The organism is Nonomuraea aurantiaca, assembly GCF_020215705.1.
GTDB classification, from domain to species: Bacteria; Actinomycetota; Actinomycetes; order Streptosporangiales; family Streptosporangiaceae; genus Nonomuraea; species Nonomuraea aurantiaca.
The window spans coordinates 456,613-512,231 of the sequence record NZ_JAIWNB010000002.1; the positions used below are offsets into that span (position 1 = coordinate 456,613).

A 55,619-nucleotide genomic window follows, 5' to 3' on the forward strand; every position below is an offset into this window, starting at 1 on the left:
CTTCGGGAGAGAAGCTTTCCGCCGGCGACCGGATGTCGTGAAGCTTGCGGGGAAACGCAGTGGCGAAGCCGACCGTGCGGCTGTCCGCAGTCGTCGCCCTGTGCGTCTTGAGCGTGAGGGGTGGCGGGATCGTATGTTCGCCTCCCTGGGACATCTGCCCGATCGCCGGTAGGAAGATCCCTTCACCCCATCCTCCGGCGGGAGCTTATGATCGTAAAAAGAAATACCAGATCAGGCCGAGGGCAATCAGCCAGATAATGGCGCCGATGCCGCAGACAAGCAGGCAGCCTGTGATGACTGTGCGTTTTCTGCCTCGATCGCCCCATTCGTGACGACCACGATCTGGATCCATGCTAAGAGGCTACTTCTTTCCCGCCCCGGCTAATTGACCATGGCTGCGCTGAAGGGGCATTTGTGGCTTTTATGTATTTCCGAGGATGGGAAGGATCAATGCGGAGGGATATTCCTGACCATGAAAGACCTCGAACCCGGTGCGCCGGGTCCGCACGGCCCCCGCCACCGGCTCCCCGGTCCCATGGTTGCGCGCGAACCTCGGAAACGCTCCCCCCGCCACCTGCACCCGCAGGCGGTGGCCCTTGCGGAAGCGGTAGCCGGTCGGGTGGAGTTCGACCTCCGCCCGGGTCACGCTCTGCGAGTCCTGGGGCAGGCGCACGATGCCGTCGGTGACGTTCCGGGAGACGCCCGCGGGATCGACGTCGCAGAGTCGTACGAACAGGTCGGCATGCCCCGTGTCGGTGCGTACGTGCACGACCGCCGAGACCGGACCGACCAGGTCGAGATCGCGGGGGAGTGGTGCGGTGGTGTGGACGAGCACGTCGGACCGGCGCTCCACCTCCCGGTTGTCGTGCTGGCCGGTCTCCTGGGCGGACAGCATCGGGCCGCCGGGTGACCGCGTGGGGTGCGCCGGGTCATAGACGAACGTGTCGGAAGAGCTCTTGTCCGGCACCTCCCAGCCGAGCCCCTGGCCGTGGCCCAGGTAGAGCGGAGTGGGCGTGGACTCCGCGGGCGGCCACTGGTCGAAGTCCAGCCAGCGGTTGGCCTTCTGCAGGTAGAGGCGTACCGGTGCCTGGTGCAGTTGAGCGGTGTCGCCCAGCAGGTACGCCGACAGCCACGACACCTGGTCGATCAGCACGGCACGCAGCGCGCCCGGATCATGGCCCCATGGACCGATCGTGATCCGGCTGCGCCGCCCCGCCCTCCGCAGCGCGGCGAAGTCACGCAGCTGCGCGGGCAGGAACAGGTCCCACCAGCCGGTCACCATGCTCGTCGGCGTGGTCATCTCGGCCGCCGCCACGCGGTGGTCGGTGGCCGTCCAGAAGTCGTCGCCCGGCTCCGCGTGCGCGGCCACCTCGCGCAGAAACGGTACCGGCTTGCCGATCGCCGCCAGGTCGGACGTGCCGATGGGGACGTGCGCCATGGCCCGGCGTACGCGCCGCTCCTTGCGGGGGTCGGGCAGCAGCCCGCCCAGGGGCGCCTCCTCCTGGGTGCCGATGAGCGCCGACCAGGTCAACATGTTGTGCAGGCCCATCACGCCGCCCGGATAGAACGTGCTGACGAACTCGCTGGCCGTGATCCCGAGCCCCATCGCCTCCAGCGGCGGATCCAGGTAGGGCCCGACCGCCCACTGCGTGAACCCGAGATAACTGGCCCCCGCCATGGCCAGCCGCCCGTCACACCACGGCTGCGCGCGCAACCACGCCGCCGTGGCCAGACCGTCGGCCTTCTCCTGGTGGAAGGCGTGGAACCGGCCGCCGGAGCCGAAGACGCCCCGGGTGTTCTGGACGACGACCTGCATCCCGCGCCTCACCAGCACGCTTGCGAACGCCTTCGAGTCGATCCGGTGCTTCCCGTACGGCGTGCGCATCAACACCACGGGCAGCGGCCCGGCACCGCGCGGCCGGTAGCGATCGGCGAGCAGCACCACGCCGTCGGGCATCGGGACCCGCAGATCACGAGCGACCGCCACATCATGGACCACCGCCTCCGGCAGCCCGAGGTACCTGTCGAACAGCCTGCCGAGCACGCCCATGAGAAGTCCTCCCGCTCGACCCCAGAGTAGAGCTCCTGGGGCGGAAGGAACGGTCGTTGACGGTGAGAAGGTCGGTGAGCGGGTCTCGGAGCTCGTGCGCGCACACGCACGAAGTCGGCCAACGGCCACAGGGACCGTCACGTCCTGAGACCGGTGACTTTCCCCTCGCCGCCTTGTCTGAACAGACGAGACATGACGAGGACAGACGAGAAGAAGGCGAAGATGCGAAAGCCCCCACCCACGACCCACGCCGACACCGCCGGTGACGCCTGGCTCGGCGGGGTCGCTCTGCTGGGCCGGGCCGTCGACTACGCGCTGGGCTGCCTTTGCCTCGTCGCCTCCGCCGACCTGGACCGTCCCACCCCGTGCCACGGCTGGGACCTACGGACGTTGCTGGCACACACGAACGACTCCTTCGCGGCCCTGACGGAAGCCGCATCCTTAGGACACGTCGCTCTCGATCCCCTGCCGAGCTACGACAGCGGCGACCGCCACGGCCACGGCGGCGACGGAGGCGACGACCGCCACGAGGGCGACCGCCAAGACGACGGTCACGGGCGCGGGCGCGGCGATGGCGATGACGGCTTGCGGTACCGCGCCACCCGCCTTCTCCACGCCTGGGCAGGGACCCGGGACGCGGTGGTCTCCGTCGGCGGCTGCCCGTTGACGGCCGCGATGGTGTCCGCCGTCGGTGCCGTCGAGGTGGCCGTGCACGCCTGGGACGTGGCCCGGGCGTGCGGTCACCCCCGTCCCATCCCGGACGACATGGCGGCCGAGCTGCTCCCGCTGGCCCGGCTCTTCGTCACGGACGCCGACCGGCCGGCCCGATTCGCCGTACCCCTGAACACCGCCCCCCGAGCCCCAGCTCAGGACCGTCTGCTCGCCTACCTGGGCCGCGACCCCCACTGGACTGACAACAGGAAGTAGCTTGACAGCATTAATTGTCGGTGTCAGCGTGGAGCCATGTACGAAGTCGCGGTGATCGAGGACCCGGCCGCCGCCGAGGCGTCGCTGGATCCAGTACGCGCCCGGCTGCTGGCCGAGCTGGCCGAGCCGGGCTCGGCCACGATGCTGGCCGCCAAGGTCGGTCTGGCCAGGCAGAAGGTGAACTATCACCTCCGAGCCCTGGAAAGCCACGGTCTGGTCCAACTCGTCGAAGAGCGGCGCAAGGGCAACTGCACCGAACGCGTCATGCAAGCATCGGCCGCCTCCTACGTCATCTCGCCGACGGCCCTGTCGGCGGTCCAGCCCGACCCGTCCCGTTCCCCCGACCAGCTCTCGGCCCGCTGGCTGCTGGCCGTGGCCGCTCGCCTGGTACGTGACGTGGGCGCCCTTATCACCGGTGCGGCGAAGGCCAGGAAGCGGGTCGCGACGTTCGCCATCGACGGCGAGGTCCGCTTCTCCTCGGCCGCCGACCGGGCGGCCTTCGCCGAGGAGCTGTCCGGTGCGGTGGCTTCGCTGGTCAGCAAGTATCACGACGAGCAGGCCGAAGACGGACGACCCCACCGTCTAATCATCGCCATCCACCCATCCGTCGGGAATCAGCCCACCGATGGGTGATCTGGTGCGCGACACGCGGTGCACTATGGTCGGACCCTGGCTGCCCGAACCGCTGCTGACCGGGCCCGACGCCGCCACCCAGGTGCTCATGGGCGAGTCGGTGAGCACCGCGATGCTGGTGGTCATGGAGAACCTCACCCCCGCCGAACGCGTCGCGCTGGTGCTGCACGACGTCTTCGACTTCCCGTTCGGCCGGATCGCCGAGGTGCTCGGCGGCACCCCCGCCGCCAGCCGCAAGATTGCCCGGCCCCGGACCGGCTCGGCGAGCGGGGCTGGAGGTGGGCGTACTGCCCGGCCTGCGGCCTGTCCTGTGATCGGGACTGGGCAGCGGCCGAGCGGATCGTCTCCCGCGGCCTGCTCGGCCAGAACGCCACCCGCACCCACCGTTCCACCGGGGTGCGCACCATCCACGCCATCGTGGAAGGCAACCTCGCCCGCGCCCGCCGAACGCGCAGGCCAACCCGTGCGCCCCGCCGCGCCCGCCGCACCCGAGCAGACCTGCACCCCCGACCGGCAGCACGCGACAGAGCCAAGAGGCGCCCCACCCCGAAACGGCCCACCCGCAGCTCAGCCACCGCACGAAACAACCCGATGACCTCCAGCCGTGTGCCCGACCGGCGCACGGTGCCCGCCCCACCGCCCACCAGCGGCGGACAGCGTCCGGCGGGCCATGCACCCAAGCCGGGACGGCACCAGCCGCACCGGACAGGGCATGTCAGGAATTCTCACCATCGGACCGGCTTCCACCACGCCAAAGCCACCCCCGTGCTCATGCCCATCGAGCACGCGAACGGCCCAGGCCAGGCCACGCCCGTCCGAGTTGCCTGATTCCTTCAGGGAACCACAGAGAATTCAAGACGCTGAGAGAGGACGACACGATGGCGCACGTTGTGATCATCGGAGGCGATTTCGCGGGTGTGTGGAGCGCGGCGGGAGCGGCGCTGGCACGCGGAGACGCGGACCTGCGCATCACGCTCATCGCGCCCGACGAGCACATGGTGCTGCGGCCACGCCTGTACGAGCCGGAGCCGGACCTGGCCAAGGTGGAGCTCGGCAGGATCCTCGAACCGATCGGCATCGAGCACCGACGGGCCTGGATGAGCACGATCGACACCGTCCGCCGCGTGGTCGTGGCCGACGGCGAGGAGATCGGCTATGACCGCCTGGTGTTAGCGGCGGGCAGCAAAGCTCGTCGCGCCCCAGGGTCTGCCCGGCGCTGAACGGCTCTTCGACATCGACACCCTGGAGGGCGCCCGGCGGCTCACCGACCATCTACGCGACCGAGACGACTACTCCGCCGTGGTCGTCGGCGCCGGGTTCGTCGGCTTGGAGGCCGCGACCGAACTGGCCGCCCGCGGCCGGGTGCTGCTTAAGACCGCGGCCCTGCTCCGGTGGGCCGGTCGGAGGTGGTCGGCGACCAGCTCGGCCCGGGCCCGCGCAAGGAGATCGAGGCGGCGGCCGACCTGCTCGACCTGCCGCTGTGCGACTTCACCCCCGGCCCGTACGTCACCTGCCTGGACCTGGGCAGTGCCGGCGGCGTCTTCACCCGAGGCTGGGACCGCAGGGTGATGGCCTCGGGCACCGACGGCAAGGAGATCAAGAAGCGGATCAACCAGGCCATCCACCCGCCGGTCGACGACGCCGCGAAGATCCTCGCCGCCGCCGACCGCGTCTACATCGAGCTTCCCTTCTTCCCCCGCGATGAGGAGACCTTCCCCCGCGATGAGGAGACGACCTTCCCCGCCGCATGAGTCCAGCACCCCTGAACGCGGCGGCCCATTGGGGCGCCGCGCTCCCAGCCGCCCGCTCGGAAACGCGGGGCTTCAGGGGGACCTCGATACCCCGTCATCGCCCCGCACAGCGGCGAAAAATGTAGTGATAGCGCACAAAGTCACAGATCTAGTTGTTAATCGGGGTTCTGCCGACGGGTGATCCGCCCGAGATGCGGGTACGGATAGCGGCGCATGAGTGCGAGGGCGGCCCCGTACCCCGGGCCGTACCAGACCGATGAATGCATGTGCGGCCCTGTCGGCGTGGCGGTGAAGCCCAGCGCCGAGACCAGGGCGAGCAGCGTGGTGGCGACGGCCGATCTTCGTGCGGCCGTCGCCCCCACTAACGACCGCCCAAGAGCAGACCGCCACCCCGCCACAAGCCACCCGCCACGACCGCCACCCGTCACGGGCACACCACTTCACATCACGATGCGAGCGTCTCCAGGACCTGTTCGCCATACTTGGCCAGTTTGTTCTCGCCCACCCCGTTGACCGTCCCCAGCTCCGACAGCGTCGACGGTGACAGCGTCGCGATCTCCCGCAGCGTCGCGTCATGGAAGATCACGTAAGCCGGCACCCCCTGCTCCTTGGCCGTCGCCGCCCGCCACGCGCGCAGCCGTTCGAACACCGGCGCGGCATCCGCCGGCAGCTCCACCACGGGACGGTCCTTGGCGCCGGTCTTGGCGGTCTTCGCCCGCGCGGCCCGCTCGGGGTCGCGGCGCAGCCGCACCTCCCGTTGCCCGCGCAGCACGTCGGCGCTCGCGTCGGTGAGCACCAGCGCGCCGTAGTCGGACTCGACCGCCAGCAGCCCCTGCGCCAGCAACTGGCGCACCACCCCGTGCCACTCGGTGTTGCCCAGATCGGCGCCCACCCCGAACACGCTCAGCGAGTCGTGGCCGTGCTGCAGCACCTTGGCCGTCTTCTTGCCGAGCAGGATGTCGGCGATCTGCCCGACGCCGAACTTCTGCCCCCGCTCGCGGCGCAGCCGCAGCACCGTGGAGAGCACCTTCTGGGCGGGGACCGTGCCGTCCCACGACTCGGGCGGCGCCTGGCAGGTGTCGCAGTTGCCGCACGGCTTGGAGTCCTTCTGCCCGAAGTAGTCGAGCAGCATCACCCGGCGGCACTCGACCGTCTCGCACAGCGCCAGCATCGCGTCGAGGTGGAGCACCTGGCGGCGCCGGTGGGCCTCGTCGCCCTCCATGGCCAGCCGCCGGTGCTGGACCACGTCCTGCAGGCCGTAGGCCATCCAGGCGGAGGCGGGCAGCCCGTCGCGTCCGGCCCGGCCGGTCTCCTGGTAGTAGCCCTCGACGGACTTGGGGAGGTCGAGGTGGGCGACGAAGCGTACGTCGGGCTTGTCGATGCCCATCCCGAACGCGATCGTGGCCACCACGACCAGCCCGTCCTCGCGCAGGAAGCGCGCCTGGTGCGCGGCGCGGGTGCGGTTGTCGAGGCCCGCGTGGTAGGGCACGGCGGCGATGCCGTTGTCGACCAGGAAGGCCGCGATCTTCTCGACCGAGGAGCGCGACAGGCAGTAGACGATGCCCGCGTCGCCGTCGTGCTCGGTGCGCAGGAAGTCGAGGAGCTGGCGCTTCGGCTCGCTCTTGGTGGCGATGCGGTAGTGGATGTTGGGCCGGTCGAAGCTGGCCACGAAATGCCGGGCCTGCTCCAGCCGGAGCCGCGAGGCGATCTCGGCGTGGGTGGCCGGGGTGGCGGTGGCGGTCAGCGCGATGCGCGGCACCTCCGGCCAGCGCTCGTGCAGCTCCGACAGCGCCAGGTAGTCGGGGCGGAAGTCGTGCCCCCACTGCGACACGCAGTGCGCCTCGTCGATGGCGAACAGCGAGATCTCGCCCTTGGCCAGCAGCCGCAGCGTCGTCTCGACCCGCAGCCGCTCCGGCGCCAGGTAGAGCAGGTCGAGCTCGCCCGCGAGGAAGGCCGCCTCGACCCGTTGTCGCTCGTCGAAGTCCTGGGTGGAGTTGAGGAACCCCGCGCGCACGCCGAGCGCCGTCAGCGCGTCGACCTGGTCCTGCATCAGCGCGATCAGCGGTGAGATGACCACCCCGACCCCAGCGCGGACCAGCGCGGGGATCTGGTAGCACAGCGACTTGCCGCCGCCGGTCGGCATGAGCACCAGCGCGTCGCCGCCGTCGACGACGTGATCGATGATCTCCTGCTGTCCGGCCCGGAACGAGTCGTAGCCGAACACGCGGTGGAGAGCCTCGGTTGGGGTATCCATGCGGCTACCTTACGTGTTCGCCGGAGGCCGTTCGCTCTGTTCGCCCACGGCGATCGTAGGCCACCAGGGAGAGGGCGCCGAGCCCGCAGGCCGCCGCCAGCGAAACCATCACCGCCGGGTATCCGGCCAGTTGCGCGACGCCTGCCGCGAGCAGCGGGGCGACGGCCTTGGCCACGGTGATCGGCAGGGCCAGGGCCCCGCTCAGCGTCGCGTAGGCGCTGGTGCCGTACCGCTCGGTGAGCAGCGCGGGACGGGCGATCGTCGCCACCCCGAACCCCAGCCCGAACAGCACCACGCCGCAGACCGCGCCCGCCACGCTCCGCCCGGCCACCGGCAGCAGCAGCGCGGCGGCACCCTGTAACCCGAACACGGTCGCGGTGATCAGCGCCACCGGCCAACGCGCCTGCAGGCCCGTGGTCACCAGCCGTCCGGTCACCGACAGCACCCCGAGCAGGCCCGCCACGGTCGCCGCGAAGAGGGGCGAGTGGCCGAGCGCGATCAGGTACGTCACCAGCAGCACGCCCATGACCGACACGGCGCCCGTCTGCGTCAGGAACGCCGCCGCCAGCAGCCAGAACGGCCGCTCCCGCAGCGCCGCCCCGACGACGCCCCGGTCCACGACCCCGGCAGAGGGACGGCTCCGTACCGCCAGGAAATGCAGGGGTACGGCCGTCAAGGCGTATCCGATGGCCAGGACGACCAGGGCCTGCCGCCAGCCGTACCGATCGACGAGGAAGCCGGTCAGGGGCAGGAAGATGCTGGAGGCGAAGCCGGCGACGACGGTCACGGCGAGCAGGGCCCGCGACCGTCGCGCCGCGTCGAACCAGGCGACGATCACCGCGAACGCGGCCTCGTACAGCACCATCGCCGAGGCGACGCCGAGCACCACGCAGATCAGATAGAGCTGGGGCAGGGTGTGCACCTGCGACCAGGCGAGCACGGCCGCCGCGCCGAGCGCCGAGCCCGCCGTCATCAGACCCCGCCCGCCGCGCCGGTCGAGCCAGCGGCCGATGGGCGGCGCCACGAGCGCCGACACGAGGACGGCCAGCGTTATCGCGCCGGTGAGTTCGGCGACCCCCGCGTGCATATCGCGAGCCATCGGGGTGATGAAGACCGAGAAAGCGTAGTAAAGGATGCCGTATCCGGCGGTCTGGGTGATCGCCAGCGCACCGACCAGGCGAGCAGATGAGGCGATCACGAATGGTTTCGTTCCCGTTCATCAAGCTATGGACACTGTGACATGAATCGCACCTATGTCGTCACCGGTGGCGGCCGGGGCATCGGCCGGGCCGTGGTCGAACGGCTGCTCAAGGACGAGGCCACCGTGGTCGCCGTCGAACGCGACGCCGCCGCGCTGGACTGGGCGGGCCCCCGGGTGATCCCGGTCGTCGGCGACGCGGCGGACGAGACGGTCACCGAGCAGGCCGCCGACCTCGCCCAGGCCGCGGGCAGGCTGTCCGGCTGGGTGAACAACGCCGCCGTCTTCAGGGACGCCTCCGTGCACACCGCCACGACCGCGGAGATCCGCGCCCTGATCGCCGTCAACCTGGACCTCGCCGTGGTCGGCTGCGTCACCGCCGTGCGGCGCTTCCTCCGGTCCGGTACGGCCGGCGCGATCGTCAACATCACCTCCCACCAGGCGCGCAGGGCGGTGCCCGGCAGCCTGCCGTACTCCACCGCGAAGGCCGCCATCGAGGGCCTGACCAGGGCGTTAGCCGTCGAGTACGGCAGGCGCGGCATCCGGGTCAACGCGGTGGCGCCCGGTTCGGTGGCGACGGAGAGGTACGCCGAGTTCCTGGCCGCTCAGCCGCCCGAGACAGCGGCGGTAATCGAGGCGGAGATGGCCAGGTTGCACCCCCTCGGCAGGGTCGCGGGCGCGGACGAGGTGGCCGACGCGGTGGCGTACCTCCTCTCGGACGGCGCCGCCTTCGTCACCGGCGCGACCCTCCCGGTGGACGGCGGCCGCGCGGCACTCGGACTCGATCCCGAATCCAGGGAATGAAAACCATTGTCGTACGGTTGCAGAGGGCATGAGAAAGAACCTGCACCCCTCGTACCAGCCCGTCGTCTTCCGCGACCCGAGCGTCGGGTTCGCCTTCCTCACCCGCTCGACCCTGACGAGTGACAGGACCGTCGAGTGGGCGGACGGCCACACCTACCCGGTTGTCGACGTCGACGTCTCCTCGGCGAGCCACCCCTTCTACACGGGGCGCGGACGGGTCCTCGACACCGCCGGTCGCGTCGAGCGCTTCAAGCAGCGTTACGGCAAGGTCTGATCGCTACTTCCGCCGGTGGAAGCCCGCATGTGCCGGTTACTAGTGGGTACATGGCTTTCACCGGCGTGGAGTGATGGTGGTCAGAATGAGTCTATCCGGAAGGGAACGCCGCATCCTCGGGGAAATCGAGCAGGCACTTGAGCTGGAGGACCCCGACATGGCGCGGCGGGTAGCCGCAATCAACAAGATCGAGACAGGGTCGGACGCGGGGGCGTACCGGGAGCGCATGCAGTCGTGGGCAGGGGCGCACATCTGGCTGATCGCGTTGCTCGGGGTGATCGCCGTGCTGCTGCTCGTGCTGGCCGTCATCACCGCCTGAGCGAACGCGCCGGTCAGCCCGGCCCCTCAAGCCAGGCATCACTCAGGCCCGGCCCCTCAAGCCAGGCCCCTCGAACGCTCAGGCCAGGCACCTCAGTGCCGAGGCGATCCGCGGGTCGAGATCGTGCCCGGCCGGCAGCCGCCCCACCGTGGCCTCGACGAACTCCGTCGGCGACAGCGTCGCGCTCAACCCGTCCGTGCGTACCACGACCTGATCCCCGGCCGTCTGCTCCACCCGGACCTCCGCCTCCTGCTCCGACAGGGCGAACCGGCCCACCGCCACCCGCCAGCGGGTCCGCTCCTCAGCCTCCTCCGCCGTCACCGGCGCGCCGACGTCGTCGGCGTGCGTGGCGTACTCGGAGTCGTAGTGGAACGCCTGCAATCCCACCGGGTACGGGCCGGCCATCGTGTCGAGCGAGGCGTCCCGGCCGAGCTCCCGCATGCGGCGCCGGGTGTCGGCGTTCTCGGTCCGCCATTCGGCCAGCACCTGTTCGACGGGTATGTCCCGGCGCTGTCGTACGCTCCACTCGTTGAAGTCGTGGAAGCCGTTGACGCCCTCCCTGGCCAGGCGGGCCAGCAGGTCCTGCACGTTGCCGTCGAGGCAGGCGTGGTTGTAGAGCTCCTCACCCGCCAGATGGCCCAGGACATCACGGACGGACCACCCCTCGCAGCGCGACGGCCGCGCCCAGCCGGCGTCGTCGAGACCGCCGAAGAAGCGGTCGAGCCTGGCCGCCTCCGCGTCGAAACTGTCGAACGGATCGAACTCTTTCAACAGATCATCAGCCATACCTCGAAGCTACCCGTCGGCTGTCGTCTCTCACGAAAGGCGCGGCGCAGAAGGGTCAAGCTCCGGACAAGACGGAAGCCCGGCCCCCACATGGGGACCGGGCTTCCGCTCAGATGTGCCTAACTAGCCGCGCTCAGCGGAACCAGCGCGGGACGACCCGCACGTAGTCGGTGCCGCTCGTGGCGCCCTCGAGCTCGTCGTCGCCCGCGTACACGGCCTTGAATACGCCGCTCTTGTAGGCGCGCGTCTGGGCCTCGATCTTGCCGTTCCAGCCGGTGCGGTCGGAGGCGACCCACTTCCAGCCGCTGGAGCCGTTGGCCTTGTAGAAGATGCTGACCCGCTCACCGCGGACGCCCTTCCAGCGGTCGTCGTCGTTGACCTGGAGACGACCGGAGAACCAGATGGTCCTGCCCTTACGGACCTTCGACGGGTCGGCGCTGAAGCGCGAGATGCGCGTCTCCGCCTTGCCCTTCTGGATCTCGACGGCGAAGAACGCGGTGTCGGTGTCGACGACCTTGCCGTCCTTGACGCCCTCGGCTACGGCCTTCCACTTGCCGTCCTGGTCGTTCTCGTTGAACGGGACGGAGAAGCGCCAGCTCTCGACCTTGTTGACGTCCTTGGCCCGCAGGGTGCGGAAGCGCGGGTCGACCGGCTCCACACTGAGGCGGACGCTGTCGACGTCCGAGCTGGCGTCGACCTTGAAGAAGGCCTCCGTCTCGCTGCCGGCCCTTACCACGACCGGGTTCGGTGAAATGTCCCTGATGTCGACGGTCGGAGCCTTCGTCGTAGCCGACGCGGCCCCGGCGCCCGAGATCAGGAGGGTCCCGCCCACAAGGGCAGAGACGAGTCCTATAGCGATGTTCTTCATGAGGGTGCTGATTCCTCTCGTTCCCCGTTTTGCTGAGGCCGGCTCGGGATAGCCAACCTCCTCTACTACTTTGAGGCACAAGATGGGGGAAAAGTTCGCTAAAGTTACAGAAAATCTTTGATCACGGTCTTGACCAGGACCGTTACCAAAAAATCCGATTTGTGATCCCCTGACCGGCTACAGTCGGCCGCATGACCGACGTCTACACGCTCGGCGAGGCGCTGGGGGTCGTGTCCAGTGGCCGGGTACGTCATGAGACCGAAGCCCGGTTGGACGTCACCGGCCCGGAGTTCAACCTCGCCATCGCCCTGTCCCGGCTCGGGCATAAGGCCGCCTACCTGGGCAAGGTCGGCAACGACGAGCTGGGCGCCAGGGTTCTCAGCGTCCTGAGAGGCGAGGGCGTCGACGCGGCGGATGTCAGGGTCATCGAGGGCGCGCACACCGGCCTGCTGCTCAGGGAGGCGCGCGTGGGCCGCGAGCAGCGCCTCACGCACTACCGCAGCGGATCGGCCGGTACGAGCCTGAAGCCCGGCAACGTACCCATCGACCGGATCGGCTCCGCGAAGATGCTGCACGTCACCGGCCTGACGGCGGGGCTCGGCAGGGACACCCTGGAGGCGGTCCGCACGGCCGTGAGCGCGGCCAAGACCGCCGAGGTGGCCATCTCCTTCGCCGTCGACTACGTACCGGAGCTCTGGCCGTCGGTACGCGAGGCGGAGGAGGTGCTGGGGGAGCTGGCCTGCGCCTCCCACCTGCTCTTCCTCGGCCAGGACGAGCTCGACCTCGTCAAGCCCGCGCTCACGCCGGAGCGCGAGGTCGTGGTGAACCGCGGCCTGAAGGGCGCGAGCGTACGGGCGGACCGCATGCGTTACGACGCGCCCGGCCTGCAGGTGCCGATCGTGGACACCGCGGGCGCGGGCGACGCCTTCGTGGCCGGCTACATCAGCGCGGCCCTGGACGGGCTGACCCCACCGGAGCGCCTGCACCGCGGGACGCTCCTGAGCGCCGCCGCGGTGACCAGCGCCAGCGACTGGCAGGGCCTCCCCACCCGGGCCGACATCTAGCACGGCACCCGTTCTCCCCCGAGGAGGTGTCCCTCCCTAGGGGCCTCTGCCACGACCTCCCCCCGAGGGGTGTCCCTCTCTAGGGCTTCTGCCACGACGGGCCGTCTTCTTCCTCCCCCGAAGGGGGTCTCTCCAACGGACCCCGCCACCACGCGACCGTCACACGGATCGAGACGGTCGCGTGGCGGATCCCCGGTTTGTCAGGGGTTGACCGTGATCGTGAAGGTAGACGTCGTGTTCTTGATGTTCTGCGCGTTGTTGCCGAACCTCAGATTGTTGAACGTCACCGCCCCCACAGCCGGCCCCTGATCCGGCTCAGGCAGCTCGTTGGCCCAGACCCCGAAGCCGGACTTGGCGTCGAAGGCGTCACCACTCCTCTGAGCCCCACTGATCGACACGTTCGTGAATATCGTGTCCTTGACCGGGTTCTGCGGCTGGTTGCCCACATAGTTCGTCTGGAACATGATCCCGTGGTAGGTCGGATCGACGATGTCCAGGTTGCTGACCCTGATCCCCTGGAACACCTTGGAAGCGGAGAACACCCACATCGCCGGGAACGTCTGCTGCCCCCAGAAATGCCCGCCGGCCCTGACCAGCGAGATGTTCTCGAAGCTCGTGGGCGGGCTGGCCCCGAAGCCGAGCATCTGGATGCCGAAGTCCAGCGAGCTGATCGTGACGCCCGAGTAGACCAGCGTGTCGGCGACGTAGATGTTCCGGAACGTGTTGGCGTACCCGCCATAGACCGCCACACCAGCGGCCCGCCAGGTGAGCAGCGAGGTCAGGTTCTCGAAGACGTTGTCCCGCTGCTCGCCGTTGTTGATGTCGATGGCCGAGAACAGCGCGAAGCTGTCGTCGCCCGTCGAGCGGGCCTCGATGTTCGTGACCAGGTTGCCGGTGCTGCCGTTGGTCATGTTGATGCCGTCCGCGAACGTGTCGCGGATGCGCGAGTTCTTGATCGTCATGTTGTCGGTGTTGGTCCCCCAGAGCAGGCACATCTGGTGCTCCACCCAGATGTTGTCGATCACCATGTTCGCCACCCCGGCCAGGTCGAAGACCTTGCCGGGGCCGTCGTTACGCGAGGTGTAGTTGCCGAAGGAGGCGAAGTTCGCGAACGTCGACCCGTTGGCCGTGGCGTCCGCGCGGAAGCCGGTGTCGGTGTTGTCCTGGCCCGACGGTGAGACGAACCTGGTGAACCACGGCCCGGCCCCGACGACCTTGACCGCCTTGCCGTACACCTGGAACTTACTGGCCGTCTGGTAGTCGCCCGCAGGCAGGTAGACGCCGACGAGCGTGCTGTCCTGGCGCGCCTTGTCGAGCGCGTTCTGCACGTCCTGGTGGGTGAAACCGGCCGGTACGGCATAGTGCGCCGGGTCCGGGTTCGGGATCTGCGTCACCTGCTCCAGGTCGACGAAGTCGATCGTGTACGTGGAGCCGTTGGCCGCGTCCTTCTGCAGCTTGATCTTGTGTCCCGCCTGGACCGTGGTGCCGAGCAGCAGGTTGGCCTCGTCGTAGATGTGCCTCGGCGCCCCGGAGCCGGGGGAGTTGCCGGGGCTCGCCTCGGGGCCGTAGAGCCAGGCGTAGCGGGAGGTCAGGTCGATCGTCTTGAGGAAGGTGCCGTCGAGGTAGACGTTCAGCGTCGAGCTGGTCCCGCCGCCGCCCGCCGCGTCCGGGATGGAGAACCTGGTGACCAGCGTGTTCGTGGCCGCTCTGGTGGTGAACTCGACGTAGGAGCCGTTCGTGCCCAGCGTCACCGCCCGCCGTCCGGACGCCTCGCCGGCCAGGTCGCCGACGGTCCTGTTCGGGCCGATGCGGGTGGCGCCGCCGCCGATGGCCGCGTCCTCCGCCTCATAGGTGTCGTACGGCATGTGCGCGCCGCGCCCGACGAACAGCTGTTGCGTGCTGGTGTTGTTGGCCCGCTTGACCGGCAGCTCGTTGGCGTCGTCGGCCAGCACCACCTTGACCGTGTACCTGCCGTTGGCGGCGGTCCAGGTGCCGAGCCCGGCCGGTCCGGCGGTGGCGCCCGGGGCGATCGCGCCGCTGGTGGCGCCGGTCAGCGTCTTGACGACCGTGCCGGACTCGTCGGCGACGGTCAGCGTGATGCTGTGGGAGCCGCCGCTGGAGGCGACGGTGCCCTGGTTCTTGATCCCCACCGAGAACGTCACGGTGTCGCCCTGGCCGGGATTGCCCGGCGTCCAGGTAACCGGCGCCGCGACCAGGTCGGCGGTGTCGACCGGCTTCACGGTCAGTGAGGCGGTGGCCGTGTTGTTGCCCTCGTTCAGCTCGATGACCTTGCCGTCCTCGTCGACCTTGGCGCTCACCTGGTAGGTGCCTGCGTCCCGGGTGCCGATGGCGCTCGACACGGTGGCCGAGGCCCCGGCGGCCAGGGCGCCCACGTTCGCGGTGCCCGCCTTGGCGGTGCCCAGGTAGAAGGTGACGGAGGTCGCGGCGGAGGGGGCGGTGCCGGCGTTCTTCACGGTGGCCGACAGCGTGACCGCGTCGGTCTCGACCGGAGCCGCTGGCGACGAGGTCAGCCCGCTGACCGTGAGGTCGGGGTTGGCCGACGGGGTGCCGAAGACCTGGAGCTCGGCGATCTGCCCGCCGGGCGCCCCCGAGTTCGCGGTGATCTTGAGCTGCACGTCCGCGACCTTCGCTGTCACCGGGATCGTCACGGAGTTCCCGGTGGCCGGGTCGAAGGTGTAGACGGCCTGCGCCACCAGGCTCGACAGGCCGGTGGCGCTCTGCTCACGGCCGAGCACCTGGATGGTCTGCGTCCGCCTGGCCCAGGCGGGGTCGGGGTTGAGCTTGAGCACGATGGAGGTGAGGTCGGCGTCCGCGCCGAGCTGCACGGTCAGCGTGCTGGGGTAGGCGGCGCTTTCCCAGTACGTCTGGACGTTGCCGTCGTTGGCGTTGGCCGCCACGTAGGTGTGGGTGTGCGATGACTCGGTGATCGGCTTGCCGGTGGCCAGGTTCGTCCCGTTACCGGGATCTTCGCCGCCTGCCTGGCCGTACACCTCGAACTCGGAGAGCTGACCGGCGGGCCAGGCGCTGTTGGCGGTGATCTGGAGGCGGACGTAGCGCGTGCCGGAGGCGCTGACGGGGATCGTCGCCGTGGGGTTGAAGGTGTAGGTGGCCGCGGCCTTGATGGTGCTGAAGCTCGTCCCGTTCGCGCTGCCCAGCACGGTGAGCGTCTGCGTACGGCTGGGCCAGCCGCTCGGGAGCTTGAGCGTCAGCTGGTTCACGGTGGCGGCCGAGCCGAGGTCCACCTGCACCCACTGCGGGAAGGCGTTGTTGGCCGACTCCCAGTAGGTCGCCTGGTTGCCGTCGGTGACGTTGGGGGCGGGATAGACGTCGGTGAAGCTGCTCGCGGCGGCGGTCTTGCCGGCGGAGAGGTTGGTGTCGGCCGCCCACGCGGGGGCGGCCAGGACTCCGATGACTAACGCAAGGGCGGCTAGGACAGCTCTCATGGGGGATGGCCCTTCGAGGAAGACGATGGCCGAACCATAAGATGTCCAGCAGATGGCAGCAATATTTCGACGAGATTTCGCAAAGAATTGACTGACTAGTGAGACCTCCTGCCGACCGGGACGGCTGGTCAGAGCGTTAGGCGCGGCCAAATATCGGGGGCGACCGGCCGCAAGCAGCAGACGTCGGATCCACGTAAGCGGTTGCAAGCCCTTGCGTGATCGGCCTTATAGTTTGCGCATGACACGACGACTCGCAGAGGTGGCCAAGAAGGTCGGGGTGAGCGAGGCGACCGTGAGCCGCGTGCTCAACGGCAAGCCCGGGGTGTCCGAGGCGACCCGCGAGGCCGTGCTGACCGCGCTCGACGTCCTCGGCTACGAGCGCCCCACCCAGCTGCGCGGCGACCGGGCCCGGCTGGTCGGCCTGGTGCTGCCCGAGCTGCAGAACCCCATCTTCCCCGCGTTCGCCGAGGTGGTCGGCGGCGCGCTGGCCCAGCAGGGCTTCACCTCGGTGCTCTGCACCAGGACGGTCGGCGGCGTCTCCGAGGCCGACTACGTCGATCTGCTGCTCCAGCAGCAGGTCAGCGGCGTGGTCTTCGCCGGGGGTCACTACGCGCAGGCCGACGCCTCGCACGCCCATTACGCGCTGCTGCACGAGCGCAAGCTGCCCACGGTCCTGGTCAACGCGGCCGTCGCCCATCTCGACTTCCCGCAGGTGTCCTGCGACGACATCGTGGCCGCCGAGATGGCCCTGGCCCACCTGCGGGCGCTCGGTCACGAGCGCGTCGGCATGGTGCTCGGGCCGAAGGACCACATGCCGTCGCGGCGCAAGCTGGAGACCTTCCTCGCGGGGGGCGGCGATCCCGAGCTGGTCGAGCACACGATGTTCTCGCTGGAGGGCGGGCACGCGGCGGCCGCGCGGCTGGTCAGGCGCGGCGTGAGCGGCGTCATCTGCGCCAGCGACCTGCTCGCGCTCGGCACGGTCCGGGCCGCCCGGCGCGCGGGGCTGACCGTGCCGGCCGACGTGTCGGTCATCGGCTTCGACGACTCGGCGCTGATGAACTGCACCGACCCGCCCCTGACCACGGTCCGCCAGCCGATCGACGCGATGGGCCGGGCCGCCGTGGACCTGCTGGTGGCCCAGATCGACAAGGCCGTGGTCCCCGCCGACGAGCTGCTGTTCGAGCCGGAGCTGGTCGTACGGGCGTCCACGGCACGCAAGGCATAGGCGCTGAACCCCGCAGCCTGCGGCAGGTCGCTGAACGCGACCTGCCGTAATCCAGTCGTTATCTTGCAATACACAGTCGCAATATTGCGGAGATCGGTCGGCGAACCTATGGTGTGGGCACCTCGCATTAGAAGGGTCAGCCCATGCAGAGATCCACAGGACTGTTAGTCGTCACCGTTCTCGGCCTGTCCGCCACGGCCTGTGGTTCGGGCGAGCCCGCCAAGTCGTCAGCGGGCGGAGCCGCCCCGGTGTCGATCACGGTGGCCTGCCAGCCGGCGAAGTCCGCGCCCAAGGAGCGGCAGGCTTGGGACGACGACGTGGCCACGTTCATGAAGGCGCACCCCGGCGTGACGGTGAAGAGCACCGACCAGCAGCCGTGTTACGACCCCAAGACGTTCGGGCCCAAGCTGGCGGGCGGCCAGATGGAGACCGTCTTCGTGGTGCCCGTGACGAACTACAACGACGTGATCGGCCAGGGCCAGGCGCTCGACATCACCCCGTACACCAGTGAGATCAAGAACTGGAACGACCTGCGCCCCGACGTCAGGCAGCTGGTCACCAAGGACGGCAAGGTGTACGGCGTGCCGAACGTGCACTACGGCGTGGGCCTGGTCTACAACCGCGCGCTGTTCACCAAGGCCGGGCTCGACCCGAACACGCCGCCCAAGACGTGGGCCGAGGTCCGCGAGGCGGCCAAGAAGATCGCCGGGCTCGGCGCCGGATACGTCGGCTACGGCGAGTACTCCGGCGGCAACACCGGCGGCTGGCACTTCACCCAGGCCATCTACGGCCGCGGCGGCAGCATGGTGACCGACGACGGCAAGAAGGCCGCGTTCAACTCGCCCGAGGGCAAGGCCGTGCTGCAGAACCTGCACGACATGCGCTGGGTCGACAACAGCATGGGCAACAAGCTCCTGGTCGGCTGGGAGTCGCTGATGATGGCGATGGGCAGCGGCAAGGTCGGCATGATGCTCGGCGCGCCCGACGTGGTCACCGACGTCGTCAACAAGTTCAAGGGCAGCGTCGCCGACTACGGCATCACCGGCTTCCCCGAGGCCAAGGCGTCGCTGAGCGGCGGCGAGGCGTACATGATCAACCCGAAGGCCACCCCCGCCGAGGCCAAGGCGGGACTGGAGTGGGTCGACTTCCGCTTCAACACCGCGGGCAAGGGCCGGTTCGACTTCGCCCGCGGCAAAGCGCTCGGCAACCCGGTAGGCGTGCCCGACAACGACGTCTACGGCGACTCGGCCACCGGCAAGGCGATCAAGCAGGACCGCACGGCGAACGCCACGCTGCCGGTCGCGAACTACCAGCCGTACGTGGACGCCGCGGCCACCATCCCGCCGAAGGCCGAGCCGGTGCACGCCCAGGAGCTGTACGCCATCCTCGACGTGGCCATGTCGGGCGTGCTCAGCCGCCAGGACGCCAACATCGACAGCCTGCTCTCCGACGCCGAGACCAAGGCCAACTCGATGCTGGCGACCAAGGGCTGACCTGGATGCGTGTCCTCAGGCGCAATCTGACGGCCTACGGGTTCCTGTGCGCGGCGCTGGCGTGCTTCGCGGTGTTCGCGTGGTATCCGATGATCAGGGAGTTCGCCCTCAGCTTCCAGAAGACCACCCTGGTCAACCCGCCCACCTGGGTGGGACTGGACAACTTCCTGACCGTCGTCCAGAACCCGGCGTTCGGCAAGGCGTGGCTGAACACCGTGGAGTTCACGGCACTCGCCCTGCTCTGCGGCTATGCCGTGCCGTTCGTCATGGCACTGGTGCTCAACGAGTTGCGCCACGCCCGGGCCTACCTGCGGTTCGTGGTCTACCTGCCGGTCATGCTGCCGCCGATCGTGGCGGTGCTGCTGTTCAGGTGGTTCTTCGATCCCGGGCCCGGGCTGTTCAACCAGCTGCTCGGCTTCTTCCACCTGCCGGCGCTGGCCTGGCTCGACTCCTCGTCGACGGCGCTGATCTCCCTGGTCATCGTCGCGACATGGATGAACATGGGCAGCGCGACGTTGATCTACCTGGCCGCGCTGCAGAACATCCCCCCCGAGCTGTACGAGGCGGCCGAGCTCGACGGGGCCGGCATCTTCAAGCGGATCAGGCACGTCACCATCCCGCAGACCCGGCTGATCCTGCTGCTCATGCTGATGCTGCAGGTCGTGGCCACGATGCAGGTGTTCATCGAGCCGTACATGCTCACCGGCGGCGGCCCGGAGGACGCCACGATGACCGTCGCCTTCCAGATGTACCAGTTCGCGTTCACGCTCCAGGACTACGGCGCGGGCGGCGCGCTCGGCATGATGCTGATGATCGTGCTCCTCGTCTTCGCCGCCTTCCAGCTGCGCCTGACCAGGGAGGACAAGGCATGATCTCCGTCGGCGCCCGGGCATCGACTACCGGGACGCGGCGGGAGAAGAGAGCGCCGAAGCGCATCGAGGTCCGGTTTCGTACCATCGTCTCGCCGCACCAGCTCAACAGCAGGTGGGGCAGGCGCATCTACTGGACCGTCCTGATCGCGGTCGTCACCGGCTCCACCCTGGTCTTCGTCTTCCCGCTCTACTGGATGATCACCGGCGCCATGAAGACGGGCGAGGAGATCGCCCAGATGCCGCCGACCCTGTTCCCCGCCCACCCGACGTTCGACGCCTTCATCGAGGCGTGGGACCTGTTCGACATCGGCGTACTGCTGAAGAACACCGCGTTCTACGCGCTGGGCGCCTGGCTGTTCTCCATGGCCGTGGACGTCGCGGCGGCGTACGCGCTGTCGAAGCTCCGGCCGATGTTCGGCAACGTGGTGCTGGGCGCGATGCTGGCCACGCTGATGATCCCGCCGATGGTGGTGATCATCCCGCTGTACGTCACGATCGTCGACCTGCACCTGCTGAACAACGCCTGGGGCCTGTGGTTCCCCGCGGCGGCGAACGGCTTCAACATCTTCCTGCTCAAGCGCTTCTTCGACTCCATCCCGAGGGAACTGGTCGAGGCGGCCCAGATCGACGGCGCCGGACCGCTGCGGGTCCTGTGGTCGGTGATCCTGCCGATCTCCAGGCCGATCCTCGGCGTGGTCTCCATCTTCACCATCGTCACCGCCTTCAAGGACTTCCTGCTCCCGCTGCTGGTCATGACCGACAGCGAGAACATGACGGTCAGCGTGGGCCTGTCGCAGACCGCGGGCGCGGTGAGCCAGAACCAGATCATGGGCGGCCTGGTCATCTCCAGCATCCCGATGATCATCGTTTTCTTCATCTTCCAACGGCACATCATGGCGGGCCTCACCGCCGGGAGCATAAAGGGATAGCGCATGTCGCAAACGTGGTGGCGGGGGGCCGCGATCTACCAGGTCTACCTGCGCAGCTTCGCCGACGGCAACGGTGACGGCATCGGCGACCTCGCCGGGCTGCGCTCACGCCTGCCGTACCTGAAGGATCTCGGCATCGACGCCATCTGGCTGAACCCGTGGTACCCGTCGCCGATGGCCGACGGCGGCTACGACGTGGCCGACTACCGGGGCATCGAGCCGGTGTTCGGCACGCTGGCCGAGGCGGAGACGTTCATCGAGGAGGCGCACGAGCTCGGCATCAAGGTCATCATCGACGTGGTGCCGAACCACAGCTCCACGGCGAACGCCTGGTTCCAGGAGGCGCTGGCCGACCGCGGGGCCAGGGACCGGTTCTGGTTCCGCGACGAGCCGAACGACTGGCAGTCGATCTTCGGCGGGCCCGCCTGGACGCAGGTCGCCGACGGGCAGTGGTACCTGCACCTCTTCGCTCCAGAACAGCCGGATTTCAACTGGGACAATCCGGAGGTCCATCGCGAGTTCGAGGACGTGCTGCGCTTCTGGTTCGAGCGCGGCGTCGACGGCTTCCGGATCGACTCGGCGGCCCTGCTGTTCAAGTCGGACACCTCGTACGAGGATCTCGACGAGGTGCATGAGGTCTACCGGCGCTGGCGCGAGGTCGCCGACGAGTACGGCGATCGGGTGCTGATCGGTGAGGTGTGGCTGCCCGACCAGGAACGCTTCACCCGCTACCTGCGCCCCGACGAGCTGCACACCGCCTTCAACTTCGACTTCCTGTCCTGCCCATGGGAGCCCGCCGAGCTGCGCCGGGTCATCGACCTCACGCTGACCACGCACGCGCCGGTCGGCGCCCCGCCGACCTGGGTCCTGTCCAACCACGACGTCACCCGCCCGGTGACCAGGTACGGCCGGGCGGACACGACGTTCGCCCACGGCGGGCGCCTGCACGGCGTGCCCTCCGACCCGGAGCTCGGCCACCGCCGGGCCAGGGCGGCGGCCCTGCTGGCCATGGCGCTGCCTGGCAGCGTGTACGTCTACCAGGGCGAGGAGCTCGGCCTGCCGGAGGTCGAGGACCTGCCCGACGACCAGCGCCAGGACCCCATGTACCACCGCTCGGGCGGCACCAACCGGGGCAGGGACGGCTGCCGGGTGCCGCTCCCGTGGGCGGGCGACGAGCCGCCGTTCGGCTTCGGCGGTCTTCATACCTGGCTGCCGCAGCCCGAGAGCTGGCGCAAGGTCACGGCCGAGGCCCAGTCGGCCGACCTCGGCTCGATGCTCAACCTCTACCGCACCGCGCTCGCCCACCGCCGTGACCTCCTCGGCGACGGCACGCTCAAGTGGCTCACGATGGGGGCAGACGTCCTGGCCTTCACCCGGGAGTCCGGCCTGACCTGCGTGTCCAACCTCGGCACCGCTCCCGTACCGCTGCCGCCGGGCCGGGTGCTGCTGACCAGCGGACCCCTGGAGGACGGCGCCCTGCCGTCCGACACGACCGTCTGGCTAACATCGCCAGCGTGAAACGCCTGCCGTCCAAGCCACCGGCCCACCTCGACGCCGACGCCCTGGCCCTCTACGAGAAGATCATCGCGGGCCCACGGGGCAACGCCATGCTCGACGACGCGGGCGGGCTGATCGGCCCGTTCAACGCGATGCTGCTCAGCCCGCCGGTGGGCGACGCGCTGCAGGAGCTCGGCGCGGCGATCCGCTACCGCTCCGTGCTGAGCGCCCGGGCCAGGGAGATTGCGATCCTGGTCGTGGCCGGCCACTGCGACAGCGCCTTCGAGCAGCGGATACACGAGGAGATCGGGCGCGAGCTCGGCCTGACCGACGACGAGCTCGCGGCGCTGCGCACCGGCGCGCCGCTGGACCTGCCGGATCCGGAGGAGGCCGCGGTGCTCGGCGTCACCAGGGCGCTGGTGGCGCGGGCCGACCTCGACGACGCGGAGTACGCGCGGCTAGGGGAGCGGGTGGTGTTCGAGCTGACCACGTTGGTCGGCTACTACACCACGCTGGCACTCCAACTGCGCGTCTTCCGCGTCTAGGCCGTCAGCCGTCCGAGCCGTATGTTGAGATCAACGAAAGGGACAACATGCATCGAACGGCCACAACCTGCCTAACGCTCGCTTTCGCCGCCATAACCGCGGTCCCCATCTTCGCCGCTCCGGCATCGGCTGCCGCTCCGACTGCGGCTGTGGCCGCGAAGCCGCCGAACGTACGCGCGTGCTTCGACGGGAAGTGCAAGATCACGATCACCAAGGCGGTGAAATTCCGCATCTCCAGCCGGTACGGCTTCACCCGGCTGTCCATCGCGCGAGTCGGTTCCGGCATGGTGAAGGTGCGGGGCACGGGGCCCGGCGTCTCCTCGACAGTGGTGCTCGGCTCGGGCGGCCGGGGGACGATCAACAACCTGTCCGTGAGGGTGTCGGTCACCCAGAAGTCGGCGACCATCCGCCTCGCCCCACGCTGATCCGACGGCTGTCGCACCACCCTGGCACTCCAGCTGCGTGTCTTCCGCGTCTCGGCGTTCTTCGCGTCACTACCCTTGGTAGCTGATCAGTCACATCAGGTCGCTTGATCTGACGGAGACCACCGAAAGGGACACCATGCATCGGATGGCCACAACCTGCCTGGCGCTCGCCGCCGCCGTCGTCGTCTCCGGCACGCCCGTCGCCGCGGCTTCGACCGCGACCGCGGCGGGGAAGACGCACGACGTCAGCGAGTGCTTCGACGGAAGGTGCAAGATCACCGTCACCAAGCCGGTGAGCTTCCCCGTCTCCAGCAGTCTCGGCTTCACCACGCTGTCGATCACGCGGGTCGGCTTCGCGGTAAAGGTCCAGGGCACGGGGTCCGGCGTCTCTTCGTCCACGACGCTGAGCGCCGGCGGCAACGGCTCGGTCGGCGCGCTCACCGTACGAGTGCTGTCGATCACCCAGAACTCGGCGACCATCCGCCTCGCACCCTCACCCCGCTGACCACCCGCGCCCGGCCATGCGCCAGGCGCGGGCCGGGGCGTGACCAGAACCACTGGAACGACGGGAAACCACCGGAGAGTCACTGGAACCATTCGGCTAGGCACCAAGTTTCGGGCAGGCACGGGGAGTCCACCGAGCGGATCGGAGAGCATCCATGAGGCTCGGCACCGGAGACCGCAGGGGCGTCGGGGGACGTTCACACGCCGCGGTCCTCAGGTCATTTCCGGAATACCCGGAAGGGGATTGCACGTGCCTAAACCTCGCCCACGCCAGACCGCGGGGGCCATCGCCCTGACGCTGGCCGCCTCCGGCAGCGCGGTGGTGATCCAGCCGCTGGCCCCGGCCATAGCCGCAAGGGTGAACGCCACCTGCGCCAACACGGCCGCCGACGCCAGGACCATCCAGGCCGCCATCGACGCCTCCAAGGAGGGCGACGAGGTCGTGTTCAAGGGGCCGTGCCTGATCAACAGGACCATCAGCCTGCGCGGCCGCCGGACGTACCGGGGCGACGCCAAGGCCGGAACGGTGATCAAGCAGGCCGACGGCGCGAACCTGCCCGCCATGCTGGCCTCGGAGTCCTGGGTCACCGACCAGGCGTACAGCTCCGACCCCGTACGCATCGAGCGGCTGACGCTGGACGGCAACCGCGACCACAACACCGGCACCGTGGGCCTGATGCTGCGCTCATGGGACAGCCGGATCTATGACGTGGACATTCTCGGCGCCCCCAGTGACGGCATCCGCGTCAGCAACCCCTCCAAGAACGGCACGAAACTCCGCAACACCATGGTCAACAGCGTGATCAGCGACGTCTACATCGAGCGGTCGGGCGGCTCCGGCCTCAAGGTGGTGGATCCCGGCAACGCCGTGACCGACTGGACGTTCCAGCGCTCGTGGATCGGCTTCAGCGGCGAGAGCGGCGTCGAAGCGGAGAACTCGGCCGGGTGGACGTTCAGCGACCTGCATCTGTACGCGACGCCGAAGCACGCCATCGACGCCCACCGCTGCTTCGGCACCTCGATCCGCAACAACTACATCGAGGACTTCGGCACGAAGGCCACCCCCAGGCAGACCTATTACGGCATCCGCTGCGACCTCCAGGGCGAAGCCGGGACCACGCTCTCCAACAACCGCATCCACAAATTCGGGCCCCGACCCGCCGTGACCCAGCCCGCGAACACCCGCCAAGCCGGTCGGGCGGCCGCCCCGCAGCAGGACGCCTCCTTCGTCTACCTGGCCCTCGACGCCGTGAACTACGGCACCGGACACGCCACCGTGACGGGCAACACCATCCTCGGCCACGGCACCAGGCGGGAGACCGGCATGCTGTTCAGGAGGGGCAGAGGGAACGGATTGTCCATCGCGTCGACCGGCAACCTGGTCGACAACGTCGGCATCCCACGCTCGATCGGCTCAGGCGTACGACTCACCAGCGGTTACTGACGCGGGAGCGACCGTCTAGCGTCAACGCAAGGTTGACGCCATCGTGCCCGTCAACTTATGGTTGACGCATGACGTGTGCCAGTCGTTCGCATTCAGGAAGAATGTCGGGGCGGAGCCCCGCATGAGAAGCACGCGCCCGGCGCTCTCCACAGTCCTCCGCTTCACTCTCGTCACCCTGATCCTGATCGCCATGGTGATCGGAGCGCTGTGACGAAGCGAACGCGAGCGGGACGACCACCGACGTCGCCACGCGTTCATCGCGCGCGACCGGCCGAGCCGGCCCTGCCACGGGCCTCGGGATGCCGAGGACGAGCAGGGCCGGCTCGGGCGCGTGAAACTTGCCGCGAACCTGTAGAAAGATCGCTAGGCGTCGCGGCGCAGCGTGAACCAGAAGGTCGGCACCGAGTTGGTGCCCGGTGTGACGTCGAGTAGCGCCCAGCCGGGGAACCTGGCGCGGAGTTCGTCGGCTGTGACGCCCGCCGCCCACGACGTGAGCTCGGTGGTCGGATTGCCGAGCGGCTCGGGGCCGTACCCGAACATCAGCAACCGTGCTCCGGGAGCGGCGCGATGGGTGAGCCCGGTGGCGTAGGCGTCGCGGCGGTGCAGCGGGATCCCGCAGTAGCAGCTCAGGTCGAAGAACAGGTCGAAGGGGCCGGGCACGTCCAGCTCGTCGAGGCGGGTGGCGTCTCCGTGCAGGAGGCGTACCGCCACACTCGCCGCCTCGGTCTTCTGCCTGGCCTGATCGACAGCGCTGTCGATCAGGTCGACGGCCGTCACGTCCCAGCCGTGTCGTGCGAGGTAGGTGGCATTGGTCCCGGTGCCGCAGCCGAGTTCGAGGGCGCGGCCGGGCGGCAGCGCGCCGTGCCCCTCCACCAGGGCGACCAGCTCGGGCGGCGTCACGCCGGTGTCCCACGGCGGCTTGCCGACGCGGTAGTAGCCCTCCAGCGCGCGGTGGACGGACTCCTCTTCCTTCTTGTCGCGCGGCGTCGTGATCAGGTCCGGGTCGGGCTTCTGGGTAGTGCTGGGCTGGTCCATCGTCTGTTCCTATTAATTAGAGTTGAACTCTAGCGTCACGCTCTAGAGTTATACTCGCATTATGAAGAGAGTCAAGCGGCCGGACCAGCGAGCCGCGATCACCGACCCCGGCGCGGACGACTTGGCGAAAGTTCCAGGCATTTCGAAATGAGTCGATCGCCGACCATGGCTGGATAGCGTCCTTCTGGCTTGATCATCCACACTCATGGGGGAACAGAATGAGAAGGACGTCGATGTACGTCGGTGCGCTGGCGCTGGCGAGCACGATGGCCGTGGCCTCGGTCTCACCAGTGGCCTGGGCTGAAGCGGAGCGCGCCACGGCGGTGGTGAGCGTCGGCCGTACCACGTGGCTGAACCCCGGTCAGACGTTGCAGGCCGGCGACTCCGTACGCTCATCCGGCGGCGACTACCTCCTGCAGCAGCAGGAGGACGGCAATCTGGTGCTGTACCGGGGCAGCACGCCGCTGTGGAGCAGCCAGACCGGCGACAGCCCCGGCGCGTTCGCCGCCATGCAGAGCGACGGCAACCTGGTGGTCTACCGGGGGAGGACGCCCCTGTGGGCGTCCAACACCGGAGACAGCCCAGGCGCCCGCCTCGCGGTGCAGGACGACGGCAACCTGGTGATCTACGACGGCAAGACGCCGGTGTGGAACCGCCATGCCACGATCAGCGTGCTCGCCCCGGGCTACGCGCTCAAGCCCAACCAGTACGTCCGCTCCCGCAACGGCGACTACCAGCTCGTCCAGCAGGAGGACGGCAACCTGGTGCTCTACCGCGCCCGCCGGGCCCTGTGGAGCTCCAAGACGGGCGGCAATCCCGGGGCCGTCACCCAGATGCAGAAAGACGGAAATCTAGTCGTCTACCTGGGCAAGACGCCGCTGTGGAACTCCGAGACCGGCAAGAACCCCGGGGCGCGACTCGAGGTGCAGGACGACGGCAATGTCGTCCTCTACGACGGCAGGACGCCGCTCTGGTCCACGAAGACCGGCAGGTAGCCCAGGTCACCGCCGGAAGGCGGCGGCGTGGTCGGCGACCCAGTCGGCGTAGGTGCGCGGGGGGCGGCCGAGGATCCGCTCCACCTGGTCGGTGATCGGTACGGGCTTCCCGATGCTGTCCGCGAAATAGCTCAGCAAGGAGTCGGCCTGCTCCTCGCGCACCCCGTGCGCCATCATCGCCTGCTTGGCCATGTCCGGGCTGATCTCCTCGTACCGCAGCGGCCGGCCCACCACCGAGCCGATGATCTCCACCTGCTCGGCGAAGGACAGCCCCTGCGGCCCGGTCAGCGTGGGCGCCTGCCCCAGCAGTTCGTCCCCGAGCAGCGCCCGTACGGCGACTGCGGCGATGTCCGCCTCGTGGATCGGCGAGGTACGGGCCTGGGCGTACGGTCCGCGGACCACGTCTCCAGCCTGGAGCTGGGGCGTCCAGCGCAAGGAGTTCGCGGCGAAGGCGCCGGGGCGCAGATGCGTCCATTCCGGGACGGCGGCCTCCACCGCCGTCTCCAGCTCCCGGTGGATCGCCGCGTTGCCGCCCTCCTCGGGGTTCTCCTCCTCGGCGACGACCAGGGCCGAGACGGTGACGACCCGCCGTACCCCGGCCGCCTTTGCCGCCGCCGGCAGGGCGACGGAGCCGCCCGAGATGTTCAGTACGAGGGCGGTCACGCCGTCGAAGTCGGGCCGCGCGCTGTCGCAAGCCTCGACGCCCTCAGGGAAGCGGGCCGTCTCGGGGGTACGGGTCAGGGCGCGTACCTTCACACCCTTGGCGGCCAGCTCGGCGACGAGCGGACGGCCGACGTTGCCGGTGGCTCCGGATACCAGAATCATGCGGTGCCTCTTTCCAGATGGGAGAGTTTGTCGGGATTGGTCACGGCGTAGATGCCGCATACCTGAGTCCCGTCGGGGACCAAGTCGAGGACGATGACCGCGAACGTGGTGTCACCGGACAGCAGCAGCGCCGACGGATCGCCGTTGACGGTCCGGAAGCGGATGTTGAGATCCGTGACAGGATGCCGGGTCGCGTTTCCGACGATCAAGCGGGCGATCTTGTCCCGCCCGTGGAGCGGCCTTAGCCCGGCGGCCCGTGCCTTGCCGCCGCCGTCGGCCCACATGATCACGTCCGGCGCCAGGACCCGCATGAGGGCGTCGAGGTCGCCGCCGGCCACGGCCGCGATGAACCGCTCCGTCACCTCCTGCCGGACCCGCGGGTCGGCCTGGTAGCGGGGGCGGCGGGCGTGCACGTGCTCGCGGGCGCGATGAGCGAGCTGGCGGATCGCCGACGGGCTGCGGTTCAGGATGCCGGCGATCTCGGTGTGGGCGTACCCGAAGACCTCGTTCAGGACGAACACCGCCCGTTCCAGCGGGGTGAGCGTCTCCAGCACCACGAGCAGCGCCATCGACACCGACTCGGCCCGCACCGCCGGATCCACGACCTCGGGCTCCTGGGTGATGAGCGGCTCGGGCAACCAGGGGCCGACGTAGTCCTCCCGGCGCCGGCTGATGCTCTCCTGCCGGGCCAGTGCCCGGTTGACGGCGATCCGCACCAGGTACGCGCGCGGATTGACGATCTCCTCACCCGCCTCGCTCCTGGGCACCCAGGCCAGCCAGGTCTCCTGCAGCACATCCTCGGTGTCGGCGACGCTGCCCAGCATGTTGTAGACGATCGAGAACAGCAGCTCGCGATGGCCGGTGAAGACGCTGGTCGCCTGCTCGTTCACCATGCGCTCCTCCCACGTTCCAGGGTCACCAACTGAGAGCGGCACCGCACCCAGGAGTGTGACGAGATCCTGGTAAATGTGACCCGCATCTCACTGGAGCATGTAAAGAACAGGCGCGCGGCTCCGACTTCCCAGTGTGCGGCGCCAAACGAGCGCCGGAAGCGTGGGAGGTAGTGAGATGAGCAAGGTCACCTGTGACATCGCGATGTCCGTCGACGGCTTCGTAGCGGGACCGAACCAGAGCCTGGAGAAGCCGCTCGGCGAGGGCGCTGAGCAGCGCCTGCACATCTGGATGTTCGACGAGCCCGAGGCGCACGCGGCGGTGATCGAGGGCATCACGGCGGCGGGGGCCTTCATCATGGGCCGCAACATGTTCGGCCCCGGCCGGGACGCCTGGGACATGGACTGGAGCGGCTGGTGGGGCGACGAGCCGCCGTACCACGCGCCGGTCTTCGTCCTCACCCACCACCCGCGCGAGCCGTTGCCGATGAAGGGCGGCACCACGTTCAACTTCGTCACTGAGGGGATCGAGTCGGCTCTGGCCCAGGCCCGCGAGGCCGCCGGCGACCGCGACGTCGCCATCGCGGGCGGGGCGCTGACGGTGAATCAGTACCTGGCGGCGGGTCTGATCGACGAGTTGCGCCTGCACGTTGCGCCGGTGATCCTCGGCAGGGGCGAGCGGCTGTTCGACGGCGTCGGGGACACCAATCTTGAACCGGTTGGCGAGGTGTCAGGCACCAGTCTGGTCACGCACCTGAAGTACCGCGTGGTCCGATAGTGGCGAGGCTTGCATCCGGTACTTAGGTCCAGGTTTACCGTCGAGGTATGACACTCCAGGACATAGCCCTTGGCCAGCAGTGGGTCCCCTCGGCATGCACACTGCCCACCGCCGAGCAGCCGGTGCGGGTGGCCGAATTCGACGCGTTGTTCGCCGAGGTCGTGCTGGGGATCCAGCGGCCGGACCCTACCCGGCTGCGGCTGGAGCTGATCTTCACAGCGGAGAACGCGGCCCGGGTCGCTGAGCTGGCGGCCCGGGAGAACGGCTGCTGCTCCTTCTTCACCTTCACGCTCACCATCGCCGACGGCGCCATGTGTTTGGAGGTTCGGGTGCCCGAGCAGCGGGTCGACGTGCTGGACGCACTCCAGCGGCAGGCCGAGGCGGCTATCCCGTCGGCATGAACCCGCGGGTGGCTGGACGACCGATCATGAGAGGCCTTTTCGACGGCGGCGGCGCTGGCCGGGGCGTGGTGGCTGACGGGGGCACGCATGCCGCATGAGATTCAGGAGCCGTTCCTGCGCACTGAGCAGGTCGCGGGGCGTGCCGGGGTCAACGACCAGACCCTGCGCTTGGCTGTACGCAAGATTGTCGTACGCGGCGCGGGCGACGGGGTCCTCGTCCAGGGCGCGGGCGAAGTCCTCTGGCTCGACAACGACGCGCGGCTCGGTGTCGAGCTCCAGTTCGACCTCGCCCTCGTCGCCGATCGCCGCTCCCGCTTCCCGCATCCGGGGTCACAGCCGTCCGGGACGGCAGGGGCACGCGCCCCGCCGTCCCGGACGGCTGTGAGACAAAGATCGCGGCTACTCCGCGTAGGGCTGGTCGGTTCCTTGGGCGCTGTAGCCGAGACTCCAGATGTAGCCGTCCGGGTCGGCGAAGGTGCCGCCGTACCCGCCCCACGGCAGAGCGCCGGCGGGCTTGAGAACCGTGGCGCCGGCTTTCTCGGCCTCCGCCATGATCTCGTCGACTCGCGTCTCACTGCGGACGACGTAGGTCAGAACCAGTCCGCTGAAGCCGCTGCCCTCCTGGTCCGTGCCCACCTGGTCGGCCAGGCCTTCGCGGCCGTAGAAGCCGACGGGCGAGGCGCCGTCCGATTCGAAGAACACCGAGATGCCGTAGTCGTTCTGGATCTTCCAGCCGAGCCCCTCGGTGTAGAACTGCTTGGCCCGGTCCATGTCCCGGACGCCAAGAAGGATCGAGCTGACGTGTGCCTTCATGTCTTACTCCTTGTGCATGGGTGGTTATGTGGCTGGCCGGGCATCCAGGCAGGGCCCGGGATGCCACCCCGGCGCGTTTGTTCGCCGGTGAAACTGGTCGCGAGCGCGATGCTCACTGGTCCTGCAGGAGGCCGAGGTCGTTGCCGTCGGCATCGGCAACGGTGGCCACCAGGCGGCCGTCGCCGACGTCGGTGACGTCCTGCCGCAGAACGGCCCCGGTGGCGAGGAGGCGCCGCAGGGTCTGCTGGATGTTCTCGACCTTCCAGTAGCAGACCGGTCCCGCCATACCCTGTCGATGCCCGCGGGGGTTCAAGCCGATCTCCTGATCGCCGGTCCGGTAGCCGACGTAGTAGACCTCGTCCACGTAGGGCTCGACCCCGATGAACGGAGTGAATACTTCCTTGGCCTTGGTGAGGTCACTGACCGGATAGATGATCATCTTCGCGGTCGGCACGATGTCTCCGCTCTCCTTGTCGCCGTTGTGAATAACGGTATGGATCGCGGTGCGCCGGCGATGAGACCAGAACGCGCCACGAACGGATCCGAATCCGCCAATGCCTGCCCTAGGGTGCTAGGCGTGACAAAAGGGTCGATGCCCCCCCATGTGGTGCGCCTTGTCCTCGAAGCGGCGAGAACCGCAGGTGTCTCTGAGGAGGAGCTCAAGCGTCTTCCCGGAGTAGGTGTCCTCGACCAGGAGGGCATCCGCGTGCCGACGAAGATGCTGACGCGTGTCTGGGAGATCTCCTCCGCCGCATTCGCCGAGGCAGGGGGTGCTCCCCGGGTCGCACGACTGTGGACTCCCGGCCGGTTCCACGTCTGGGACTATGTCATCAAGTCCTCGGCCAACCTGACCGAGGCGTTCGAACTCGCGGCACAGCACATTCCCGCCATCACCGACCCCCACAGCGCATTCATCGTCCAGCAAGACCCGGCGGGCCGCCTGACCGTTGCCACCCGGCCGGTCTCCACCTTCGGCCGCGTCAGCGAACTGATCGGCGAGTTCGTCCTGGGCCTGCTGATCCAGCAGGCCGGCACGGCGCTGGGCCGCCCAGTCACCCCCGTCGCCATCACCGTCGCCGGTGAGCCACCCAGATCGCGCAGCGATCTCCTCGACATGTACGGCACGCCGGACGTCCAGTTCAACGCGTCGGTCTCATCGGTCACCTTCTCCGCCCCCGACGCGACCGCGCCGCTGCCCGGCGCCGACCCCGCCCTGGCGGCCATCGTGCGTGACCATGCTGTCCATACGGTCGCCAACGCCAGGCTGATCCTGGGCTGGCTGGACAAGGTGCACGCCGAGATCGCCGCGAGCTTCGCCGACGGACCGCCGGCGCTCGACAGGGTCGCCAAGCGGATGGCCATGAGCTCCCGCACCTTTCAGCGCAGGCTGCACGAGGAGGGCACCAGCTGGCGCGAGGAGGTGGAGAAGGTCCGCGAGGCCGAGGCCACCCGCCTTCTCCGCGACACCGGACTCACCATCGACACGATCGCCGCCCGTGTCGGCTACATCGACGTGCGAGCGCTGCGCCGCGCCTTCCACCGCTGGTACGGCCGCACCCCCGCCGACTTCCGCCGCGAACGGGAGCAGGCCGCTATCGCGGATAACCATGATTATCTGCAATAACCCGGGCTGCGTCCTGGGAGAACACCCCGCCTGAGACGGTCACCCTGCTCAGAGTGATCAAAGCCGCACGGCGACTTGGTTTCACCGTGGAGGAGGTTTCCGAGCTGCTGGAGACCGGACGGGGCAGTCACCCTGCCCCTGATCCGCACGAGCGCGCCAAGCTCAAGCTCGCCGAGATCGAAGCCAAGATCGCCGACGTTCACCTTCGTCACCGACGGGACCGAGGCGGCTCCGGCCCAGGCTCGCACTATTCCCGGGCTGCACCCTCTGGCCAGATCACGACCACCTTCACCCCGCGCCTCTTAGCCTCGGCGACCACCTCAGCCGTCCCGCCTGCCCCGGTCCCCGGCTGGCCATCCCAGACGGCGACTATCTCGTCCACAGACCCGAGCATGGCTTCATTGGCTGCCTCGTACGCACCCCTGTTGGCGTGGTCGAAGTCCATGACGCGGACCTGCTTCGCGACGTCCATCAGCCGGTCGAACTGCTCGGCGTGGTCTGCCTTCACTTTGGCCTGCCGGTAATCGCGCGAGGGGATGACCACTTCGAGTGTTCCGCCAGCTGCCAGGACGGCATCGGCGAACAACGAGTCGGCACCGCGAGCGATGCAGGACACGCCCGTCAGGTCGTCGCCCACCTGTGCGAGGTGCTCGCGGATCGCTGCGAACACGAGGGAGCTCGTGCCTTCCGTCAGGTTCATGTGGCCGGTCACGCCGATCCGCATAGTCATACCCTTCACGTCAGGTGATCTCTAGCGGGCCAGCGTGTCACGGATGTGGTGGCTCAGGGCCGCCGCCGCAGGATCATTGCGAGTTTGACCTCAAGGTAGAACTCGCGGAGCTGCACGCGCACTCGATCCGCACCTGATCACGTCAGCTGGGTGAAGGAACTGTCCCGCCGGCTCCTGGAAGGCGATGGCCAGCGCGAACACGACGCCGAGCGCCACCTTGAGCCGATCGGGAACATGCACGGCGTCCAGGCCAGGGCAGGGGTTCCGGCGGTCTGTACCAGCCGAAAGTACTGTTGCGTTCCCTGCTTTCAGTCGATGTGGGCACCGGGTCCTGGTGTGCAGGATGAGGTCCCATGCCACCTGAAGTGCGTCGACGACGCCTGGGGATCGCGGCGCTGGGCGTGGTCCGTGGGTTCGCGTTGTGCGGGATCTTGTCGGCCGACGTCCAGCCGATCGCCAGTATCGGGGCGCCGCCCGTTGCGGCGAGCTCCGCGGACGCCTGGCTCGGGCTGCTCGTCGAGCAACGCTTGACCGGCCGCTGCCGGCCGGCCGCTCCCGCTTGAGGCGCTCAGCCCCGCCTGAGCGGTGCTCCGCCTCACGACCACCAGATCTCGCGACGGCTTTTCCCGGCGCCACAGTTTCCGCTCCATGCCGCGCGAGGAGTTCCCCACCAGCCGGCCGTCACCACCGAAAGAAGGAAGAAAGACACCCTCATGACTCATACGACCGAGCCGAAGCTGACTCGTACGACCGAGCCGAAGCCCACGGCCACGCCGCGCCGTCCTCCGCTGCGCCGCGGCCTGGCTGCCGCCGCCGGCCTGGCCACTCTCACGGCGTCCGCCTGGCTCACCCTCATCCCCGGCGCCTTGGCCGCCGCCACGCCCACCTCGGCTCCCACGGCCACACCGATCGCCACCCCCTACCTGCCCGCGCCCACCGGCCCGCATCGGGTCGGCACCGTCTCCCTGTACCTGAAGGACAGCTCCCGGCCCGACCCGTGGGTCCCCGAGGCCAAGGCCAGAGAGCTCATGGTGTCCCTGTGGTACCCGACCAAGGCGCGCAGCGGGCAGCGGGCCCCGTACATGACGCCGAAGGAGTCGGAGCTCAACCTGAAGGGCTCGAAGATCACCGGCGTGCCGGCCGACATCCTGAGCAAGACGCGGACCAGCAGCCTCGTCGGCGCCGCGCCCCCGGGAGGCAAGCACAGGCTGCCGCTCGTGGTGCTCTCACCCGGCTTCACCCGGTCCCGCAGCTCGCTCACCGGCCTGGCCGAGGACCTGGCGAGCCGAGGGTACGTCGTGGCCGGCATCGACCACACTTACGAGAACTACGCCACGACCTTCCCCGACGGGCGCGTCGCCACCTGCGCCGCCTGCGAGCTCGACACCGCCGAGAACATCGGCCAGAAGGTGGTGGAGAACCGACCGGCCGACATCTCCTTCGTCCTCGACCAGCTCACCGGCCCGCACCCCAAGTGGAAGGGCAGCGCCCTGATCGACACCTCCCGGATCGCGATGGCGGGCGCCTCCGTCGGCGGCGCGAGCGCCGCCGGGGCCATGCTGAAGGACTCCCGGATACGCGCCGGGATCAATCTGGACGGCAACATGTTCGTCCCCGTTCCCGACAGCGGACTGGCCAGGCCGTTCATGTTCATGGGCCAGCCGGCGCACCACCCCGGCGGCCAGGACACCACGTGGGATCGCGACTGGAAGAACCTGACCGGATGGAAGCGCTGGCTGGTGCTGGAAGGAGCGGTGCACCCGTCCTTCACCGACCTCGACATGCTGGCCCGCCAGATCGGCGTCAACCTCGGCAGCACCCTGACGGGAACCCGCTCGGTGGACCTCGCCCGCAAGTACGTCGCAGCCTTCTTCGACCTGCACCTGCACCTGCGCGGCAAGCGGCAACCCCTGCTCGACAAGCCCTCCACACGTTACCCCGAGGTCGCCTTCTGCTCACCGCCGGCGACGACCTGCCAATAGCAGATCGCCCACATGCGGCCGGTCCACCGAGATGATCAAAGGCCCTGCCTCTTCGTGGGCGGGCCGCGGCGGCACTTCCCTGAGCTCGGGACATGGCCATCAAGGTCCCTCTTGGAAGTGGTTAACCGCTGGGGCGGGGGCCGGGAGGCCCCCGCCGAATGGCGAAGCCCTCAGGAAGACAGCCTGAGGCCTTCAGGCGGATTCGCGGACGACCAGCTCGGTGGGCAGGATGATGGGCTCGGCGGAGCCGCCTGTGAACAGGCCCAGCAGCAGGCGCACCATGGCTGCCGCCTGTTCGGGCACCGGGTGGCGCACCGTGGTCAGTGGGGGTTCGGTGTACTTGGCGGCCTCTATGTCGTCGAAGCCCACCACGGCCACGTCGTCCGGCACCCGTCGGCCGGCCAGGCGGAGTGACTGCAGGGCGCCCACCGCCATCAGGTCGTTCGCCACGAAGACGGCGTCCAGGCCCGGGTCGTCGCCCAGCAGTTGGCGCATGGCCACCGCGCCGGACTGCCGGGTGAAGTCGCCCACCGCGACGATGGAGCGGCGGTCGGAGTCGCGCAGGATGTTGCGGTAGCCCGTGAGGCGGTCCTGGCCGCCGATCATGTCCTGGGGGCCGGCGATCGTGGCGATTCGGCGTCTGCCCGCCTCGACCAGGTGGCGGACCGCCGCCTCGGCGCCGCCGACGTTGTCGTTGTCGACGTACGGGATGTCGACGGGTACGGCGGGCCTGCCGTACGAGACGACCGGGACGCGCAGGCGGGACAGCGCGGCGGGGAGGGGGTCGGCGCCGTGCATGGAGATGAGCATGACGCCGTCCACGTGGCCGCCGGCGATGTAGCGCTCCACCCGCGCATGGCTCTTGGGGGAGGAGGCCAGCATGAGGACGACCTGCTTGTCGGCCGCCTCCAGCTCGACGCTGGCCGAGCGAATGGCCGTCGCGAACAGCGGGTCCTCGGAGAACACCCTGGTCGGCGGTTCGGAGACGACCAGGGCGATGGAGTCGGTGCGCTGGGTGACCAGGCTGCGCGCGGCCGGGTTGGGCAGGTAGCCGAGCTCGTCGATGGCGCGCAGGACGGCGTCGCGGATGTCCGGCGCCACCGTCGTCTGCCCGTTGACGACGCGGGACGCGGTGGCGCGCGATACCCCCGCGCGGGCGGCGACCGCCTCCAGCGTCGGCCGCCTCACAGCCGCACCACCGTCTCAGCGCGGGAGTTCGCTATGTGGGAGAGCACGGAAGGAATCTACAGCTCGTTCCCGCCGATCATGCCCCGATACTCCAGCGCACCCGAACCTGCGCCGATACCGTTCCTGAGCAGTCAACGTGCGTTGCACGGGCGTGTGTTGGGCGCGCTGGGATGTTGGACAACGATCCGAGCCACCGTAAGAGCGCGTTCAGGCCGGGTCGTGGCGCAGGCGCTCGACCGCCTCGGCCGCCCTCGCCCGCCAGATCGGCTCCTCGACCAGGTCGAGACAGAGTTGGAAATAGTGCAGCGCCTCGTCGGGCCGGCTCTGCCTCAGGCTGACCTCGCCCCGCGCGTAGAACGTCATCCCCTGGCCGTGGCCGTCGCCCGCGCGGGCGAACATGGCGGCGCACCGGTCGAGCGTGGTGGCGGCCAGTTCGTACCGGCCCAGCCCGGAGTACGCCTGGCCGAGCCTGCGCAGCGCCATCCGCTCGCCGGTGCCCCAGCCCAGCTCCCGGCTGGCCTCGATGCTCGCCTCGTAGTGCCCGATCGCGGTCTCGACCTCGCCCAGCTCGAAGTGCGCGATGCCGAGCACGCGGCGGAACCTGATCGCGAAGTCGGCGAAGCGCGGGTCGGCCGCCAGCTCCAGGCCGCGCCGGCAGGTCGCTATCGCCAGGTCGTACTCGGCCCGGTCGAGGTGGATCCCGGAGGTCGTGACCAGCGCGCTGATCAGCCCGTTGGTGTCGCCGTACGCCTCGAAGAGCGGCAGGGAGCGGGTGACGAGGGTGAGAGCGCTTTCGTAGCGGCCGGAGATCAGCTCGCAGATGGCCAGCGTGGCCAGCGCGTACGCGACCGCGTGCCGGTCGCCCGCGCTCTCGAAGTAGTCGATCAGCAGCCGCAGCTCGGGCTCGGCGAGGGCGGTCCTGCGGCGGTCCGTGAGGATGTCGGCTCTGACCAGGCGGATCAGCATGGTCGTATGGGTATCGCCGCTCCGTTCGGCGACGCTCTCCAGCAGGCCGATCGCCTCGGCGAAGAAGCCGTGCGCCACGAGGAACGGCGCCAGCCGCTGGGCGAGCTCGGCGGCGGTGACGGGCTCGGCCAGGGCGACGGCGTCGGCCAGCGTCTTGCGCTCGGCGTGCAGCCACGCCCGCTGCCAGCCGCTGTCCACCCGCGCGGACTCCACGGGTGGCGGCACGGTGTCCATGGGCGGCCTCATGGGCGGGGGATATTCCAGTGCCGCCGCGCGTAATCGGGCCAGGCACTCCGCGACGAACCCCAGGAGCGCGGCGGCCCGTCCGGCCGGGCTCTCCTCCGCCTCCGCGCGCTCGCGGGCGAAGGCGCGCAGCAGGTCGTGCATGCGGTACCGGGGCTGGCCGCTCTCGTCCACCTCGTTCGCCGTGACCAGCCCGGCCAGGGCCAGCGTCTCGACCGCGGACTCCGCCTCGCGCCGCGGTACGCCCATCAGCGCCGCCACGCTCCAGTCCGCGGCGCTCTCCAGCCCGGCCAGCCCGAGCAGGCGGAACGCGCGCCGCGCCGGCGAGGACAGCACCTCGTAACTCGCTATGAAGTGGGCCCGTACGTTCTGGCCGCCGAGCGCCAGCTCGTCGAGCGGCGCCCCGGTGACGGCCAGCCGCGTGGCGAGGTCCTTCAGCGACCAGGCGGGCCGGGCGGCGAGCCGGGCGCCGGCGATCCTGACGGCCAGCGGCAGCCGCCCGCAGGCGTTCAGGATGGCCCGCGCCGCGTCGGGCTCGTCCCGTACGCGCGAGCCGCCCGCCACGCTCTCCAGCAGTTCCCGGGCCTCGCGCTCGGGCGGCACGCCCAGCGAGACCGCGACCGCGCCGGGCAGCGCGATGAGCGGACCCCTGCTCGTCACCAGCACGGCGCAGCGTGGCGTACCCGGGAGCAGCGGCGCCACCTGGAGCCCGTCGGCGGCGTCGTCGAGCACCACGAGCACGGCCTTGTCGGCGAGTAGTGACCGGTAGAGCGCGGCCCGCTCCGCCACCGTGTCGGGGATCGAGTCGCCCTCGACGCGCAGGGCCCGCAGCAACTCCGCCAGCAGCGCGCCGGGCTCCTGCGGCACCGGCGAGGCGCCGGAGAGCCGCAGGTAGAGCTGGCCGTCGGGGAAGTCCTCGCGCAGCAGGTGCGCGGCACGCACGGCCAGGGTGCTCTTGCCGACTCCGGGCGGCCCCGTGACGGTGACGATCGGGAGGGCGGCGGGGGTGATCTCGGGGCGCAGGAGCGTGGCGATGGCGGTCAGCTCCTCGGACCTGCCCACGAAGTCGGCGATGTCGGCCGGCAGCTGGCAGATCGCGCCCCGCTGCTCCGGTCTGTTCGCGGACGGGGTGCCGGACAGCACGGCGGCCTGGAGCAGCCGCAGCTCGGGTCCGGGCTCGATGCCCAGCTCGGTGACCAGCGCCTCGCGGGCCTGCCGGTAGGTCTCCAGCGCTTCGGCCCGCCGGCCGGAGCGCGCCAGCGCCAGCATGAGCTGGAGCCAGGCCCGCTCGCGCAGCGGCTGCTCGGCCACGAACACGCGTAAGGCGCCGATCACCTCATCGTGCATGCCCAGTTGGAGCCGCAGGTCGGCCCAGTCGGCGCGGACGTCGGCCAGCCGTTCCTCCAGCTCGGTCAGCCGGGGGGTCATGATGTTCCCCAGCGAGGCGTCCTCGGCGGGCCGGCCGCGCCACAGGGCCAGGGCGTGTTCGAGTCGCCGGGCGGCCGACGCGGGATCGGACTCGACCCGGGCCCGCCGTACCTCGTCCTCGAACAGGAGCAGGTCGAGCTCGTCGGGCGCGGCCTCGAAGAGGTAGCCCGCGCCGCTGGTGTGCAGCCGGGCCTCCGGCTGCAGCGCCCTGCGCAACTGGGCCACGTACGTCTGGAGGTTGGCCACGGCGGACGGGGGCGGATCGTCCCAGACGGCGGCTATGAGGCGGTCACGGGAGACGGTGGTGTTGACGTTGAGCAGCACGGTGGCCAGCACGGCGCGCTGCCTGCCGCTCAGACGGATGTGGCGCCCGGTCGCGTGACGTGCGCGAACAGGACCGAGGACGCCGAAGATGGCATCAGCCAACGGGCTCCGCTCCCTGCTGTAACCATTTTGTGGCGATTCTATGGGGACAGACGTGATTTGTTCCCATGAACGAGAAGAGGATTTCGGCTAGCCGCTAAGGACGCGGCCGACCATCCGCGCGTACATCCGGCCCGGGCTCGGCGACCTGGCCAGGAAGCCGGGCAGCATCGGCAGCCCGACGGCGAATGGTTCCAGCCGCTCGTACAGCGTGTCGGCGTCGGCGGGACGGTTGGCCGGCGTTTTCTCCAGCAGCCCGGCCAGGAGCGCTCCCAGCGCGTCCGGCAGGCCCGGAATCGCCGGCGGGCGCTCCTTGACCTGCTTCTCGAAGACCACGTAGTCGGTCGGCCCGGTGAACAGCTGTCGCCCCGTCAGCATCTCGTGCAGCACGCAGCCGAGCGCGTAGAGGTCGCTGCGCGGCTCGGCGACCCCGTGCTGGATCTGCTCGGGAGCCATGTACGCGGGCGTGCCGAGGATCTGGCCGATCCTGGTGAACGTGGTGACGTCGGCGTCGCGCAGCAGGGCCAGGCCGAAGTCGAGCACCTTCACGCTGCCGTCGGGGCAGAGCATCAGGTTGGTCGGCTTGAGGTCGCGATGGCAGATCGACAGGGCGTGGGCGGCCGACAGGACCGCGCACGCCTGGGCCGCGATCGCGGCGGCCCACGGCACGGGCAGCGGGCCGTGCTCGCTGACCACGTCGGCCACCGTGACGCCCTCGATGAACTGCATCACCTGGTAGAGACGCTGCTCGTGGGCGCCGAAGTCGTAGAGCACCGGCGCGCCCGGATGCTCCAGCCGGGCCAGGATGCGGGCTTCGCGGATGAAGCGGCGTTCGAGCTCCTCGTCGGGGCCGCCCGGCAGGTGCAGCAGCTTCACCGCCACCCGGCGATCGAGGTGGCGGTCGTGACCCGCGTAGACGGCGCCCATGCCGCCCTGACCGAGCGGGAGATGGTCGAGCACATAGCGGTCACCGATGACCATTTGCCCCTCCCAGCCCCGCCTTTTCCCGGAAAAAGCTACACCGTCAGGACTGCGGACGCAGGTGGCCGTCGGTCAGGCCGTCAAGGCCCAGGCGGATCAGCGCCTGGCCGAGGGCCGAGGTCTCGCGCAAGGCGTCTTCGAGCACGGCCAGTTGCCGGAAGGCTTCGCCGTAGGACTTCTGGTCCTTGAGCGAGAGGCGGGGCAGGCGGGTGCGGCGCACGTCGAAGCGGCTGGAGCCGGTGGTCGCGCGCCCACCGGCGGCCCGCAGGTGGCCGGCCAGGAAGTCGGGGTCGAGCCGGCGCGCGTCGACCCGGTAGAGCGTCAGATGCGGGCCGAGCACGCAGCCGCCCTCGGCCATCACCCGCACGCTGGAGTAGGACGCCACCACGTCGCCCGGCTGGACCGGGACGAGCCCCTGCTGCGCCGGAGCCCGGCCGGAGGCGGCGGCGCCGCCGGTCACGTCGTCGGCGGTGAGCATCGGCAGGTCGCCTGCGCCGGTCGCCATCTTGGGCGGCGCCTGCAGCGTGGTCAGCAGACCCTCTTTGATCAGGTCGCCGACCGTGGTGACGGGCTGGTCGAGCGGCTCGTCGAGCACCTTGAGATCGGGCGGGGTGGCCGCCGCGGCCAGGAACCGGTCGCGTGCCTCGGTGAACGCCCGGCCCAGGTCGTCGCGCCGCTGGTGGCGGGCCGGGGTCATGTCCACCTCGTCGGCCAGCAGGTCGATGATGCGTACGGTCTGGTCGGAGCGCTCGTCGAGGTAGGCCCGCCACGCGGGGTCGACGATGGACAGGTCGGCCGTGGCGTCGACGATCAGCACGTCGGACGGGGGGCGCTCGCCCGCGGCCGGGCGGCGCAGCAGCCACAGGTCGGAGCCGGTCAGCGCGATCACCGCGCGCAGGGCGCCGGCGCGCAGCAGGTTGGCCCGGATCCGCCGCCCCGCCTTACGGCTGGCCGCGGCCGGGGGCATCAGCACGGCCACCATGCCGCCGGGCCTGACGTGGGTGAGGCAGTGCTGGACCCAGGCCAGCTCCGGCTCGCCGCGCGGCGGCAGGCCGTACTCCCAGCGGGGGTCGCCGGTCAGCTCCTCGTAGCCCCAGGCGCGCTCGTTGAACGGCGGGTCGCAGACGACCGCGTCGGCCTTCACACCGGCGAAGCCGTCGTGGCGCATCGAGTCGCCGGGCACGACCTCCGCCTCGGCGCCGCGCAGCCGCAGCCGCGCGGCGGTGATGACCGCCGAGGTCTCGCTGAGGTCCTGGCCGAGCACCTTGACGGCCCCGGAGTTGAGCAGGAGCGTGCCGACGCCGCAGGCGGGGTCGAGGATCGTCGCGTCGTCGGTGCGGACCAGCCCGACCATCAACTCGGCCACGTCGTCACGCGTGACGGACAGCTGCCGGGAATGCGCCTCCAGGTAGCGCTCACAGAGGAATTCGTAGGCGGTGAGCGGATCGTGCTGTTCGGCCAGCTCGGACACCAGACCGGCCAGCTCGGGCTCCAGCTTGCTCGCGCCCGTGGTCAGCAGCACGCCGGCCTGTGCGACCAACTCGCCCAGCCGCAAATCGCCGGCGGCTTTCAGGCGTTGCCACACGCGATCACCCAGCGAGACCTGGTAGGACTTCCCATAGCGCCGCAACCATGACTCGACCTGGCGCAGCGAGAACAACGGCTGATTGGCGGTGCCGCCGATGGGCAGAGGGAAGTCGTCGTGGCGGCGGCGCCAGTTGCTCACCGCGGCCCGCCCGACACCGGCGAGCCGGGCAATGTCCCCGGCGTTCACGGTCGGGTCGTGGGTCATGGAGCCCACAGTAGTTCACAAGAGTCTTCAGTGCATCTGCTTGTGAAGTCTTTCAACCAATGATTTACTGCTGGGTATGAAGCACAACATCCGCTATGCCGCCGGATCAGACGTGGGCCGCCGCAGGGAGCAGAACGAGGATTCCGGCTACGCGAGTGGCCGATTGCTCGTGGTGGCCGACGGGATGGGCGGACACGCGGCCGGCGAGCTGGCCAGCTCGGCGGCGATCGCGGTCATGCGCGAGCTGGATGCCACGCTTCCCGAGACGGGCTCGGACCTGGAGGCGGCCCTGGAGGGCGCCGTGCACGAGGCGGCCCGCAGGCTGGTGGAGCTGGCCGACATCGACCCCGCGCGCAGGGGGATGGGCACCACCGTGACCGCCATGCTGTGGGACGGTTACCGGTTCGCCCTTGCTCATCTTGGTGACTCCCGCGGATACCTGCTGCGCGATGGTGCTCTCTACCAGATGACCAAGGATCACACACTTGTGCAGTCCATGGTGGACGAAGGACGGATAACAGAGGATCAAGCGGCCGTGCACCCGCGCCGGTCGATGGTGCTGCGCGTGCTGGGCAGCGAGGGCAGGGCGGAGCCCGACATGGCGCTGCGCGAGTCCGAGCCGGATGATCGCTATCTCCTCTGTTCGGACGGGCTGACGACCGTGCTCGGGCCCGAGGTGCTGCACGAGGTGCTGACCACGGTGACAGACCCGGCGGCGGCCGTCCAGCGGCTCATCGACCTGGCCAACGAGGGCGGCTCACCCGACAACGTGACCGTGATCGTCGCCGACGTGGTGGCGCCGGGCGCGGGCGACGAGCAGATCTTCCGGGTGGGCGCCGGCGCCTGAGGAGGCTCACATCTGGTACGGAGTCTCAGGAGCCCCACCAGCCACATAACCGAAATTTCGCCTCATAGGTTGACACTTTCCCGTTGTTCGGCGCGCGCATGGGATCTCGCTATTACAGTCCATCCTGATCTGCCGGTTTTTCTGGGAGGAGTGGGCTCTGGACCCGATCGCGGAGAATCTGCTGAAAGAGGTGCGTGGGGAGGTCGGCTACCGCGAGAAGGGCGGCCAGCTCACCAAGTTCGGGCAGTGGTACGCGGATCGCGTCAAGGACCCGCAATACCGGGACGCGCCGTGGTGCGACATGTTCATCGCCTGGGCGGCCGACAAGGCCGGAGTCGGTGACTACGTCGGCCAGTTCGCCTGGACCCCCTCGCACGCGTCCTGGTTCATGAAGCAGCGCGCCTGGTCCCAGCAGCCCGAGCCCGGAGCCCTGGTCTTCTTCGACTGGGGCGGCGGCAAGAGCTACAAGGGCATCGACCACGTCGGCATCGTCGAGCGGGTCGACGGCAAGAAGATCCACACGATCGAGGCCAACGTCGACCACGTCTGGCTCAAGCGCAAGTTCCGTGACACGGACAAGGTCGTCGGTTACGGCTTACCCCGCGTGGTGAAGGCCAACGCCACGCTGAACGAGATCCGCTCCACCGAGCAGCCGCTGGCCCGCCAGCCCCAGCCGTTGTCGCAGGGATCGCCGATGGACGTCCTGGGGTCCCCGCTGGCCCTGCTCACCGTGATGGTGCTCACCACGGTCGCGGTCTCCTTCCGCCTCGCGGGCCGTCGCCGCGGCGGCCACACCAAGATCCGCACCGGGGCGGAGACGCGGGCCGCCGCCGTCGAGAAGACGACGAGGTCGGCCGGCTATGCGGAGGCACCGCCCGAGCCGGTCCGGGTGGGTGGTCCGCCCGAGCCGGACAGCGCTTCTGGCCCGGCCAGAACTCTCGTGGTCGCCCACCGCTCCACCACCCGCCGCAATCCGTACGAGCGGCCCTGACCAGCACGGGCCGCTGACGACCTCCCGAACGGGCGTTCGTCAATGCTCGCATGCCGGATTCCTCCCCGCCTGACACCTTGGGATTTAGTAGGACGTCCTAGTATCTTGTAAGTGGACCCCTCACAAAGGAGTGATCAGGCGTGCACGTTCCGGCGAACCCTGTCCGTTTCGTGACCGCCGCGGCGCTGTTCGACGGCCATGACGCGGCGATCAACATCATGCGGCGGATCCTCCAGTCGCAGGGGGCGGAGGTCATCCATCTCGGGCACAACCGATCGGTGGACGAGATCGTCACCGCCGCCGTCCAGGAGGACGTCCAGGGCGTGGCCATCAGCTCCTACCAGGGCGGTCACGTGGAGTTCTTCAGCTACCTGGTGGATCTGCTGCGCGAGCGCGGCGCCGGGCACGTGAAGGTCTACGGCGGTGGCGGCGGCGTCATCGTCCAGGACGAGATCGATTTGCTGCACTCCCGCGGCGTCACCCGCATCTTCTCGCCGGAGGACGGCCAGCGGTACGGCCTGCCCGGCATGATCAACAAGCTGATCGAGGAGTGCGACGTCGAGCTGGACGGCGTTCCCTCGGTCGAGGCCGTCGGCTCCGGCGACCAGGCGGCCCTGGCCAGGGCGATCACCCTGATCGAGTCGGGCCGCGCCCCGGCCGGGCTCCTGGACGGCCTGCGCGCCGGTCCCGGCTCGGGCGGCACCCGCGCTCCCGTGCTCGGCATCACCGGTACGGGCGGTTCCGGGAAGTCCTCGCTCACCGACGAGCTCGTGCACCGCCTGCGGGTGGACAACGACGACAAGCTGCGCGTCGCCGTCATCGCGATCGACCCGACCCGCAGGCGCGGCGGGGGAGCACTGCTCGGCGACCGCATCCGGATGAACAGCCTCGGCCCGCAGACCTACTTCCGCTCGCTGGCCACGAGGGGCGCCGCCAACGAGGTCCCCGTCTGCCTCGACGACGTGATCGCCGCCTGCCGGGCCGCCGGCTACGACCTGGTCATCGTGGAGACCCCGGGCATCGGGCAGGGGGACGCCGGGATCGTGCCGCATGTGGACGTGCCCATCTATGTCATGACCCCGGAGTTCGGCGCGGCGTCCCAGCTGGAGAAGATCGACATGCTCGACTTCGCCGAGGCGGTCGTGATCAACAAGTACGAGCGGCGCGGCGCCGAGGACGCCCTGCGCGACGTCCGCCGCCAGCTGGTGCGCAACCGCGCGGCCTTCGGGGTCGCGCCCGACGACATGCCGGTCTTCGGCACGATCGCCGCCCGCTACAACGACGCCGGTGTCACGGCGCTCTATCACCACCTGAAGGCGCTGCTGGCGGACAAGGGGCTGCGGACCGAGCCGGGCCTGCTGGCACCGGTACACGGCCGTACGTCCCAGGTGGCCGCCGCGATCGTCCCCCCGGCGCGGGTCCGCTACCTGGCCGAGATCGCCGAGACCGTCCGCGACTACCACGCCGAGACGCTCGCCCAGGCGGAGGTGGCCCGCCGCCGTCAGCAGCTCACGGCCGTGCAGGCCCTCCTGGGCGCCGACGACGACAGGCTGGCCGAGCTCGCGGCCGGGGCCGAGCGGGAGCTGAGCGACGAGAGCCGCGCGCTCCTCGACGACTGGCCCGCCACCAGAGAGCAGTACTCCGCCGACGAGCTGGTCGTGAAGGTACGCGACCGGGAGATCCACACCCCGCTCTGGCGCGAGACCCTCTCGGGCAACCGCATCCCCCGCGTGGCCCTGCCCCGCTACACCGACCACGGCGAGCTGCTGCGGTTCCTGCGGAGCGAGAACCTGCCGGGCCGGTTCCCGTACACCGCCGGGGTGTTCGCGTTCAAGCGGGACGACGAGGACCCCACCAGGATGTTCGCCGGAGAGGGTGACCCGTTCCGCACCAACAGGCGCTTCAAGCTGCTGTCCGAGGGCCAGCCCGCGACCAGGTTGTCCACCGCGTTCGACTCGGTGACCCTGTACGGCCACGACCCGGACCTGCGGCCCGACATCTACGGCAAGGTGGGCACGTCCGGCGTGTCCATCGCGACGCTCGACGACATGAAGGTGCTCTACGACGGGTTCGACCTGACGAGCCCCAGCACCTCGGTGTCGATGACGATCAACGGCCCGGCCCCGACGATCCTCGCCTTCTTCCTCAATGCCGCGATCGACCAGACCCTCGACCGGTTCGAGGCGGAGCACGGGCGCCGGCCGTACGAGGAGGAGGAGCGCGAGCTGCGCGCGCGGACCCTCGCCACCGTCAGGGGGACCGTCCAGGCGGACATCCTCAAGGAGGACCAGGGGCAGAACACCTGCATCTTCTCCACGGAGTTCTCGTTGCGGATGATGGCCGACATCCAGCAGTGGTTCACCCATAACAGCGTCCGCAACTTCTACTCGGTGTCGATCTCCGGCTACCACATCGCCGAGGCCGGGGCCAACCCGATCAGCCAGCTCGCCTTCACCCTGGCCAACGGCTTCACCTATGTGGAGGCGTACCTGGCGAGGGGGATGCGGATCGACGACTTCGCGCCGAACCTGTCGTTCTTCTTCTCCAACGGCATGGACCCCGAGTACAGCGTGCTCGGCCGGGTGGCCCGCCGCGTCTGGGCGGTCGCGATGCGGGAGAAGTACGGCGCGGCGGAGCGCTCGCAGAAGCTGAAGTACCACATCCAGACCTCGGGCCGGTCCCTGCACGCCCAGGAGATGGACTTCAACGACATCCGCACCACCCTGCAGGCGCTGATCGCCATCTACGACAACTGCAACAGCCTGCACACCAACGCCTTCGACGAGGCCGTGACCACGCCGTCGGCCGACTCGGTGCGCCGGGCGATGGCGATCCAGCTCATCATCAACCGCGAGTGGGGCCTGGCCCGCAACGAGAACCCGCTCCAGGGCTCGTTCATCATCGACGAGCTCACCGACCTGGTGGAGGAGGCGGTGCTGCGGGAGTTCGAGCGGCTGTCGGACCGGGGCGGCGTGCTGGGCGCCATGGAGACCGGCTACCAGCGGGGCAGGATCCAGGACGAGTCGATGCTGTACGAGTCGCGCAAGCACGACGGCTCGCTGCCCATCATCGGCGTCAACACCTTCCGCAACCCGCGCGGCGACGAGCCCCACCAGAAGAAGGTGGAGCTCGCCAGGGGGACGGAAGAGGAGAAGCGGTCCCAGCTCGACCGCCTGCACGCCTTCCACGACCGCAACCGGGCCGAGGCCCCCGTGGCACTGGCCCGGTTGCGGGACGTCGCCATGTCCGATGGCAACGCGTTCGAGGTGTTGATGGAGGCGGCCCGCGTCTGCTCGCTCGGCCAGATCACGGAGGCGCTGTTCGAGGCCGGAGGACAGTACCGGCGCAACGTCTGAACCGGCGCGACGTTCTGAAGCCGGCGCAACTGAACCGGAGCGACGTGCTGAGTCAGCAGTACTTCGCGCCGTCGAACGTGCGGACGCCCCTGGGCACCCTGCTCCAGATGGTCCCCTTCGGGGCCACGGACTGGCAGGCGCCATCGGCGCCGTGCGCCCAGACGATCTTCATGTTCATCCAGCGGCCGCACCCGTTGTAGGCGTAACCGGTCTTTTTAACAGTGCCGGTCTTCTGCCAGAGGCTCACGCAGGACGGGACCTTGCCCAGCGTGCTGGCCTGTGCGGGCGCGGCGGCCACCAGGCCGGCGGACGCGGCTCCGGCGATGACCAGGGCGGCGACCGACTTGCGGAGGGTGATGTTCATTGTCGAGTTCCTCTCTCGATGTGCTCGATGTGCTCGATGAGAGGAAGGTAGGTCCGCGGGTGTTGAGGATCTGTTGAGGTTCTGTGCGGTCCTGTGGGCGTCTATAGGATTGCAGGTCGGGGCATTACCGCTAACTGGAGGCATTCATGGCTGACGTCACTTTCAAGGGCAACCCGATTACCGTGGGCGGCACGTTCCTCAAGCCCGGCGACCAGGCGCCCGCGTTCCAACTGGTGGGCGGGGACCTGGCTGACACCACGCTGGCCGGTTTCGGCTCCGCGACCAAGGTGCTCAACATCTTCCCGAGTGTCGACACGGGCGTCTGCGCCGCCTCGGTGCGCCGGTTCAACGAGGTGGCCGCCGGGCACCCCGGCGTCGCGGTGCTGTGCGTCTCGGCCGACCTGCCGTTCGCGCAGAAGCGGTTCTGCGCCGCCGAGGGGCTCGACAACGTGACGATGCTGTCGCTCATGCGGGGCCGCGAGTTCCTGCGCGACTACGGCGTGGCGCAGGAGAGCGGGCCGCTTGCCGGGCTGGCCGCCCGCGCGGTGGTCGTGCTGGACGGCGACAACCGCGTCATCTACTCCGAGCTGGTGCCCGAGATCACCCAGGAGCCCGACTACGAGGGCGCGCTGAGCGCGCTCAAGTAAGCCCGACCAGGCCGCGCGCCGGGGTCGCCCCGGGTCTTCAGTTCTTCCTGCCCACCCCGCAGAGGATGAGCGACGACTCGGGGCCGGCCGCGAGGTCGATCAGGTCGGCCTCCTCGGGGCGCCACTGCGGCAGCCAGGTCAGGCCCGGCTCGACCAGCTCGAACCCCGCCCACAACTCCTCGATCCGTCGGCGGGTACGTAGGGTCAGGGGAGCGCTGGCCCGGCGATAGACCTCGGTGCCCTTGCTGACGGCGGCGGCACGGGCGTCGCTCGTGCCGTGGGACATGACGACATAGCTGCCGGGGGCCAGGGATTCGCGGATGGCGGCCATGATGCGCAGGGGGTCGTCGGTCTCGCCGATGAAGTGCATGATCGCGACGAGGAGGACGCCCACCGGCCGGTCGAAGTCCAAGGTCCCCACCACGTCCGGATTTTTCAGGAGATCGTGGGGATCGCGGAGATCGCCGTCCACCACGGCGATCCCTTCGCTGCCCGCCAGCAGCGCCCTGGCATGGACCAGCACGACGGGGTCATGGTCGACATAGACCACCCGCGACTCCGGCGCGACCGCTCTGGCCACCTCGTGGACGTTGCCCCGCGTCGGCAGGCCCGTACCGATGTCGAGGAACTGGGTGACGCCGGCGCCGGCGAGGAAGCGTACGGCACGACCGAGGAAGGCCCGGTTGGCGCGCGCGGCGGTACGGACCTCGGGAGCCACCCGCAGCAGCCGTTCAGCGGCTCGCCGGTCGGCCGGGAAATGATCTTTCCCGCCGAGGTAGTAGTCGTACAGCCGGGCGACGTTGGGCGTGTTCGGGTCGAAGCCCAGCGATTCTCGCTCCAACCAGCGATCCCCCGATCGATAGTTAACGATCTTTCCTCGGGATTCTACGGATTTGTGACCTGCCTTGGGGCGATATTCCCGCACGCTGGGCGTTACTTGCCTTTAGTCCCTTTTGTCGTTCGAGTGGCGGTCTAAGGTGCGAGTGTGAGCCTCGACGACACCGGTGTACCCGTCCCCGTTCCCTCGAACGTCCGGCGGATCGTGTCGCTGGTGCCCTCACTCACCGAGTCCGTGGCCGCGACCCTCCCCGAGGCGCTGGTCGGCGCGACCGACTGGTGCTCGCACCCGGCGGACCTGGACGTGGCCAGGGTGCGGGGGACCAAGAACCCCGACCTCGACGCCATCCGGCGGCTCGCCCCCGACGTGGTGCTCGCCAACGCCGAGGAGAACCGCCAGCCGGACGTCGACGCGTTGCGGGAGGCGGGCATCGCGGTGTGGGTCACCAGGATCGAGACGGTGGAGGAGGCGTTCAGGTCGCTCGACCGGATGTTCCGGTACGCCTGCCGGACCGGGCGGCCCGGCTGGCTCGACCGGGCGGAGTCGGTGTGGGCCGAGCCCATGGAGGTGCGCCGGATGGCGATCATCCCGATCTGGCGGCGGCCGTGGATGGTGGTGGGACGCGACACGTTCACCGGCGACGTGCTCGCCCGGCTCGGGGTGGGCAACCTCTACGCCGGTCATGCCGAGCGCTACCCCAAGATCGCGCTGGCCGAGCTGGTGGCGCGGGGCGCCGACCTGGTGGTCCTGCCCGATGAGCCCTACGCGTTCAGCGCCGAGGACGGGCCGGAGTCGTTCCCCGGCCACCGGTGCGCGCTGGTGAGTGGACGCGATCTGACCTGGTACGGCCCCTCTCTCGTCCAGGCGCGCGACCGCCTCGTCCGCAGCCTGGCCTGACAGAAGCCGGACCCACGGACGGCCGGGGCCCACGGACGGCCGGGCTGACCTGCGGCGCGTCACACGACGTTCGTGGTCGGGGGACTGGCGAGGGCGGCGTCCACGGCGGCGGGGGACAGCACGTGGTCGATGACGAGCACCGCGGTCCCCACGATCCCCGCGCGGTCGCCCAGCGAGCTCGTCACGATCTCCAGGTTGCGGGTGGTGAACGGCAGGCTGCGGCGGTACACGCTCTCCCTGATGCCCGTCAGGTAGTGCTCCCCGGTCTCCGCCATGTCGCCCGCCAGCACCAGGACGGCGGGGTTGAGCAGGCTGACCGCGGTGGCGAGGACGATGCCGACCGTGCGGCCGGCCTCCTGGGTGAGGGCGATGGCCGTCGGGTCGCCGGCCTGGACCAGGCGTACGACCTCGCGGCTGTTCTGCCTGCCGAGGTCGGAGGCGAGGGCGTGGCCGCTGGCCAGCGATGCGACGCACCCCCGGGAGCCGCAGGTGCAGACGCGGTCGTCGCTCTCGCGCAGGCGGACGTGGCCGATGTTCCCGGCGGCGTCCTCGACGCCGCGGTAGATCCGGCCGTCCAGGACGATGCCGGTGCCGATGCCCGTGGAGACCTTGATGAGGATCAGCGACCGGCTGCGCCGCCAGGAGGACCACCACTCGCCGAAGGCCATCGCGTTGGCGTCGTTCTCGACCAGGACCGGCACGTCGAACGCCTCCCGCAGCCCCTGGCCGATCGGGTGGTCGTCCCAGCCGGGCATGAGGAACGACCTGATCACCCGGCCGGAGGCGTGGTCGACCGAGCCCGGCAGGTCCAGGCCGATGCCGCACACCTGGTCCGACGGCCGTCCCGAGCGGTCGAGCAGGCGCTGGAACGCCCGCCGTACCCAGGACAGGACGACCTTGGGGCCGCGGTCGATGCGGATCTCGGAGTGCTCCTCGACCAGCGGCCGGGCCGCGAGGTCGGTCAGCGCCACCCGCGCGTGGCCGGCGCCCAGGTCGGCCACCAGCACCACGCGGTTCGTCGCGTCGATGTCGAGCACCGAGGGCGGGCGCCCGCCCCCGGAGATGCCGACGCCGGACTCGTGGATGTATCCCGCCTCGATCAGCCGGTCCACCCGTTCGGTGATCGTCGATCGGGACAGCCCGGTGTACGCGATGAGTTCCTTGCGGGTACGGCAGGTGCCATTGCGGATCAGCTGGAGGATCTGCCCCGCCGTCAGCATGGTTTATCCCTTCTCCGCCCCCGCCGTGAGTCCTTCGGTCAGGAGCCGCTCGCCGGCGAAGAACACGATCACGATCGGCAGCGTCAGAACCACCGATCCCGCCATGAGAACCGTCGTCGGGATCTCGATACTGCCCGCGAGCTGGGAGAGCCCCAGCGAGACCGTCCAGCTCTCCCGTTTCTCGACGAGGAAGAGCAGGGCGAACAGGAACTCGTTCCAGGCGATCATGAACGCGTAGAGGCCGGTGGCCATGAGCGCGGGCTTGGACAGCGGCAGCACCACCCGCCAGATGGTCGACAGACGCGTGCAGCCGTCGATCGCCGCGGCCTCCTCCACGCTCTGCGGCACAGTCTCGAAGTAATTTCGGAGCATGTATACCGTGACAGGAACCGTTTGTGCGATGTAAACCAGGATCAATCCCAGCAAGGATCCGCGAAGTCCGAGCATCGTGAAGAGCACGAACAGCGGGATTGCCAGCACGATCGCCGGAAACAGGTACACGGCCAGGAACACGAAATGCACCTGCCGCCGCCCGAAAAACCGCAGTCTGGCCACAGCGTACGCGCCCGGGATCGAGATCAACAGCGTGACCGCCACCGAGGAGACCGCCACGATGGCGCTGTTGCGCATGAAGGTCAGGAAGCCCTGCCTGGTCAGCACGTTGGCGTAGGTGTCGAAGGTGAAGCTGCGCGGCCAGATCGAGCCGGGGTCCAGGATCAGCTCCTGTATGTCGCGGAAGGACAGTGTCACCATGTAGAAGAACGGGAACGCGGTGATCACGAACAGAAAGAGGATCACCAGCGGCTTCAGCACCCGGAACAACCCGCGCTCAAATCTATCCCTGGTCACGCTCACCTCCCGAGAAGAACCTCAGATACAGGGTCAGGAACACGACCAGGACGACCGCCAGCACGATCGCCTGGGCGGCCGAGGCGCCGATGTCGTCACGCGCGGTCAGGAAGTTGTAGACGCGCACGCTCACCACCTCCGTGCCGGCCCCGCCGCCGGTGAGCAGGTAGACGTCGTCGAACTTGGTGAAGGTGAACACGAACCGCAGCACCGACAGCAGCGCGATGATCCGCCACAGCTGCGGCAGGATCACATGCCGGAAGCGCTGCGTCGGCGTGGCACCGTCGACCACGGCCGCCTCGTCCAGCTCCGCCGGCAGCGCCTGCAACCGGGCCAGGATGAACAGGAAGGCGAACGGGAAATACCGCCACGCCTCGAACGCGATCACGGTGAGCAGCGCCACCGGCACCTGGATGCCGAGAAAGCTGCCCTTGGCCTGGGTGAGGAAGGCGATGGGGGTGCCCAGCCAGGAGTTCACGATGCCGAACTGGGGATTCAGCATCGTCTCCCACAGGAAGGCCACCGCCACCACCGGCGCCACGTACGGCACCAGGATCGAGGCCCTGACCAGCGTGCGGCCCCGGAAGCGGTCGCGCAGCGCCAGGGCGGCCACCAGCCCGATCGCGATCGACAGCGCGGTGCCCGCCACCGTGTAGACGAGCGTGTTGACCAGGGACGTCCAGAATCCCGGCTCGGACATGACGTAGCCGAAGTTCTCCAGCGTGTAGTGCCCGAAGATGCCCACCCGGCGGATGTTGATCAGCCGCGCGTCCTGGAACGCCAGCATGATCGCCCAGAGCAGCGGCAGCACCACCACGACGAGTGTGATGACCAGCGTCGGGGAGATCAGCGCCAGTCCCGCCCTGCCCTCCTGCTCCCGTAGTGTCCCGCCACGCCGTCCCGTCACTGCCGGATCCCGCGCTTGATGGTCTCCACGTCGGTCTTGGCCTGCGCCGCCGCGGCCTGCGGGGTGAGCGAGCCGTCCACGACCGCGCTCAGCGCCTTGGGCACCGGCAACTCGCCCATCGTGGCTCCGACCAGCTTGCCCTGCCCCTGGGGGATGCCCCAGCGGGCGAAGGTGTCAGGGCTCTTGCGCAGCGCGTCGAGCACCTCGGCCGGGTAGACGTCCGCGAGCGGCTTCTTGGCGTCGACCCCGGCGGGCAGCTTGTTCCACTTGTCCTCGAACCCCTTCCGGATCGGGAACTTACCCTCGGGCGCCATCCCGATCCACCGCTCGTAGCCCTCGTTCATCATGTACGTGACGAACTGCGCGGCGGGATCCTTGGCGGCGTCCCGGGTGACGGCCCAGGAGACGATCTCCCCGTACTGGGCGGGCGTGCCGTCGGGGCCCTTCAGCGCCGTGACCACGCCGGTGTTCTCGGCCAGCCACTCGGGGTCGGTCCGGCACTCGGCGCAGTTGGGCTTCGCGTCGTTCCGCAGCCCCGCCAGCTCGTCCAGGATGAACGACGACCAGATGGTCATCGCCGCCTTGCCGGCGAAGTAGGTGGCCCTGGTGGAGTCGACGTCCTGCTTGCCCTTGACCGAGTAGTCCTTCGCCAGCTTCGCGTAGTACGCGAACGCTTTTACGCACTGCGGGGAGGCAAGGGTGACATTTCCGGAATTGTCGACTAGCTGGCAGCCGTTGGCCAGCGCCACGTGCTCGAAGCTCTGCGCCGTGAACGAGTCCTTCGGCGCGATGGCCAGCGTGATGCCCGCGACCCCGCCCGTGTTGAGCTTCGCCGCGGCCGCCTCCAGCGCCTCGTAGGTGTCGGGCCGCTCCAGCCCGGCCTTCTGGAACAGATCCTTGCGGTAGAGGATCAGCTGCGCCCACGCGTCACTCGGTACGGCCAGCAGCTTCCCGCCGGCGCTGTCGAGCTCCAGGGCCCGCGCCGAGAAGCCGCTCCTGCCCAGCCTTTCGACGACCTGGCCCGGCGTCTCCGTGTCGAGCAGGTCGTTGGCCTCCAGTTCCCTGATGGAGGCCAGGGGGAGGGCCCCGATCACGTCGGGCAGGTCGCCCGCGGCCGCGGCGGAGGTGACCACCTGGCTGAACTGGTCCTCGGCCACGCCGACCAGCTTGACCTTGATACCGGTCTTCCGGGTGAAGTCGGCGATGATCTGGTTCTGCACGGTCATGCGATCGTCGAGGTTCTCCTCGGTCCAGACCGTGATCTCGTTGGCGGCCTTCTTGCTGTCATCGCCGCACGCGGCGGTCGAGGCCGCCGCCAGCAGCGCGATGGAGAGAACGGCGACTACCTTCTTCGGCATGGCGCGCTCCTGCGTCCGGGGATATGCCGCACTTACCCCAGAGCGAGAAGACGCAACTAGGTAGGCGATTCCGAGACCTGTCCGTACTCCGTCCGTGTTCCGTCCCCGGCTTTCTGGCGCGCCGATCACGGAAAGCGATCTCCAGGCGGGTTATGTCGGTAAGATCGCTTACCGGAAGACAGTCGGGGAGAAGCCATAATTCGGTACTTGCCAGCGGTGGACGTCATTTGACTTAAGGGTGCCTAGAGAGCAACTATGGTATAGAAACACCTACTAAACCTTTAAGTTGTGACTGATCATAAAGCGTAAGTGTGGGGAATGCGCGTCATCACCTTTGAAGAGCCAGGCCGTGTCCGCGTCAGCCTGGAGTCGCCCGCCGAGCTTGAACCGGGTTGCGTGCGGGTCCGCACGATCTACTCGGGCGTCTCCGCCGGCACCGAACTGACCGCCTATCGCGGCACCAATCCCTATCTCACCCGAAAGTGGGACACAGAGCAGCGGCTGTTTCTCGACGGTCAGACGCATGCCTATCCACTGACCGGCTGGGGTTACCAGGAGGTCGGTGAGGTGGTGGAGGCGGCGCCCGATGTCACCGATCCGCCGGTCGGCCACCTGGTCTGGGGCGTCTGGGGGCACCGGGCCGAGGCCGTGGTGCCCGCCGAGAAGCTGGTCGGCCACGTGCTGCCGCCGGACGCCGATCCGCTGAGCGGCGTCTTCGCCCGGGTGGGCGCGATCGCGCTCAACGCCGTGCACGCCGCTGACGTGCACCTGGGCGACCAGGTCGCGATCTTCGGGCAGGGCGTCATCGGCCTGCTGGCCACTCGCCTCGCCGTGCTGAGCGGCGCCCGGGTGGTGGCCGCCGACGCCCTCCCCGCCCGTCTCGAACTGGCCAGGCGTTACGGCGCGGCAGAGACGTTCGACATCG

55 protein-coding genes and 2 pseudogenes (1 of these 57 running past the window's edge) are annotated in these 55,619 nt (G+C 69.3%); 32 read left to right on the forward strand and 25 right to left on the reverse strand.

Annotated elements, in window-relative coordinates:
• Positions 1-205 precede the first annotated feature (205 nt).
• Positions 206-352 (reverse strand): hypothetical protein, encoded by a 147-nt coding sequence (locus LDL49_RS07640; protein WP_225290223.1) that lies wholly within the window; start codon positions 350-352, stop codon positions 206-208.
• 69 nt (positions 353-421) lie between these two features.
• Positions 422-2,050: a CocE/NonD family hydrolase gene (locus LDL49_RS07645; protein ID WP_225290224.1), complete on the reverse strand. Its 1,629-nt coding sequence runs from the start codon at positions 2,048-2,050 to the stop codon at positions 422-424.
• Between the two features lie 222 nt (positions 2,051-2,272).
• Here LDL49_RS07645 and LDL49_RS07650 point away from each other — a divergent pair, with 222 nt between their 5' ends.
• The 6 genes and pseudogenes from LDL49_RS07650 (at position 2,273) to LDL49_RS07670 (ending at position 5,361) form a co-directional block, all read left to right on the forward strand.
• Positions 2,273-2,977 carry a maleylpyruvate isomerase family mycothiol-dependent enzyme gene (locus tag LDL49_RS07650; protein ID WP_225290225.1) on the forward strand — a complete coding sequence of 235 codons (705 nt, stop codon included), beginning with the start codon at positions 2,273-2,275 and terminating at the stop codon, positions 2,975-2,977.
• A 36-nt stretch (positions 2,978-3,013) separates the two neighbouring features.
• The gene (locus tag LDL49_RS07655; RefSeq protein ID WP_225290226.1) at positions 3,014-3,610 is read left to right on the forward strand and encodes an ArsR/SmtB family transcription factor; all 597 of its coding nucleotides are present in this window, start codon (positions 3,014-3,016) and stop codon (positions 3,608-3,610) included.
• A gap of 25 nt (positions 3,611-3,635) precedes the next feature.
• Positions 3,636-4,205: a sigma-70 family RNA polymerase sigma factor family protein gene (locus LDL49_RS07660; protein ID WP_225290227.1), complete on the forward strand. Its 570-nt coding sequence runs from the start codon at positions 3,636-3,638 to the stop codon at positions 4,203-4,205.
• A 283-nt stretch (positions 4,206-4,488) separates the two neighbouring features.
• Positions 4,489-4,830 (forward strand): FAD-dependent oxidoreductase, encoded by a 342-nt coding sequence (locus LDL49_RS07665; RefSeq protein WP_225290228.1) that lies wholly within the window; start codon positions 4,489-4,491, stop codon positions 4,828-4,830.
• Between the two features lie 22 nt (positions 4,831-4,852).
• Positions 4,853-4,912, forward strand: a pseudogene (locus LDL49_RS59090) (hypothetical protein); the annotation flags it as partial.
• A gap of 89 nt (positions 4,913-5,001) precedes the next feature.
• Positions 5,002-5,361 (forward strand): hypothetical protein, encoded by a 360-nt coding sequence (locus tag LDL49_RS07670; RefSeq protein ID WP_225290229.1) that lies wholly within the window; start codon positions 5,002-5,004, stop codon positions 5,359-5,361.
• A 155-nt stretch (positions 5,362-5,516) separates the two neighbouring features.
• Here the strand turns inward: LDL49_RS07670 and LDL49_RS07675 are convergent, their stop codons facing one another.
• From LDL49_RS07675 to LDL49_RS07685, 3 genes are all read right to left on the reverse strand, one after another.
• Entirely contained in the window at positions 5,517-5,723 is a 207-nt protein-coding gene (locus LDL49_RS07675) for a hypothetical protein (protein WP_225290230.1), read from the reverse strand.
• 83 nt (positions 5,724-5,806) lie between these two features.
• Positions 5,807-7,615 (reverse strand): DNA helicase RecQ, encoded by a 1,809-nt coding sequence (gene recQ, locus LDL49_RS07680; RefSeq protein WP_225290231.1) that lies wholly within the window; start codon positions 7,613-7,615, stop codon positions 5,807-5,809.
• A gap of 4 nt (positions 7,616-7,619) precedes the next feature.
• Positions 7,620-8,813, reverse strand: a complete 1,194-nt coding sequence (locus LDL49_RS07685; protein WP_225290232.1) for an MFS transporter — start codon at positions 8,811-8,813, stop codon at positions 7,620-7,622.
• Between the two features lie 42 nt (positions 8,814-8,855).
• Here LDL49_RS07685 and LDL49_RS07690 point away from each other — a divergent pair, with 42 nt between their 5' ends.
• The 3 genes from LDL49_RS07690 to LDL49_RS07700 all read left to right on the forward strand — a co-directional run bounded on the left by LDL49_RS07690 (position 8,856) and on the right by LDL49_RS07700 (position 10,210).
• Positions 8,856-9,617, forward strand: coding sequence for an SDR family NAD(P)-dependent oxidoreductase (locus tag LDL49_RS07690; protein ID WP_225290233.1), 762 nt, complete (start codon positions 8,856-8,858; stop codon positions 9,615-9,617).
• A 28-nt stretch (positions 9,618-9,645) separates the two neighbouring features.
• Complete coding sequence (locus LDL49_RS07695) at positions 9,646-9,891, forward strand: type B 50S ribosomal protein L31 (protein ID WP_225290234.1); 246 nt, start codon at positions 9,646-9,648, stop codon at positions 9,889-9,891.
• Positions 9,892-9,976: 85 nt separating this feature from the next.
• On the forward strand, positions 9,977-10,210 hold the full coding sequence (locus LDL49_RS07700; protein ID WP_225290235.1) for a DUF3040 domain-containing protein: 234 nt from the start codon (positions 9,977-9,979) through the stop codon (positions 10,208-10,210).
• A gap of 78 nt (positions 10,211-10,288) precedes the next feature.
• On the opposite strand, the gene LDL49_RS07705 is transcribed toward LDL49_RS07700, so the two are convergent.
• Both LDL49_RS07705 and LDL49_RS07710 read right to left on the reverse strand, forming a co-directional pair.
• Positions 10,289-10,996, reverse strand: coding sequence for a maleylpyruvate isomerase family mycothiol-dependent enzyme (locus tag LDL49_RS07705; protein WP_225290236.1), 708 nt, complete (start codon positions 10,994-10,996; stop codon positions 10,289-10,291).
• Positions 10,997-11,129: 133 nt separating this feature from the next.
• Positions 11,130-11,864: a hypothetical protein gene (locus LDL49_RS07710; RefSeq protein WP_225290237.1), complete on the reverse strand. Its 735-nt coding sequence runs from the start codon at positions 11,862-11,864 to the stop codon at positions 11,130-11,132.
• Between the two features lie 191 nt (positions 11,865-12,055).
• On the opposite strand from LDL49_RS07710, the gene LDL49_RS07715 reads away from it, so the two are divergent.
• Positions 12,056-12,928, forward strand: coding sequence for a sugar kinase (locus LDL49_RS07715; protein WP_225290238.1), 873 nt, complete (start codon positions 12,056-12,058; stop codon positions 12,926-12,928).
• A 200-nt stretch (positions 12,929-13,128) separates the two neighbouring features.
• On the opposite strand, the gene LDL49_RS07720 is transcribed toward LDL49_RS07715, so the two are convergent.
• The gene (locus LDL49_RS07720) at positions 13,129-16,392 is read right to left on the reverse strand and encodes a galactose-binding domain-containing protein (RefSeq protein ID WP_225290239.1); all 3,264 of its coding nucleotides are present in this window, start codon (positions 16,390-16,392) and stop codon (positions 13,129-13,131) included.
• A gap of 238 nt (positions 16,393-16,630) precedes the next feature.
• Between LDL49_RS07720 and LDL49_RS07725 the strand changes: the two genes are divergently transcribed.
• From LDL49_RS07725 to LDL49_RS58260, 9 genes are all read left to right on the forward strand, one after another.
• Positions 16,631-17,617 (forward strand): LacI family DNA-binding transcriptional regulator, encoded by a 987-nt coding sequence (locus LDL49_RS07725; protein ID WP_225290240.1) that lies wholly within the window; start codon positions 16,631-16,633, stop codon positions 17,615-17,617.
• 143 nt (positions 17,618-17,760) lie between these two features.
• Positions 17,761-19,110 (forward strand): ABC transporter substrate-binding protein, encoded by a 1,350-nt coding sequence (locus tag LDL49_RS07730; RefSeq protein ID WP_225290241.1) that lies wholly within the window; start codon positions 17,761-17,763, stop codon positions 19,108-19,110.
• A 5-nt stretch (positions 19,111-19,115) separates the two neighbouring features.
• Positions 19,116-19,982, forward strand: coding sequence for a carbohydrate ABC transporter permease (locus tag LDL49_RS07735; RefSeq protein ID WP_225290242.1), 867 nt, complete (start codon positions 19,116-19,118; stop codon positions 19,980-19,982).
• Positions 19,979-20,911 (forward strand): carbohydrate ABC transporter permease, encoded by a 933-nt coding sequence (locus LDL49_RS07740; protein ID WP_225290243.1) that lies wholly within the window; start codon positions 19,979-19,981, stop codon positions 20,909-20,911. The genes LDL49_RS07735 and LDL49_RS07740 overlap by 4 nt, the downstream gene beginning before the upstream one ends.
• Before the next feature lie 3 nt (positions 20,912-20,914).
• Positions 20,915-22,429 (forward strand): glycoside hydrolase family 13 protein, encoded by a 1,515-nt coding sequence (locus tag LDL49_RS07745; protein ID WP_225290244.1) that lies wholly within the window; start codon positions 20,915-20,917, stop codon positions 22,427-22,429.
• Positions 22,426-22,953: a carboxymuconolactone decarboxylase family protein gene (locus LDL49_RS07750; protein WP_225290245.1), complete on the forward strand. Its 528-nt coding sequence runs from the start codon at positions 22,426-22,428 to the stop codon at positions 22,951-22,953. The genes LDL49_RS07745 and LDL49_RS07750 overlap by 4 nt, the downstream gene beginning before the upstream one ends.
• A gap of 149 nt (positions 22,954-23,102) precedes the next feature.
• Entirely contained in the window at positions 23,103-23,378 is a 276-nt protein-coding gene (locus LDL49_RS07755) for a hypothetical protein (protein WP_225290246.1), read from the forward strand.
• Between the two features lie 145 nt (positions 23,379-23,523).
• Complete coding sequence (locus LDL49_RS07760) at positions 23,524-23,883, forward strand: hypothetical protein (RefSeq protein WP_225290247.1); 360 nt, start codon at positions 23,524-23,526, stop codon at positions 23,881-23,883.
• 249 nt (positions 23,884-24,132) lie between these two features.
• Positions 24,133-25,326, forward strand: coding sequence for a right-handed parallel beta-helix repeat-containing protein (locus tag LDL49_RS58260; RefSeq protein WP_225290248.1), 1,194 nt, complete (start codon positions 24,133-24,135; stop codon positions 25,324-25,326).
• Between the two features lie 363 nt (positions 25,327-25,689).
• Here LDL49_RS58260 and LDL49_RS07770 read toward each other — a convergent pair whose 3' ends face one another.
• Positions 25,690-26,361: a class I SAM-dependent methyltransferase gene (locus tag LDL49_RS07770; RefSeq protein WP_225290249.1), complete on the reverse strand. Its 672-nt coding sequence runs from the start codon at positions 26,359-26,361 to the stop codon at positions 25,690-25,692.
• A gap of 218 nt (positions 26,362-26,579) precedes the next feature.
• On the opposite strand from LDL49_RS07770, the gene LDL49_RS07775 reads away from it, so the two are divergent.
• The gene (locus LDL49_RS07775) at positions 26,580-27,356 is read left to right on the forward strand and encodes a hypothetical protein (protein WP_225290250.1); all 777 of its coding nucleotides are present in this window, start codon (positions 26,580-26,582) and stop codon (positions 27,354-27,356) included.
• Between the two features lie 6 nt (positions 27,357-27,362).
• Here the strand turns inward: LDL49_RS07775 and LDL49_RS07780 are convergent, their stop codons facing one another.
• Both LDL49_RS07780 and sigJ read right to left on the reverse strand, forming a co-directional pair.
• The gene (locus tag LDL49_RS07780) at positions 27,363-28,181 is read right to left on the reverse strand and encodes an NAD(P)H-binding protein (RefSeq protein ID WP_225290251.1); all 819 of its coding nucleotides are present in this window, start codon (positions 28,179-28,181) and stop codon (positions 27,363-27,365) included.
• A complete protein-coding gene (gene sigJ, locus LDL49_RS07785) occupies positions 28,178-29,074 on the reverse strand; it encodes an RNA polymerase sigma factor SigJ (RefSeq protein WP_225290252.1) in 897 nt (298 codons plus the stop codon). The genes LDL49_RS07780 and sigJ overlap by 4 nt, the downstream gene beginning before the upstream one ends.
• A gap of 175 nt (positions 29,075-29,249) precedes the next feature.
• Between sigJ and LDL49_RS07790 the strand changes: the two genes are divergently transcribed.
• Together LDL49_RS07790 and LDL49_RS07795 are read left to right on the forward strand one after the other, a co-directional pair.
• Positions 29,250-29,849, forward strand: coding sequence for a dihydrofolate reductase family protein (locus tag LDL49_RS07790; protein WP_225290253.1), 600 nt, complete (start codon positions 29,250-29,252; stop codon positions 29,847-29,849).
• A 47-nt stretch (positions 29,850-29,896) separates the two neighbouring features.
• Positions 29,897-30,250: a hypothetical protein gene (locus LDL49_RS07795; protein WP_225290254.1), complete on the forward strand. Its 354-nt coding sequence runs from the start codon at positions 29,897-29,899 to the stop codon at positions 30,248-30,250.
• 24 nt (positions 30,251-30,274) lie between these two features.
• Here the strand turns inward: LDL49_RS07795 and LDL49_RS07800 are convergent, their stop codons facing one another.
• The 3 genes from LDL49_RS07800 to LDL49_RS07810 form a co-directional block, all read right to left on the reverse strand.
• On the reverse strand, positions 30,275-30,574 hold the full coding sequence (locus tag LDL49_RS07800) for a YdeI/OmpD-associated family protein (RefSeq protein ID WP_225290255.1): 300 nt from the start codon (positions 30,572-30,574) through the stop codon (positions 30,275-30,277).
• Between the two features lie 75 nt (positions 30,575-30,649).
• Positions 30,650-31,063 (reverse strand): VOC family protein, encoded by a 414-nt coding sequence (locus LDL49_RS07805; RefSeq protein WP_225290256.1) that lies wholly within the window; start codon positions 31,061-31,063, stop codon positions 30,650-30,652.
• Positions 31,064-31,175: 112 nt separating this feature from the next.
• Entirely contained in the window at positions 31,176-31,517 is a 342-nt protein-coding gene (locus LDL49_RS07810) for a VOC family protein (protein WP_225290257.1), read from the reverse strand.
• Positions 31,518-31,655: 138 nt separating this feature from the next.
• On the opposite strand from LDL49_RS07810, the gene LDL49_RS07815 reads away from it, so the two are divergent.
• Both LDL49_RS07815 and LDL49_RS07820 read left to right on the forward strand, forming a co-directional pair.
• The gene (locus LDL49_RS07815; protein ID WP_225290258.1) at positions 31,656-32,687 is read left to right on the forward strand and encodes an AraC family transcriptional regulator; all 1,032 of its coding nucleotides are present in this window, start codon (positions 31,656-31,658) and stop codon (positions 32,685-32,687) included.
• 53 nt (positions 32,688-32,740) lie between these two features.
• Positions 32,741-32,875: pseudogene (locus LDL49_RS07820) on the forward strand (MerR family DNA-binding protein); the annotation flags it as partial.
• A gap of 59 nt (positions 32,876-32,934) precedes the next feature.
• Here LDL49_RS07820 and LDL49_RS07825 read toward each other — a convergent pair.
• The gene (locus LDL49_RS07825) at positions 32,935-33,411 is read right to left on the reverse strand and encodes a hypothetical protein (RefSeq protein ID WP_372470346.1); all 477 of its coding nucleotides are present in this window, start codon (positions 33,409-33,411) and stop codon (positions 32,935-32,937) included.
• A 359-nt stretch (positions 33,412-33,770) separates the two neighbouring features.
• Between LDL49_RS07825 and LDL49_RS07830 the strand changes: the two genes are divergently transcribed.
• Together LDL49_RS07830 and LDL49_RS07835 are read left to right on the forward strand one after the other, a co-directional pair.
• Complete coding sequence (locus tag LDL49_RS07830) at positions 33,771-33,980, forward strand: hypothetical protein (protein ID WP_225290260.1); 210 nt, start codon at positions 33,771-33,773, stop codon at positions 33,978-33,980.
• Between the two features lie 150 nt (positions 33,981-34,130).
• Positions 34,131-35,399 (forward strand): alpha/beta hydrolase family protein, encoded by a 1,269-nt coding sequence (locus LDL49_RS07835; RefSeq protein ID WP_225290261.1) that lies wholly within the window; start codon positions 34,131-34,133, stop codon positions 35,397-35,399.
• Between the two features lie 192 nt (positions 35,400-35,591).
• Here the strand turns inward: LDL49_RS07835 and LDL49_RS07840 are convergent, their stop codons facing one another.
• From LDL49_RS07840 to LDL49_RS07855, 4 genes are all read right to left on the reverse strand, one after another.
• Positions 35,592-36,587 carry a LacI family DNA-binding transcriptional regulator gene (locus LDL49_RS07840; protein ID WP_225290262.1) on the reverse strand — a complete coding sequence of 332 codons (996 nt, stop codon included), beginning with the start codon at positions 36,585-36,587 and terminating at the stop codon, positions 35,592-35,594.
• 207 nt (positions 36,588-36,794) lie between these two features.
• Complete coding sequence (locus LDL49_RS07845; protein WP_225290263.1) at positions 36,795-39,650, reverse strand: AfsR/SARP family transcriptional regulator; 2,856 nt, start codon at positions 39,648-39,650, stop codon at positions 36,795-36,797.
• An 87-nt stretch (positions 39,651-39,737) separates the two neighbouring features.
• On the reverse strand, positions 39,738-40,628 hold the full coding sequence (locus LDL49_RS07850) for a serine/threonine-protein kinase (protein WP_225290264.1): 891 nt from the start codon (positions 40,626-40,628) through the stop codon (positions 39,738-39,740).
• 43 nt (positions 40,629-40,671) lie between these two features.
• Entirely contained in the window at positions 40,672-42,420 is a 1,749-nt protein-coding gene (locus LDL49_RS07855; RefSeq protein ID WP_225290265.1) for an HsdM family class I SAM-dependent methyltransferase, read from the reverse strand.
• 76 nt (positions 42,421-42,496) lie between these two features.
• On the opposite strand from LDL49_RS07855, the gene LDL49_RS07860 reads away from it, so the two are divergent.
• The 3 genes from LDL49_RS07860 to icmF all read left to right on the forward strand — a co-directional run bounded on the left by LDL49_RS07860 (position 42,497) and on the right by icmF (position 47,614).
• Positions 42,497-43,267 carry a PP2C family protein-serine/threonine phosphatase gene (locus LDL49_RS07860; protein ID WP_225290266.1) on the forward strand — a complete coding sequence of 257 codons (771 nt, stop codon included), beginning with the start codon at positions 42,497-42,499 and terminating at the stop codon, positions 43,265-43,267.
• Positions 43,268-43,457: 190 nt separating this feature from the next.
• Positions 43,458-44,258, forward strand: a complete 801-nt coding sequence (locus tag LDL49_RS07865; protein ID WP_225290267.1) for a CHAP domain-containing protein — start codon at positions 43,458-43,460, stop codon at positions 44,256-44,258.
• 140 nt (positions 44,259-44,398) lie between these two features.
• Positions 44,399-47,614, forward strand: coding sequence for a fused isobutyryl-CoA mutase/GTPase IcmF (gene icmF / locus LDL49_RS07870; RefSeq protein WP_225290268.1), 3,216 nt, complete (start codon positions 44,399-44,401; stop codon positions 47,612-47,614).
• A 52-nt stretch (positions 47,615-47,666) separates the two neighbouring features.
• Here the strand turns inward: icmF and LDL49_RS07875 are convergent, their stop codons facing one another.
• Positions 47,667-47,978, reverse strand: coding sequence for an alpha-amylase inhibitor (locus tag LDL49_RS07875; RefSeq protein ID WP_225290269.1), 312 nt, complete (start codon positions 47,976-47,978; stop codon positions 47,667-47,669).
• Between the two features lie 146 nt (positions 47,979-48,124).
• Here LDL49_RS07875 and tpx point away from each other — a divergent pair, with 146 nt between their 5' ends.
• The gene (gene tpx / locus LDL49_RS07880) at positions 48,125-48,625 is read left to right on the forward strand and encodes a thiol peroxidase (RefSeq protein ID WP_225290270.1); all 501 of its coding nucleotides are present in this window, start codon (positions 48,125-48,127) and stop codon (positions 48,623-48,625) included.
• Between the two features lie 37 nt (positions 48,626-48,662).
• Here the strand turns inward: tpx and LDL49_RS07885 are convergent, their stop codons facing one another.
• Entirely contained in the window at positions 48,663-49,466 is an 804-nt protein-coding gene (locus tag LDL49_RS07885) for an SAM-dependent methyltransferase (protein WP_225290271.1), read from the reverse strand.
• A gap of 144 nt (positions 49,467-49,610) precedes the next feature.
• Here LDL49_RS07885 and LDL49_RS07890 point away from each other — a divergent pair, with 144 nt between their 5' ends.
• Entirely contained in the window at positions 49,611-50,360 is a 750-nt protein-coding gene (locus LDL49_RS07890) for a helical backbone metal receptor (protein ID WP_225290272.1), read from the forward strand.
• A gap of 59 nt (positions 50,361-50,419) precedes the next feature.
• Here LDL49_RS07890 and LDL49_RS07895 read toward each other — a convergent pair whose 3' ends face one another.
• Genes LDL49_RS07895 through LDL49_RS07910 form a run of 4 tightly spaced genes read right to left on the reverse strand, consistent with a single transcriptional unit; the run spans position 50,420 to position 54,694 of the window.
• On the reverse strand, positions 50,420-51,580 hold the full coding sequence (locus tag LDL49_RS07895; protein ID WP_225290273.1) for an ROK family transcriptional regulator: 1,161 nt from the start codon (positions 51,578-51,580) through the stop codon (positions 50,420-50,422).
• A 3-nt stretch (positions 51,581-51,583) separates the two neighbouring features.
• A complete protein-coding gene (locus LDL49_RS07900) occupies positions 51,584-52,429 on the reverse strand; it encodes a carbohydrate ABC transporter permease (RefSeq protein WP_225290274.1) in 846 nt (281 codons plus the stop codon).
• On the reverse strand, positions 52,416-53,336 hold the full coding sequence (locus tag LDL49_RS07905; RefSeq protein WP_225290275.1) for a carbohydrate ABC transporter permease: 921 nt from the start codon (positions 53,334-53,336) through the stop codon (positions 52,416-52,418). The genes LDL49_RS07900 and LDL49_RS07905 overlap by 14 nt, the downstream gene beginning before the upstream one ends.
• On the reverse strand, positions 53,333-54,694 hold the full coding sequence (locus tag LDL49_RS07910; protein WP_225290276.1) for an ABC transporter substrate-binding protein: 1,362 nt from the start codon (positions 54,692-54,694) through the stop codon (positions 53,333-53,335). Before LDL49_RS07910 ends, LDL49_RS07905 begins: the two co-directional genes overlap by 4 nt.
• A gap of 318 nt (positions 54,695-55,012) precedes the next feature.
• On the opposite strand from LDL49_RS07910, the gene LDL49_RS07915 reads away from it, so the two are divergent.
• Positions 55,013-55,619, forward strand: the 5' portion of a protein-coding gene (locus tag LDL49_RS07915; protein WP_225290277.1) for a zinc-binding dehydrogenase. It continues 458 nt past the right edge of the window; only the first 607 of its 1,065 coding nucleotides appear in the window; its start codon is at positions 55,013-55,015; the stop codon falls past the right edge of the window.

Bases quoted from the DNA above. Each gene is read 5' to 3' on its own strand.
- recQ (WP_225290231.1), bottom strand. From the start codon at position 7,615: ATGGATACCCCAACCGAGGCTCTCCACCGCGTGTTCGGCTACGACTCG.
- LDL49_RS07860 (WP_225290266.1), top strand. From the start codon at position 42,497: ATGAAGCACAACATCCGCTATGCCGCCGGATCAGACGTGGGCCGCCGC.
- LDL49_RS07770 (WP_225290249.1), bottom strand. From the start codon at position 26,361: ATGGACCAGCCCAGCACTACCCAGAAGCCCGACCCGGACCTGATCACG.
- LDL49_RS07715 (WP_225290238.1), top strand. From the start codon at position 12,056: ATGACCGACGTCTACACGCTCGGCGAGGCGCTGGGGGTCGTGTCCAGT.
- LDL49_RS07705 (WP_225290236.1), bottom strand. From the start codon at position 10,996: ATGGCTGATGATCTGTTGAAAGAGTTCGATCCGTTCGACAGTTTCGAC.
- LDL49_RS07735 (WP_225290242.1), top strand. From the start codon at position 19,116: ATGCGTGTCCTCAGGCGCAATCTGACGGCCTACGGGTTCCTGTGCGCG.
- LDL49_RS07730 (WP_225290241.1), top strand. From the start codon at position 17,761: ATGCAGAGATCCACAGGACTGTTAGTCGTCACCGTTCTCGGCCTGTCC.
- LDL49_RS07720 (WP_225290239.1), bottom strand. From the start codon at position 16,392: ATGAGAGCTGTCCTAGCCGCCCTTGCGTTAGTCATCGGAGTCCTGGCC.
- LDL49_RS07665 (WP_225290228.1), top strand. From the start codon at position 4,489: ATGGCGCACGTTGTGATCATCGGAGGCGATTTCGCGGGTGTGTGGAGC.
- LDL49_RS07660 (WP_225290227.1), top strand. From the start codon at position 3,636: ATGGTCGGACCCTGGCTGCCCGAACCGCTGCTGACCGGGCCCGACGCC.
- LDL49_RS07700 (WP_225290235.1), top strand. From the start codon at position 9,977: ATGAGTCTATCCGGAAGGGAACGCCGCATCCTCGGGGAAATCGAGCAG.
- LDL49_RS07910 (WP_225290276.1), bottom strand. From the start codon at position 54,694: ATGCCGAAGAAGGTAGTCGCCGTTCTCTCCATCGCGCTGCTGGCGGCG.
- LDL49_RS07815 (WP_225290258.1), top strand. From the start codon at position 31,656: ATGCCCCCCCATGTGGTGCGCCTTGTCCTCGAAGCGGCGAGAACCGCA.
- LDL49_RS07835 (WP_225290261.1), top strand. From the start codon at position 34,131: ATGACTCATACGACCGAGCCGAAGCTGACTCGTACGACCGAGCCGAAG.
- LDL49_RS07790 (WP_225290253.1), top strand. From the start codon at position 29,250: ATGAGCAAGGTCACCTGTGACATCGCGATGTCCGTCGACGGCTTCGTA.
- LDL49_RS07800 (WP_225290255.1), bottom strand. From the start codon at position 30,574: ATGCGGGAAGCGGGAGCGGCGATCGGCGACGAGGGCGAGGTCGAACTG.
- LDL49_RS07710 (WP_225290237.1), bottom strand. From the start codon at position 11,864: ATGAAGAACATCGCTATAGGACTCGTCTCTGCCCTTGTGGGCGGGACC.
- LDL49_RS07795 (WP_225290254.1), top strand. From the start codon at position 29,897: ATGACACTCCAGGACATAGCCCTTGGCCAGCAGTGGGTCCCCTCGGCA.
- LDL49_RS07695 (WP_225290234.1), top strand. From the start codon at position 9,646: ATGAGAAAGAACCTGCACCCCTCGTACCAGCCCGTCGTCTTCCGCGAC.
- LDL49_RS07740 (WP_225290243.1), top strand. From the start codon at position 19,979: ATGATCTCCGTCGGCGCCCGGGCATCGACTACCGGGACGCGGCGGGAG.
- sigJ (WP_225290252.1), bottom strand. From the start codon at position 29,074: ATGGTGAACGAGCAGGCGACCAGCGTCTTCACCGGCCATCGCGAGCTG.
- LDL49_RS07895 (WP_225290273.1), bottom strand. From the start codon at position 51,580: ATGCTGACGGCGGGGCAGATCCTCCAGCTGATCCGCAATGGCACCTGC.
- LDL49_RS07875 (WP_225290269.1), bottom strand. From the start codon at position 47,978: ATGAACATCACCCTCCGCAAGTCGGTCGCCGCCCTGGTCATCGCCGGA.
- LDL49_RS07805 (WP_225290256.1), bottom strand. From the start codon at position 31,063: ATGAAGGCACACGTCAGCTCGATCCTTCTTGGCGTCCGGGACATGGAC.
- LDL49_RS07825 (WP_372470346.1), bottom strand. From the start codon at position 33,411: ATGCGGATCGGCGTGACCGGCCACATGAACCTGACGGAAGGCACGAGC.
- LDL49_RS07850 (WP_225290264.1), bottom strand. From the start codon at position 40,628: ATGGTCATCGGTGACCGCTATGTGCTCGACCATCTCCCGCTCGGTCAG.
- LDL49_RS07725 (WP_225290240.1), top strand. From the start codon at position 16,631: ATGACACGACGACTCGCAGAGGTGGCCAAGAAGGTCGGGGTGAGCGAG.
- LDL49_RS07775 (WP_225290250.1), top strand. From the start codon at position 26,580: ATGAGAAGGACGTCGATGTACGTCGGTGCGCTGGCGCTGGCGAGCACG.
- LDL49_RS07655 (WP_225290226.1), top strand. From the start codon at position 3,014: ATGTACGAAGTCGCGGTGATCGAGGACCCGGCCGCCGCCGAGGCGTCG.
- LDL49_RS07855 (WP_225290265.1), bottom strand. From the start codon at position 42,420: ATGACCCACGACCCGACCGTGAACGCCGGGGACATTGCCCGGCTCGCC.
- LDL49_RS07780 (WP_225290251.1), bottom strand. From the start codon at position 28,181: ATGATTCTGGTATCCGGAGCCACCGGCAACGTCGGCCGTCCGCTCGTC.
- LDL49_RS07645 (WP_225290224.1), bottom strand. From the start codon at position 2,050: ATGGGCGTGCTCGGCAGGCTGTTCGACAGGTACCTCGGGCTGCCGGAG.
- LDL49_RS07640 (WP_225290223.1), bottom strand. From the start codon at position 352: ATGGATCCAGATCGTGGTCGTCACGAATGGGGCGATCGAGGCAGAAAA.
- LDL49_RS07745 (WP_225290244.1), top strand. From the start codon at position 20,915: ATGTCGCAAACGTGGTGGCGGGGGGCCGCGATCTACCAGGTCTACCTG.
- LDL49_RS07760 (WP_225290247.1), top strand. From the start codon at position 23,524: ATGGCCACAACCTGCCTGGCGCTCGCCGCCGCCGTCGTCGTCTCCGGC.
- LDL49_RS07690 (WP_225290233.1), top strand. From the start codon at position 8,856: ATGAATCGCACCTATGTCGTCACCGGTGGCGGCCGGGGCATCGGCCGG.
- tpx (WP_225290270.1), top strand. From the start codon at position 48,125: ATGGCTGACGTCACTTTCAAGGGCAACCCGATTACCGTGGGCGGCACG.
- LDL49_RS07650 (WP_225290225.1), top strand. From the start codon at position 2,273: ATGCGAAAGCCCCCACCCACGACCCACGCCGACACCGCCGGTGACGCC.
- LDL49_RS07830 (WP_225290260.1), top strand. From the start codon at position 33,771: ATGCCACCTGAAGTGCGTCGACGACGCCTGGGGATCGCGGCGCTGGGC.